At 61.3% G+C, this 51,291-nt stretch carries 70 protein-coding genes, 1 other RNA gene and 1 pseudogene (2 of these 72 only partly in view); 35 read left to right on the top strand and 37 right to left on the bottom strand.

The genetic code is table 11. The annotated features are described in order from the left end of the window. Positions 1-612, top strand: the 3' portion of a protein-coding gene (locus tag DXY03_RS03735) for a metal ABC transporter ATP-binding protein (protein WP_115009151.1). 144 nt of this gene lie to the left of the window's left edge; 612 of the gene's 756 nt are visible here — the last part of the coding sequence; its start codon lies off the left edge, out of view; its stop codon occupies positions 610-612. Position 613: 1 nt separating this feature from the next. Here DXY03_RS03735 and DXY03_RS03730 read toward each other — a convergent pair whose 3' ends face one another. After that, on the bottom strand, positions 614-1,978 hold the full coding sequence (locus DXY03_RS03730) for a 1-acyl-sn-glycerol-3-phosphate acyltransferase (protein ID WP_115009150.1): 1,365 nt from the start codon (positions 1,976-1,978) through the stop codon (positions 614-616). Positions 1,979-2,010: 32 nt separating this feature from the next. On the opposite strand from DXY03_RS03730, the gene DXY03_RS03725 reads away from it, so the two are divergent. Then, entirely contained in the window at positions 2,011-2,835 is an 825-nt protein-coding gene (locus tag DXY03_RS03725) for a metal ABC transporter permease (protein ID WP_011364450.1), read from the top strand. Between the two features lie 24 nt (positions 2,836-2,859). On the opposite strand, the gene DXY03_RS12110 is transcribed toward DXY03_RS03725, so the two are convergent. The 5 genes from DXY03_RS12110 to DXY03_RS03705 are packed head-to-tail and all read right to left on the bottom strand — an operon-like array spanning position 2,860 to position 4,988. After that, positions 2,860-3,015 carry a hypothetical protein gene (locus DXY03_RS12110; protein ID WP_170950613.1) on the bottom strand — a complete coding sequence of 52 codons (156 nt, stop codon included), beginning with the start codon at positions 3,013-3,015 and terminating at the stop codon, positions 2,860-2,862. A 13-nt stretch (positions 3,016-3,028) separates the two neighbouring features. Further along, positions 3,029-3,229, bottom strand: a complete 201-nt coding sequence (locus tag DXY03_RS03720) for a hypothetical protein (protein ID WP_006851769.1) — start codon at positions 3,227-3,229, stop codon at positions 3,029-3,031. Between the two features lie 55 nt (positions 3,230-3,284). Then, a complete protein-coding gene (locus tag DXY03_RS03715) occupies positions 3,285-4,073 on the bottom strand; it encodes an ABC transporter ATP-binding protein (RefSeq protein WP_115009149.1) in 789 nt (262 codons plus the stop codon). After that, positions 4,063-4,494 (bottom strand): NUDIX hydrolase, encoded by a 432-nt coding sequence (locus DXY03_RS03710; RefSeq protein ID WP_115009148.1) that lies wholly within the window; start codon positions 4,492-4,494, stop codon positions 4,063-4,065. Before DXY03_RS03710 ends, DXY03_RS03715 begins: the two co-directional genes overlap by 11 nt. Then, positions 4,491-4,988: a hypothetical protein gene (locus tag DXY03_RS03705; RefSeq protein ID WP_115009285.1), complete on the bottom strand. Its 498-nt coding sequence runs from the start codon at positions 4,986-4,988 to the stop codon at positions 4,491-4,493. The genes DXY03_RS03710 and DXY03_RS03705 overlap by 4 nt, the downstream gene beginning before the upstream one ends. Positions 4,989-5,026: 38 nt before the next feature. Here DXY03_RS03705 and DXY03_RS03700 point away from each other — a divergent pair, with 38 nt between their 5' ends. Beyond that, entirely contained in the window at positions 5,027-5,218 is a 192-nt protein-coding gene (locus DXY03_RS03700) for a hypothetical protein (RefSeq protein ID WP_115009147.1), read from the top strand. Here the strand turns inward: DXY03_RS03700 and DXY03_RS03695 are convergent. After that, entirely contained in the window at positions 5,202-5,387 is a 186-nt protein-coding gene (locus tag DXY03_RS03695) for a hypothetical protein (RefSeq protein ID WP_114989374.1), read from the bottom strand. The two genes, DXY03_RS03700 and DXY03_RS03695, sit on opposite strands and share 17 nt — an antisense overlap. Before the next feature lie 65 nt (positions 5,388-5,452). Here DXY03_RS03695 and DXY03_RS03690 point away from each other — a divergent pair, with 65 nt between their 5' ends. The 6 genes from DXY03_RS03690 (at position 5,453) to DXY03_RS03665 (ending at position 8,153) form a co-directional block, all read left to right on the top strand. Then, positions 5,453-5,947: a hypothetical protein gene (locus tag DXY03_RS03690; protein WP_244272245.1), complete on the top strand. Its 495-nt coding sequence runs from the start codon at positions 5,453-5,455 to the stop codon at positions 5,945-5,947. After that, positions 5,944-6,165 (top strand): chlorophyll a/b-binding protein, encoded by a 222-nt coding sequence (locus DXY03_RS03685; RefSeq protein WP_115009146.1) that lies wholly within the window; start codon positions 5,944-5,946, stop codon positions 6,163-6,165. The genes DXY03_RS03690 and DXY03_RS03685 overlap by 4 nt, the downstream gene beginning before the upstream one ends. Positions 6,166-6,168: 3 nt before the next feature. After that, the gene (locus DXY03_RS03680) at positions 6,169-6,825 is read left to right on the top strand and encodes a methyltransferase domain-containing protein (RefSeq protein WP_115009145.1); all 657 of its coding nucleotides are present in this window, start codon (positions 6,169-6,171) and stop codon (positions 6,823-6,825) included. 78 nt (positions 6,826-6,903) lie between these two features. Next, positions 6,904-7,086 carry a hypothetical protein gene (locus DXY03_RS03675; protein ID WP_006851627.1) on the top strand — a complete coding sequence of 61 codons (183 nt, stop codon included), beginning with the start codon at positions 6,904-6,906 and terminating at the stop codon, positions 7,084-7,086. Then, on the top strand, positions 7,068-7,790 hold the full coding sequence (locus DXY03_RS03670; protein ID WP_115009144.1) for an esterase: 723 nt from the start codon (positions 7,068-7,070) through the stop codon (positions 7,788-7,790). Before DXY03_RS03675 ends, DXY03_RS03670 begins: the two co-directional genes overlap by 19 nt. Positions 7,791-7,808: 18 nt before the next feature. Then, positions 7,809-8,153, top strand: a complete 345-nt coding sequence (locus DXY03_RS03665) for a molecular chaperone DnaJ (protein ID WP_115009143.1) — start codon at positions 7,809-7,811, stop codon at positions 8,151-8,153. 25 nt (positions 8,154-8,178) lie between these two features. Here the strand turns inward: DXY03_RS03665 and DXY03_RS12720 are convergent, their stop codons facing one another. Beyond that, complete coding sequence (locus tag DXY03_RS12720) at positions 8,179-8,301, bottom strand: hypothetical protein (RefSeq protein ID WP_006849913.1); 123 nt, start codon at positions 8,299-8,301, stop codon at positions 8,179-8,181. Between the two features lie 611 nt (positions 8,302-8,912). Here DXY03_RS12720 and DXY03_RS12465 point away from each other — a divergent pair. Next, positions 8,913-9,062 (top strand): hypothetical protein, encoded by a 150-nt coding sequence (locus DXY03_RS12465; protein WP_186510432.1) that lies wholly within the window; start codon positions 8,913-8,915, stop codon positions 9,060-9,062. A 1-nt stretch (position 9,063) separates the two neighbouring features. Here the strand turns inward: DXY03_RS12465 and DXY03_RS03650 are convergent, their stop codons facing one another. After that, positions 9,064-9,318, bottom strand: coding sequence for a hypothetical protein (locus DXY03_RS03650; protein WP_115009141.1), 255 nt, complete (start codon positions 9,316-9,318; stop codon positions 9,064-9,066). A 247-nt stretch (positions 9,319-9,565) separates the two neighbouring features. Between DXY03_RS03650 and DXY03_RS12105 the strand changes: the two genes are divergently transcribed. Beyond that, positions 9,566-9,706: a hypothetical protein gene (locus DXY03_RS12105; RefSeq protein WP_170951955.1), complete on the top strand. Its 141-nt coding sequence runs from the start codon at positions 9,566-9,568 to the stop codon at positions 9,704-9,706. Between the two features lie 229 nt (positions 9,707-9,935). On the opposite strand, the gene DXY03_RS03645 is transcribed toward DXY03_RS12105, so the two are convergent. From DXY03_RS03645 to DXY03_RS03635, 3 genes are read right to left on the bottom strand one after another with little or no spacing between them, the layout of a single operon-like run. Beyond that, positions 9,936-10,481: a DUF1543 domain-containing protein gene (locus tag DXY03_RS03645; protein WP_115009140.1), complete on the bottom strand. Its 546-nt coding sequence runs from the start codon at positions 10,479-10,481 to the stop codon at positions 9,936-9,938. Continuing rightward, positions 10,478-10,876 (bottom strand): hypothetical protein, encoded by a 399-nt coding sequence (locus DXY03_RS03640; protein WP_115009139.1) that lies wholly within the window; start codon positions 10,874-10,876, stop codon positions 10,478-10,480. Before DXY03_RS03640 ends, DXY03_RS03645 begins: the two co-directional genes overlap by 4 nt. 25 nt (positions 10,877-10,901) lie before the next feature. Then, a complete protein-coding gene (locus DXY03_RS03635) occupies positions 10,902-11,102 on the bottom strand; it encodes a hypothetical protein (RefSeq protein ID WP_244272243.1) in 201 nt (66 codons plus the stop codon). 156 nt (positions 11,103-11,258) lie between these two features. On the opposite strand from DXY03_RS03635, the gene DXY03_RS12460 reads away from it, so the two are divergent. Next, positions 11,259-11,417: a hypothetical protein gene (locus tag DXY03_RS12460; protein WP_186497711.1), complete on the top strand. Its 159-nt coding sequence runs from the start codon at positions 11,259-11,261 to the stop codon at positions 11,415-11,417. A gap of 2 nt (positions 11,418-11,419) precedes the next feature. On the opposite strand, the gene DXY03_RS12580 is transcribed toward DXY03_RS12460, so the two are convergent. Beyond that, the gene (locus tag DXY03_RS12580; protein WP_244272241.1) at positions 11,420-11,857 is read right to left on the bottom strand and encodes a hypothetical protein; all 438 of its coding nucleotides are present in this window, start codon (positions 11,855-11,857) and stop codon (positions 11,420-11,422) included. A gap of 7 nt (positions 11,858-11,864) precedes the next feature. Between DXY03_RS12580 and DXY03_RS12455 the strand changes: the two genes are divergently transcribed. From DXY03_RS12455 to DXY03_RS03615, 3 genes are all read left to right on the top strand, one after another. Further along, the gene (locus DXY03_RS12455; protein ID WP_244272239.1) at positions 11,865-12,107 is read left to right on the top strand and encodes a hypothetical protein; all 243 of its coding nucleotides are present in this window, start codon (positions 11,865-11,867) and stop codon (positions 12,105-12,107) included. A 316-nt stretch (positions 12,108-12,423) separates the two neighbouring features. After that, positions 12,424-13,251, top strand: a complete 828-nt coding sequence (locus tag DXY03_RS03620; RefSeq protein WP_115009282.1) for a PfkB family carbohydrate kinase — start codon at positions 12,424-12,426, stop codon at positions 13,249-13,251. A gap of 60 nt (positions 13,252-13,311) precedes the next feature. After that, positions 13,312-13,608, top strand: coding sequence for a hypothetical protein (locus DXY03_RS03615; protein WP_115009137.1), 297 nt, complete (start codon positions 13,312-13,314; stop codon positions 13,606-13,608). Positions 13,609-13,727: 119 nt separating this feature from the next. Here the strand turns inward: DXY03_RS03615 and DXY03_RS03610 are convergent, their stop codons facing one another. Both DXY03_RS03610 and DXY03_RS03605 read right to left on the bottom strand, forming a co-directional pair. Next, entirely contained in the window at positions 13,728-16,229 is a 2,502-nt protein-coding gene (locus DXY03_RS03610) for a ligase-associated DNA damage response DEXH box helicase (protein WP_115009136.1), read from the bottom strand. After that, on the bottom strand, positions 16,229-17,884 hold the full coding sequence (locus DXY03_RS03605) for an ATP-dependent DNA ligase (protein ID WP_115009135.1): 1,656 nt from the start codon (positions 17,882-17,884) through the stop codon (positions 16,229-16,231). The genes DXY03_RS03610 and DXY03_RS03605 overlap by 1 nt, the downstream gene beginning before the upstream one ends. Before the next feature lie 119 nt (positions 17,885-18,003). Here DXY03_RS03605 and DXY03_RS03600 point away from each other — a divergent pair, with 119 nt between their 5' ends. Further along, positions 18,004-18,264: a hypothetical protein gene (locus DXY03_RS03600; RefSeq protein ID WP_115009134.1), complete on the top strand. Its 261-nt coding sequence runs from the start codon at positions 18,004-18,006 to the stop codon at positions 18,262-18,264. Here DXY03_RS03600 and DXY03_RS03595 read toward each other — a convergent pair. Continuing rightward, complete coding sequence (locus DXY03_RS03595; RefSeq protein WP_115009133.1) at positions 18,261-19,247, bottom strand: ligase-associated DNA damage response exonuclease; 987 nt, start codon at positions 19,245-19,247, stop codon at positions 18,261-18,263. The genes DXY03_RS03600 and DXY03_RS03595 overlap by 4 nt on opposite strands. Before the next feature lie 68 nt (positions 19,248-19,315). Between DXY03_RS03595 and DXY03_RS03590 the strand changes: the two are divergent. Beyond that, positions 19,316-19,542 (top strand): annotated as a pseudogene (locus tag DXY03_RS03590) (hypothetical protein). On the opposite strand, the gene DXY03_RS03585 reads toward DXY03_RS03590, so the two are convergent. Then, entirely contained in the window at positions 19,543-19,974 is a 432-nt protein-coding gene (locus DXY03_RS03585; RefSeq protein WP_115009132.1) for a hypothetical protein, read from the bottom strand. Between the two features lie 67 nt (positions 19,975-20,041). Then, a complete protein-coding gene (nadA, locus tag DXY03_RS03580) occupies positions 20,042-20,974 on the bottom strand; it encodes a quinolinate synthase NadA (RefSeq protein ID WP_115009131.1) in 933 nt (310 codons plus the stop codon). A 53-nt stretch (positions 20,975-21,027) separates the two neighbouring features. Here nadA and DXY03_RS03575 point away from each other — a divergent pair, with 53 nt between their 5' ends. The 3 genes from DXY03_RS03575 to DXY03_RS03565 all read left to right on the top strand — a co-directional run bounded on the left by DXY03_RS03575 (position 21,028) and on the right by DXY03_RS03565 (position 23,882). Beyond that, positions 21,028-21,876 carry a TIGR04168 family protein gene (locus DXY03_RS03575; protein ID WP_170951969.1) on the top strand — a complete coding sequence of 283 codons (849 nt, stop codon included), beginning with the start codon at positions 21,028-21,030 and terminating at the stop codon, positions 21,874-21,876. Further along, positions 21,870-22,955 carry a hypothetical protein gene (locus tag DXY03_RS03570; RefSeq protein WP_115009129.1) on the top strand — a complete coding sequence of 362 codons (1,086 nt, stop codon included), beginning with the start codon at positions 21,870-21,872 and terminating at the stop codon, positions 22,953-22,955. Before DXY03_RS03575 ends, DXY03_RS03570 begins: the two co-directional genes overlap by 7 nt. Before the next feature lie 207 nt (positions 22,956-23,162). Then, on the top strand, positions 23,163-23,882 hold the full coding sequence (locus DXY03_RS03565; RefSeq protein ID WP_115009128.1) for a glycoside hydrolase family 104 protein: 720 nt from the start codon (positions 23,163-23,165) through the stop codon (positions 23,880-23,882). Between the two features lie 25 nt (positions 23,883-23,907). Here DXY03_RS03565 and DXY03_RS03560 read toward each other — a convergent pair whose 3' ends face one another. Next, the gene (locus DXY03_RS03560) at positions 23,908-24,717 is read right to left on the bottom strand and encodes a TPM domain-containing protein (protein WP_115009127.1); all 810 of its coding nucleotides are present in this window, start codon (positions 24,715-24,717) and stop codon (positions 23,908-23,910) included. Between the two features lie 40 nt (positions 24,718-24,757). Between DXY03_RS03560 and DXY03_RS03555 the strand changes: the two genes are divergently transcribed. Next, positions 24,758-25,930 carry a class I SAM-dependent methyltransferase gene (locus DXY03_RS03555; RefSeq protein WP_244272237.1) on the top strand — a complete coding sequence of 391 codons (1,173 nt, stop codon included), beginning with the start codon at positions 24,758-24,760 and terminating at the stop codon, positions 25,928-25,930. Here the strand turns inward: DXY03_RS03555 and aroB are convergent. Next, the gene (gene aroB / locus DXY03_RS03550) at positions 25,902-27,017 is read right to left on the bottom strand and encodes a 3-dehydroquinate synthase (protein ID WP_115009125.1); all 1,116 of its coding nucleotides are present in this window, start codon (positions 27,015-27,017) and stop codon (positions 25,902-25,904) included. The genes DXY03_RS03555 and aroB overlap by 29 nt on opposite strands. A 61-nt stretch (positions 27,018-27,078) precedes the next feature. Here aroB and DXY03_RS03545 point away from each other — a divergent pair, with 61 nt between their 5' ends. The 3 genes from DXY03_RS03545 to ssrS all read left to right on the top strand — a co-directional run bounded on the left by DXY03_RS03545 (position 27,079) and on the right by ssrS (position 29,355). Beyond that, complete coding sequence (locus tag DXY03_RS03545) at positions 27,079-27,951, top strand: carbohydrate ABC transporter permease (protein WP_170951968.1); 873 nt, start codon at positions 27,079-27,081, stop codon at positions 27,949-27,951. 52 nt (positions 27,952-28,003) lie between these two features. After that, a complete protein-coding gene (locus DXY03_RS03540; protein ID WP_115009123.1) occupies positions 28,004-29,164 on the top strand; it encodes a 5-(carboxyamino)imidazole ribonucleotide synthase in 1,161 nt (386 codons plus the stop codon). A 7-nt stretch (positions 29,165-29,171) separates the two neighbouring features. Next, positions 29,172-29,355: non-coding RNA, 6S RNA (ssrS, locus tag DXY03_RS03535), on the top strand. A gap of 331 nt (positions 29,356-29,686) precedes the next feature. Here the strand turns inward: ssrS and DXY03_RS03530 are convergent. Further along, positions 29,687-29,899 (bottom strand): hypothetical protein, encoded by a 213-nt coding sequence (locus DXY03_RS03530; protein ID WP_115009122.1) that lies wholly within the window; start codon positions 29,897-29,899, stop codon positions 29,687-29,689. A gap of 127 nt (positions 29,900-30,026) precedes the next feature. Between DXY03_RS03530 and DXY03_RS12100 the strand changes: the two genes are divergently transcribed. Then, complete coding sequence (locus DXY03_RS12100; RefSeq protein WP_170951012.1) at positions 30,027-30,179, top strand: hypothetical protein; 153 nt, start codon at positions 30,027-30,029, stop codon at positions 30,177-30,179. 383 nt (positions 30,180-30,562) lie between these two features. Here the strand turns inward: DXY03_RS12100 and DXY03_RS03520 are convergent, their stop codons facing one another. Continuing rightward, positions 30,563-30,838 carry a DUF2103 domain-containing protein gene (locus DXY03_RS03520; RefSeq protein WP_006851066.1) on the bottom strand — a complete coding sequence of 92 codons (276 nt, stop codon included), beginning with the start codon at positions 30,836-30,838 and terminating at the stop codon, positions 30,563-30,565. A 74-nt stretch (positions 30,839-30,912) separates the two neighbouring features. Between DXY03_RS03520 and DXY03_RS03515 the strand changes: the two genes are divergently transcribed. Continuing rightward, positions 30,913-31,140: a hypothetical protein gene (locus DXY03_RS03515; protein ID WP_114989264.1), complete on the top strand. Its 228-nt coding sequence runs from the start codon at positions 30,913-30,915 to the stop codon at positions 31,138-31,140. A 1-nt stretch (position 31,141) separates the two neighbouring features. Here the strand turns inward: DXY03_RS03515 and clpS are convergent, their stop codons facing one another. Continuing rightward, on the bottom strand, positions 31,142-31,438 hold the full coding sequence (gene clpS / locus DXY03_RS03510) for an ATP-dependent Clp protease adapter ClpS (protein WP_114989263.1): 297 nt from the start codon (positions 31,436-31,438) through the stop codon (positions 31,142-31,144). Between the two features lie 72 nt (positions 31,439-31,510). On the opposite strand from clpS, the gene petN reads away from it, so the two are divergent. Further along, entirely contained in the window at positions 31,511-31,612 is a 102-nt protein-coding gene (gene petN, locus DXY03_RS03505; RefSeq protein ID WP_011364412.1) for a cytochrome b6-f complex subunit PetN, read from the top strand. A 320-nt stretch (positions 31,613-31,932) separates the two neighbouring features. Next, positions 31,933-33,078 carry a hypothetical protein gene (locus DXY03_RS03500; protein ID WP_206749720.1) on the top strand — a complete coding sequence of 382 codons (1,146 nt, stop codon included), beginning with the start codon at positions 31,933-31,935 and terminating at the stop codon, positions 33,076-33,078. Here the strand turns inward: DXY03_RS03500 and psb29 are convergent. After that, the gene (gene psb29 / locus DXY03_RS03495; RefSeq protein WP_115009119.1) at positions 33,060-33,707 is read right to left on the bottom strand and encodes a photosystem II biogenesis protein Psp29; all 648 of its coding nucleotides are present in this window, start codon (positions 33,705-33,707) and stop codon (positions 33,060-33,062) included. The genes DXY03_RS03500 and psb29 overlap by 19 nt on opposite strands. 81 nt (positions 33,708-33,788) lie before the next feature. Here psb29 and clpP point away from each other — a divergent pair, with 81 nt between their 5' ends. Together clpP and DXY03_RS03485 are read left to right on the top strand one after the other, a co-directional pair. After that, entirely contained in the window at positions 33,789-34,382 is a 594-nt protein-coding gene (clpP, locus tag DXY03_RS03490) for an ATP-dependent Clp endopeptidase proteolytic subunit ClpP (protein WP_115009281.1), read from the top strand. After that, positions 34,379-34,534 carry a DUF2256 domain-containing protein gene (locus DXY03_RS03485; RefSeq protein ID WP_114989259.1) on the top strand — a complete coding sequence of 52 codons (156 nt, stop codon included), beginning with the start codon at positions 34,379-34,381 and terminating at the stop codon, positions 34,532-34,534. Before clpP ends, DXY03_RS03485 begins: the two co-directional genes overlap by 4 nt. Positions 34,535-34,586: 52 nt before the next feature. Here the strand turns inward: DXY03_RS03485 and ftsH are convergent, their stop codons facing one another. The 3 genes from ftsH to pyk are packed head-to-tail and all read right to left on the bottom strand — an operon-like array spanning position 34,587 to position 39,258. Then, a complete protein-coding gene (gene ftsH / locus DXY03_RS03480) occupies positions 34,587-36,506 on the bottom strand; it encodes an ATP-dependent zinc metalloprotease FtsH (RefSeq protein WP_115009118.1) in 1,920 nt (639 codons plus the stop codon). A gap of 57 nt (positions 36,507-36,563) precedes the next feature. Then, entirely contained in the window at positions 36,564-37,793 is a 1,230-nt protein-coding gene (locus tag DXY03_RS03475) for an ABC transporter permease (RefSeq protein WP_115009117.1), read from the bottom strand. A gap of 13 nt (positions 37,794-37,806) precedes the next feature. Next, the gene (pyk, locus tag DXY03_RS03470; RefSeq protein ID WP_115009116.1) at positions 37,807-39,258 is read right to left on the bottom strand and encodes a pyruvate kinase; all 1,452 of its coding nucleotides are present in this window, start codon (positions 39,256-39,258) and stop codon (positions 37,807-37,809) included. A 56-nt stretch (positions 39,259-39,314) separates the two neighbouring features. Here pyk and DXY03_RS03465 point away from each other — a divergent pair, with 56 nt between their 5' ends. Both DXY03_RS03465 and DXY03_RS03460 read left to right on the top strand, forming a co-directional pair. Further along, a complete protein-coding gene (locus DXY03_RS03465; RefSeq protein ID WP_115009115.1) occupies positions 39,315-39,644 on the top strand; it encodes a nucleoside triphosphate pyrophosphohydrolase family protein in 330 nt (109 codons plus the stop codon). Positions 39,645-39,651: 7 nt separating this feature from the next. Then, positions 39,652-40,125: a hypothetical protein gene (locus DXY03_RS03460; protein ID WP_115009280.1), complete on the top strand. Its 474-nt coding sequence runs from the start codon at positions 39,652-39,654 to the stop codon at positions 40,123-40,125. A gap of 14 nt (positions 40,126-40,139) precedes the next feature. On the opposite strand, the gene DXY03_RS03455 is transcribed toward DXY03_RS03460, so the two are convergent. Genes DXY03_RS03455 through ilvA form a run of 3 tightly spaced genes read right to left on the bottom strand, consistent with a single transcriptional unit; the run spans position 40,140 to position 42,527 of the window. After that, positions 40,140-40,436 (bottom strand): YggT family protein, encoded by a 297-nt coding sequence (locus tag DXY03_RS03455; RefSeq protein ID WP_114989255.1) that lies wholly within the window; start codon positions 40,434-40,436, stop codon positions 40,140-40,142. A 24-nt stretch (positions 40,437-40,460) separates the two neighbouring features. After that, positions 40,461-40,958: an SMC-Scp complex subunit ScpB gene (scpB, locus tag DXY03_RS03450; protein WP_115009114.1), complete on the bottom strand. Its 498-nt coding sequence runs from the start codon at positions 40,956-40,958 to the stop codon at positions 40,461-40,463. Between the two features lie 39 nt (positions 40,959-40,997). Beyond that, a complete protein-coding gene (ilvA, locus tag DXY03_RS03445) occupies positions 40,998-42,527 on the bottom strand; it encodes a threonine ammonia-lyase, biosynthetic (RefSeq protein WP_115009113.1) in 1,530 nt (509 codons plus the stop codon). Between the two features lie 80 nt (positions 42,528-42,607). Here ilvA and dxs point away from each other — a divergent pair, with 80 nt between their 5' ends. Next, on the top strand, positions 42,608-44,539 hold the full coding sequence (gene dxs, locus DXY03_RS03440) for a 1-deoxy-D-xylulose-5-phosphate synthase (RefSeq protein WP_115009112.1): 1,932 nt from the start codon (positions 42,608-42,610) through the stop codon (positions 44,537-44,539). Positions 44,540-44,552: 13 nt separating this feature from the next. Then, positions 44,553-45,740 (top strand): NAD(P)/FAD-dependent oxidoreductase, encoded by a 1,188-nt coding sequence (locus DXY03_RS03435; RefSeq protein WP_115009111.1) that lies wholly within the window; start codon positions 44,553-44,555, stop codon positions 45,738-45,740. 50 nt (positions 45,741-45,790) lie between these two features. Here the strand turns inward: DXY03_RS03435 and psaK are convergent, their stop codons facing one another. The 3 genes from psaK to DXY03_RS03420 all read right to left on the bottom strand — a co-directional run bounded on the left by psaK (position 45,791) and on the right by DXY03_RS03420 (position 46,694). Then, positions 45,791-46,048 carry a photosystem I reaction center subunit PsaK gene (gene psaK / locus DXY03_RS03430; RefSeq protein ID WP_041434789.1) on the bottom strand — a complete coding sequence of 86 codons (258 nt, stop codon included), beginning with the start codon at positions 46,046-46,048 and terminating at the stop codon, positions 45,791-45,793. 68 nt (positions 46,049-46,116) lie between these two features. Next, positions 46,117-46,404, bottom strand: coding sequence for a DUF3593 domain-containing protein (locus DXY03_RS03425; RefSeq protein ID WP_115009110.1), 288 nt, complete (start codon positions 46,402-46,404; stop codon positions 46,117-46,119). Beyond that, positions 46,401-46,694, bottom strand: a complete 294-nt coding sequence (locus tag DXY03_RS03420) for a DUF2499 domain-containing protein (RefSeq protein ID WP_115009109.1) — start codon at positions 46,692-46,694, stop codon at positions 46,401-46,403. The genes DXY03_RS03425 and DXY03_RS03420 overlap by 4 nt, the downstream gene beginning before the upstream one ends. Positions 46,695-46,721: 27 nt before the next feature. Here DXY03_RS03420 and csaB point away from each other — a divergent pair, with 27 nt between their 5' ends. Beyond that, the gene (gene csaB, locus DXY03_RS03415) at positions 46,722-47,831 is read left to right on the top strand and encodes a polysaccharide pyruvyl transferase CsaB (RefSeq protein WP_244272233.1); all 1,110 of its coding nucleotides are present in this window, start codon (positions 46,722-46,724) and stop codon (positions 47,829-47,831) included. Here csaB and DXY03_RS03410 read toward each other — a convergent pair. The 4 genes in view from DXY03_RS03410 to DXY03_RS03395 are tightly spaced (at most 26 nt apart) and all read right to left on the bottom strand, a layout consistent with a single transcriptional unit that may run on beyond the window. Next, complete coding sequence (locus tag DXY03_RS03410; protein WP_115009108.1) at positions 47,788-48,780, bottom strand: ABC transporter ATP-binding protein; 993 nt, start codon at positions 48,778-48,780, stop codon at positions 47,788-47,790. The two genes, csaB and DXY03_RS03410, sit on opposite strands and share 44 nt — an antisense overlap. Then, on the bottom strand, positions 48,777-49,592 hold the full coding sequence (locus DXY03_RS03405; protein WP_115009279.1) for a carbohydrate ABC transporter permease: 816 nt from the start codon (positions 49,590-49,592) through the stop codon (positions 48,777-48,779). The genes DXY03_RS03410 and DXY03_RS03405 overlap by 4 nt, the downstream gene beginning before the upstream one ends. Before the next feature lie 26 nt (positions 49,593-49,618). Then, the gene (locus DXY03_RS03400) at positions 49,619-50,485 is read right to left on the bottom strand and encodes a carbohydrate ABC transporter permease (RefSeq protein WP_115009107.1); all 867 of its coding nucleotides are present in this window, start codon (positions 50,483-50,485) and stop codon (positions 49,619-49,621) included. Further along, positions 50,482-51,291 carry the 3' portion of an ABC transporter substrate-binding protein gene (locus DXY03_RS03395; RefSeq protein ID WP_115009106.1) on the bottom strand. Its footprint extends 456 nt past the window's final position, so the window shows 810 of its 1,266 coding nt (coding positions 457-1,266); the start codon falls outside the window, past its right edge; the stop codon is at positions 50,482-50,484. The genes DXY03_RS03400 and DXY03_RS03395 overlap by 4 nt, the downstream gene beginning before the upstream one ends.

The raw sequence follows: 51,291 nt of genomic DNA, 5'->3' as shown, positions 1-51,291 counted from the left end.
ACTGGGTTTGTTCGCCCTTCGCGCGGCAGAATCCGGATCAACGGCAGCAGCGTTGCTGAAGCCCAGCGTCATCAAGCGGTGGCCTATGTGCCCCAGAGCGAAGGGGTGGATGCCCAGTTCCCCGTATCGGTGTGGGATGTGGTGATGATGGGCCGCTATGGCGCGATGAATGCGTTGCGGATTCCCCGCAGCTCCGATCGTGTGGCTGTGCGGGACGCCTTGACGCGGGTTGATCTGATGGAGCTGGCCGATCGTCCCCTTGGCACCCTCTCCGGTGGTCAGCGCAAGCGCACATTCCTGGCCCGAGCCATCGCCCAGCGCGCTGATGTGCTTCTTCTGGATGAGCCCTTCAATGGGGTTGATGTGCGCACGGAGCAGCTGATGGCCCAGCTGTTTCTTCAGTTCCGCGACGAGGGCCGCACGATCCTGATCTCCACCCACGACCTGGGCCACGTTCGTGATTTTTGCGATCTGGTGGTTCTGATCAACAAGACCGTGCTGGCCTACGGGGAAACCTCAGAGGTGTTCACTCCCGAGAACCTCGCCATGACTTTCGGTGGCGTGCCGCCCGATCTGCTGACGGGCAACAGCTCCCCGGAGGAGACGTTCTAAATCAGAGCTCTCCCGCGTCCGTCGTCATGGTCCGAGAGGCGTCGGGCATCAGGGCAACGAGAGCCTGCTCCAGGTCTTGCATGAACACCTGCATCGCCTCGCGACGGTTGCTGCGGTACTGATTCAGGCGAGGCCGCACGGGCAAGGCTCGTCCGAGTTGCACCTCCACCCGTTGTGGGCCGAGGCTGGGCTGACCCTTCCAGGGCTTGTCTTCGATCCAGCCGATTGCTTCCTCCACCAGCAGCAACATCTCGGCAAAGCGGTCAAAGTCGGTTCGATCACTGATGTAATGACCACTCACGCTGGTGAAATGCTCCACCAGTCGCATGCGGGTGAGTTGGAGGTCGGCTTCCCGTGCCTCCCAGTCCGCCAGGCTCCTCTCCAGTGGCGGGAGCTGATCAACACCTTCCCTGTAGATCCGATCCCAGGCGGCCTGCTCGATCCGGCGGCAGCGCTCCTGAAGATTGCCAACAGCACGCAGGCCGAAATGGGTCTCGGCTTTGGCCAGGCCATGCCGGCGGTAGGCATCAATCCGTTCGCTGAAGGTCTGAGCTGGATCGGGCTTCAGCCGTTCGAGCTGCTCAAGAGCTTTGAGCAGATTCATGCCGATCTGGATCAGCCGGTCGCGGCTGGTGGTCTCTGAATTGTCCGAGCCGGCGTCGGGGGAGGGGATGCCGAGATGGCGTTCAAGGGACGCCAACCGCGCTCCGAGGGCGATCCAGTTGGGGTGCCTCCAGCTGTAGTGAATGCCGATGGGCAACACCTCCAGCGGCCGCTCGTCGTTGGCTTTCTCCAGATCGTCTGCGGCCCAGAACGCCAGCTGGGCCACCCCCGGCTCCAAGGGAGCCATCTCACCGGAGAGGTTGTTGGTGGCTCCTTCCGGTGCCACCACCAGCGGGTAGCGCCCCTGGGCCAGAGCCCCACGGGCCTGGGCCAGCGCTGGGCGATCCAAGCGGCCGCGATGAATGGCGATGCCGCCACTGCGTTGCAACAGCCAGCCGATCACCGGGCCAGCCCAGATCGGAATGCCGCGGTCGTAGAGAAACCGCAGCTGGATGGGTCGTGGCAGCTGCAGCTTGAGTCGCCGTGCTGCCTGGGGAATGCCGTTCCAGAACAGATCCGCCATCACCACCGGATCACGGGTGCTGGGGTGTCGAAAGGCGATCAGCAGATTGCAGCCCCCCGACTGCTGGGCTGCAAAGGCCTTGGCCAGGGCTTCTGCCGCATCACGATGGCTCAGCTCAAGGCCCTGACTGCGGAAGAGCAGGGGAAGCAGGCGGCTCACCACGGCCTGAACCATCCGGCTGGGACGGGTGGGCAGCCGGCGCAGTGCGGGACGAGCGTTCTGGGTGGAGGCGCGGGGCATCGAACCGACTGCAGCGCGCCCATACTGATCTGATGGAGCTTTTGCTGGAACCCCTCAGTCACGCCTTCATGGTGAAGGCGTTGATGATCAGTGCCCTGGTTGGGGGTGTTTGCGGGCTGTTGTCCTGCTTCATGACCCTGAAGGGATGGGCGTTGATGGGTGATGCCGTCTCCCATGCGGTCCTCCCTGGCGTGGTGGTTGCCTATGCCCTAGGCCTTCCCTTCTCCCTGGGGGCGTTCGTCTTCGGTGTGGGCTCCGTTGCCGCCATCGGCTTTGTGAAGCAGAAGTCGAGGGTGAAGGAAGACACCGTCATCGGGCTTGTCTTCACCGGTTTCTTCGCTCTGGGGCTCGTGCTCGTCTCCAAGACGCGCAGCAACATCGATCTCACCCACATCCTGTTCGGCAATGTTCTGGGGATCTCAGCGGGGGACGTGCAGCAGACCCTGGTGATTTCGGTGCTGGTGCTGGTGCTGCTGCTGCTGTTCCGGCGGGACCTGATGCTCTTCTGCTTTGATCCCACCCACGCCCGATCGATCGGGATCAACACCGGACTCCTGCACTACATGCTGTTGGGACTCCTCTCTCTGGCCGCCGTTGCCGGTCTGCAGACCGTGGGAATCATCCTGGTGGTGTCGATGCTCGTCACCCCCGGTGCCACGGCCTATCTGCTCACCGATCGGTTTGACCGGATGACGCTGCTGGCCGTCACCAGCAGCGTGCTCTCCAGTGTGCTGGGGGTGTTCATCAGCTACTGGACCGACAGCTCCACCGCCGGTTGCATAGTGCTGGCGCAAACCGCGCAATTCGTGCTCGCCTTCCTTCTTGCACCTGGGCAGGGGGTGCTGCGGCGTCTCTGACCAGTTGATGAGTGGATGAGTGGATCAGCGCTCGTCGTCGTCCCAGTCGTAGGTGTCGTTGAAGCGCTGAACGCCGGCTTCTCGAAAGTGAAAGTCCTTGGCGGAACGACCCTGATCAGATGCCGTTTGCTTGGAACCGTCCTGGTCCCACGGCTCGCGGTAATCAAGATCGTCCCGCATGTTCTGGAACGGCTCAGGAGGCTTCGCTGTCATCCCACTTGGCTTTGCCATCCAGCAGTTCGATCAGCTCCTGGAGTTTGCCCATGGTGACGCGCACATCGGCACCATCGGGCAGAACACCATCGGCCACCACGTTGTAGTGGTCACGGCACTGGTTGCGCAGCTCCTGCAGGCGCTTCTTGGTGATGGTCTTTTTCTGTTCTGCCGTTGCCATGGCGATTGCGTGGTCTGGCCCTCATCCCTAGCAGAGCAGGGTGCTGCCTACCGATCTACCCCGGAAGAACCTGGCGAAAGCCATGGGCTTCCACCACGTTGAGCGGGGTGTTGAACAGTTCACTCAGTTCGGCGGGCCGCAGCATCTCCCGTGGGCTTCCATCCCCAACAAGACGTCCCTCTGCCAGAAACAGCACCCGTTCCATCTCCGGAACGATCGTGTCCACCCGATGGGTGACCTGCACCACGGTGGTTCCCGCCTGGATCAAGCGCCGCAGGATCGCCAGCAACTGATGGCAGGCCTGGAGGTCGAGGGCACGGCTCGGCTCATCCAGCACCAGCACCTCGGGTTGGTGAACCAGGGCGCGAGCGATCAACAGGCGGCGCCGCTGTCCGTCCGACAGCTCTCCGCAGCAGCGTTCGCGGATGCCGTGGAGGTGCAGTTGATCGAGCAGATCCCGCGCCTGCTCCCATTGCCGCGCGCTGGGCTTCTGATCCCGGCCCAGCCGGGTGGCCCCAAAAAAATTGCTCACCACCGCCTCTTCAACAGCTGTTTTGGGATGAAGCCGCTGTTCCATGTCGCTCGACACCACCCCAAGGCGGCTGCGCAGCGCCCAGAGGTTCACCGTCTTGCTGCCAAACAACCGCAGATGAGCGTCAGGGCGAACGATGGGATACAGGCTGCGGTCGATCAGTTTCACCAGGCTGCTTTTGCCTGCGCCATTGGGCCCCAACACCGTTGTGGACTGCCGCAGTTTCAGTTGCAGGTTGAGCTTGTGCAGCACCGGCCGATCGCCCTGCCATGCCTCCACATTGCGGAGATCGAGCCAGGTTTCAGTGGTCATGGCCCTCCTGCAGCAACCGATCGATCACGATCGACAGGCGCGGAGCGACAGGCCGGAGCTCCTGCTGCCGCTCACTCCAGATGGCCTCACGCACCAGATCACTGAGGGGCAACAACTTCATCTCCTGGCCCTCCTTCAACTGCAGTTGGCTCACGGGCACGCTGAGCGTTCCGCGGAACACGTGGGCCACCCGGTTGCCGCTGTCATCGCTGAACCATGGTTCGAGCGGCACGCTGGGTGACCAATCGATCTCCTCCTGCAATTCGCGGTGCACGGCTTCGCTGGCTGTTTCTCCCGGATCGAGATGGCCGCCAAACAACCCCCAGTGGCCCGGATAAATGATCGAGTCGATGTCGTCCCGCAGTTGGAGCAGCCATCGGCCTTCCCGCTCGAGCATGGCCAGGGCGACGGCGGGCTTCATGACGCCTCCGGTGTCTTGCGGGACCACTGGGCCAGTCCACCGCCCCGCCCCCGCGCTGTGAGTGTTCTCTTCTGCTCGTTCAGTTCAATCAGGGCAAAGAAGGGCAAGCGTTGGGGTTCCGGTGACGGCAGGCTTCGCTGCAGCAGCACCTGATCGGACCAGCTCAGCTCCAACGACGTGAAGCTGAACATCAGCAGTGGTCTGGAACCCTTCAGCTGGGCCTGGCCGCTGAACCGCAACCGGAAACCGGCCAGGCAGACCTGATTCACGATGCTCAGGCCCTGGTCGCCGTGGCTCAAGGTCAGGCTGGCCTGCAGCCAACGCAGCAGCGTTGCGGTGCCGGGCGCCGGTGGATCCCCGCTGCGCGTCCAGGTCTGCTGCAACATCCAGCAGCCCGGCAGCTGCTCGATCTGAATGCCGCTGCCCTCACGGCGGCTCTGGTCTTCCCTCGCCAGAAGAGCTGCGGCAGGAGAACCAGGCAAGGCTGAGATCATGGGGCTCTGCAACACCCCCATCTTTTCTGAGTCGGCCCATGCAGCGCGACAAGCGCCGGACACCTCCCATAACGGACCTGCTTCTACGGGGACTGCGCATCGGGGCCAGCACCGTTGCCCTGGTGGAACTGCTGCGCAGTGATTGGCTCGGAGGGGGGCTCGCCAGCTTGGCCTGGCTGGTCTTCGTTCAGGTGGAGCGTCGCCGGGCGCCGCTCAAGCCTCCGTCCTGAGGATCGAATCGATGCAGTTCGGGTGCTGTCGGATATAGGCGTTGAACTCCATGGCCAGCAGACGGGCCTCAAAGGCATCGGTGGCGTAGAAGCAGGATTCCAGCTTTTCTCCGTTGGATGTCTTGTGTCGGACGGTGTAGGCAGCCCGTCCCTGAGCAATGCTGGCCATGGACTGATGAAGCAGTGGTTTCAAGCTGGCACTCCTGCCCTGAGGAATTCCATAACCATTCATTCATGTTTGCGTTTCAACGCTTCGTAAAGCTGTTTGAAGCGACCGACAGTCCGTCTCACCTCTCTGCCCGCATCCCGCTGCCCATGGCCTTCCCTGCTCTGGCCTTCAACGTTGCTCTCGCGTCATTCTTGTCCCTGATCGCAGGGCCTGTTCAGGCGGAATGGCAGCCGATGCAGGAGCCGGCGGTTTGGCAATCCCGTCGCGGCGATCTGCTGCCGGGCGACGGCTGGATCTTCATGGAAGCCCTCGACACCCCCGCGATCAAGGCGGCTGAATACATCCGGGCCCCCCAGAGCGTGGACGGTTCCGTTGAGGTGGAAGCAGGCCTGCTGATTCAGCGCGCTGGCCAGGACCGGTGGACCCAACGGGTTCTGCCGATGCGTGCCAACTGTGCCAAAGGGCAGCTTGAGCAACTCCAGGCCGATGGTGCCTGGACCGTCTACCCCGGTCGCGATGGAACCGTGGTTAAGGTCCGCTGGATCTGCGCATTGCGATGAGTCGGCCTGCTTTTCGTTACGAGGAACCGGAACGCTTCGGAGAGTCGCTCACCACAGCACGCCCCTGGAACCGGTCTGCCCTGACCGATGTGGAGCGGCTCAATGGCCGGGTGGCCATGCTCGGTTTCTTGGCTGCTGTGGTGCTTGAAAAGGCCACAGGCTTGGGAATCGCGGGCCAGCTTGGTGCAGCTCTGCGCTGGTACCTGCAGCTGGGTTGATTGATGACGGTTGTTCCTGTTCTGAAGGACTCCCAACGCTTCAAGTTGGATGCCACCGACGACGCGATCTTCTACAGCGAGCCGCGTTTCGTTCACCATCTGGATGCGGGTTTTCGTGCTCGGCTGACCGCCCTCTACCGCGAGCGCATTCCTCCTTGTGCTCAGGTGCTGGATCTGATGAGCAGTTGGGTGAGCCACCTGCCTGACGACGTCAGTTACGACAACGTCATCGGCCATGGCCTCAATGCTGAGGAGCTGAGTGCCAACCCCCGATTGGATCGGCACTGGGTTCAGAACTTCAACCGCGACCAAACCCTTCCGGTTGAGGATGCATCGATCGATGCCACCTTGATCGTGGCCGGTTGGCAGTACCTGCAACAGCCCGAGCCGATCGCCGCTGAGCTATGGCGGATCACCCGCCCCCGGGGCCAGGTGATCGTGGCGTTTTCCAATCGAATGTTCTTCACCAAGGCTCCCCAGGTCTGGACCGACGGTGATGACGGTGATCACCTGCGTTACGTCGCTGAGGTGTTGATGGCCCAGGGCTGGCCCCAGCCGGAGATCGTTGCCGAAGACACCCGCGCCGAGGGTGTGATGGGCTTGTTCGGCGGTAAGGGAGATCCTTTCTTTGCCGTCGTGGCCGAGAAACCTCTCTACTGATTCCTCGACTTTCCTTTGCCTTGCAGGGATGGACGTTGTTCTGAGTTGCGGCAGCGTGAGGCGAGAACCAGGATCTCCATGAGCTTCACCCTTCCGGGTCTTCTCCTCTGGCGCTTCAGGATCGTGTTGATCGGTCAGCAGGTGGTTCTTGAGGCTTCGTCTGAGGATCAGCAGCTGAGCACGGTTCTTGAACCTGGTGGAAGCCGCATTCGGCGTGGCTACGACCTGATCAAGGCTCCGCAATGTGCGTTGATCCGGTGAGCAGCACGTCTCGCCTCACCCAGCCCGTCGTCATCTTCGGTGGCTTTCTGATCACGCAGGAGGCCTATCGCCCCCTCGCTGATTGGATTGATCAGACCGCCGGTGCTGCGGTGCGCATCGTGCCTGCGTCTAAATTGGATTGGCTGGCCACCAGCTGGGGCTTCGGTTGGCGTCTCCTGCTTGATCGCGTTGATGCCGCTGTGCGCGAGCTTCAAAGCCATTCGCCTACAGGGCGCGTCACGTTGATTGGTCACAGCTCCGGCGGGGTGATGTTGCGGCCCTATCTGGCTGATCAGACCTTTCTGGGACGCCGTTACAACGGTGCAGCCCGGTGCAATCGCCTGATCACACTCGGTAGTCCCCATCAGGCCCTGCGTGCCACCCCATTGCGGGCTCGCGTGGATCGTGAGTTTCCGGGTTGCCCTGAAGCTGATCGGGTGGACTACGTCGCGGTTGCGGGTCGGCTTGATCCGCTGGGAGCGAATGCATCCAATTTTTCGCGCCGCAGCGCTGCCCGCAGCTATCGCCAGATCATGGGCGACCCGGATCTGCAGGGGGACGGACTGGTTCCCCTTCCATCAGCCCTGCTGCGGGATGCCCGTTCGATTGAGCTGGCTGATACGGCCCACGGCGGATTGTTCGGCCAAAGCTGGTACGGATCCACCGATCGCATCGAGCGCTGGTGGTCGCAGCTCGGAGACTGAACCAGTCGATCAGGCATTGTGGCCTGCTTCGGCGATCAGCTTGTGCAGGAAACGAAAGGGTTTGGGGGTCAGGCCAGGTCGGCCAAACGCAAATCCAGCAAGAAGCGCAAGCCGGGAACGTCAAACCATCGCCGCGATCAATGCCCGATGGGGCGCGACCCCGGCCTCGAGGCGATTCAGGCCAGACAGTGCCTCGGCCTGCCGCTTACTGGGCGATTAACTGTTGCCCAGGTGAAGCGGGCTCACAAGCTTCTGGCTGTTCAACACCATCCCGACAAAGGGGGCGACCCTGCGGTGATGACACGGTTCAACACCGCCCGCGATGTTCTGCTTGAGCCCGAGATGGAGATGCTTGCTGCCTGACGCCCTTGACTTGCGTTCAAGTGGGTTAGCTGCCGCTGCTGCGGCCCAGCACCAGCCAGGTGATCAGCATCAAGCCACTCAGGCTGACCACGGTGTAGATCCAATCGGCGTATGGCGTCCAGAACAGTCCCGCAACTGGGGCTGTCATCGGTCCCAGACCAGCAGGAGCACCACAAACAAGGCCCCGAACACGAGGAAGGGTGTGAGCAGCGTCAGCAGAGTCTGTGTTTCGATCGTTCCGGTTGCAGCAAGCGGATCATCCGGTGGTCTGTTTTGATCTGTCAAATCTCCGTTATTCACTGAGATTGAGGTCAGAGCTCGCGGCCAATCAACCTTCATCGGGATCGAGCAGTGGGATGAACAACCGTCAGCGTCAAATTCTTGTTGCTTTTTCGGCCTCGATGGGGCTTGGCTTGCTTGGCGGGTTGGCGTTCAACGTCACGTCCCAATTGATCCGGCCCGGCAGGATTGAATTGGGCCCGGCATCGCCGGGAGGGCCTGGCCGAGCTCCTGCGTTGCCTGAGCAGAACACAGGCTCATCCGATCCGAGCTGTGTTGTTCCTCCTGGAGGTGGTCCGCCTGTCACGACGAATTTCCAGCCCTGTTGATTGCATTGCAAGGACGGGTTTTATGGCCAAAGTTTCAAAAGAAAAGATAAAAAAGTGCTCTCGCGATACCCAGAATTGTTTCGGTTGTTCGCTCCGATACCGAAATTGAAGGCCGGCTGAGGTGATTGTTTGGTTCTCTTCCAGTCCATGCATGAACAGTGATCAGCGTCTCAGTTATCTCCACTTGATGAACAAAGCTGCTGAATCAGAAGACAGACAGAGCTATTTCTATTACCTCAAGCTGGCTGAACAAACCCTGCAACGCCAGGATCCCGAGGTGATCTGGAAGCCTGCAGGTTGATTCAGCGAATCATGTTGGCCTTGAAAAAACCAAATCCAAGGCCAAAGGATGAGGATTGATCGCGATGCAGCGTGACTGAAACATCGAAATCGAGAAGATCGGACTGTTCGATGTCTTCACGCTTCAAGTTGTGAGCGTTCTTCGCTTCGAAGCCATCGATGATTTCATCGCGATTTCTTTCCAGGTAATCCACCACCTGCTTCAGCACATGGTCACGCCAGGCCTCGCAGGCGTCTTTGCTGATTCGATCAGACATGGTGGATGACGCGGTGTCTAGAGATGGAACCCGTGCCCAAGGTTGACGCGGGTGCCGTGGTGATGCGGGTGAACCGGAACCATCCAAGGCGTTGGGGTGACGATGACGCGCCGGGGCATTGGTGAAACCATGGGGCCGTACAGCGGGGAATAGCTGCGGTAGTGCCTTCGGTAGTGGGGGCGGTAACTGTTTTCGATGGCCTTTCTGTAGCCATGCTTGTAGCCCCTGTTGTAAGCCTTCTTTTTTTGTGTTTGCGGGAGTGGTGGTGATGGTGGTGATGAGCGCTATGGGCTTCCACCGCAGGACTCAGGCCGACACCGGTGATGACCACCACGAACGCAGTGATGCCAAGACGTTGAACAAGCGACATGGGGCGTCGATGGACTGATGAGAACGTATTCCGGCTCTGCCTGCTGAACGTGACAGCACCTCGGTCAGATGTGACTGGATGCGTCTTGAGGTCGTGATCCCCTATTCGGCGTCTGTGCGTTGTTCGAGCACGAAACGCAGGGCCCACAGTCCGGCGTAGGAGCCCGTCAGCACGAGGAGGATCAGGATCAGCACGACACATCCTCAACGTGGTGGTTTGTTGTAGCTGAGCTGTGTTGGTTCTGTGGTCAGATCTTCCAGTAGCCGTACCAATCAGGATGGTCTGGGCCGTCGTCAACTTGGCCATCCGCGATCAGTTTCAAGTGCCACTGGCCATTGCCGTGAATCGGCAGCAGATCATCGAGCGCGCTGTCCATTTCGACAGGGTGAAGATCGTCCTTGTGCACCTGCTCCTGTCCGTTCAGCCAATGCTGCCGTGCCCGCGCCTTGGCGGAGGCTGAAGAGCGGGCCACGATCACCCCGAAGGCATGCTGTTCTGCCATCGAGGTGGGGTCATAGGCGCCAAGGTTGACGAACCACAGCTGCGGACCGTCAACACTGGATGGATCCTGCGCTCGCTCAACAACCTCAACGCGATAGCCATCGACATGGTCGATGCAGCGGTAGCTGTCGATGTGCAAGCCACGGCGGAGGCCGATCCATTCCTGCCGCAGCGCTGGCAGCGTTGCGTCGATGGTCTCGCCCACGACCCAGCGAACATCGTGCTGCTCCACATGGCAGCCCTTGCAACGGCCCCCCAGCACCACCAGGAACAGCTTCTTGGCGCTGCTCATCGCTGGGCCGGTGATGACGCGTCGGCATGGGCGACGACGGCACGGCAGTGGGCGATGAACTCCTCGCCGTTCCTCTCCCCTTTGGCTTCCTTGGTCTCCAGGCTGAGAATCTCAAAGGTCGCGGTGGTGCTGCTGCTCACCGGGGAGACGGTCGGACTGCGGTTTCCATCATGAAGGCGATTGTCCAAAGGCAGTCCGTCGTAGGGATCGGTGCCGTCACAACGCTGAAAGGCTGCATGGATGGCATCGATGGCCTCCCTCACCTGATATCTCGCCCCTCGCTTTCTGGCGCGCTTGGTGATTGTCACCGCCATGCGGTTCAGCAGCCGCTTGTAGCTGTCGGGGTCGATGTCCAGCCAGCTGGGGGGCGTGACCGACAACGGATTGCGTTCCATGCACCCCTTCGGTGGCTCCAGGTGTTCAGACTTTTTCGAGCCAGGCCAAGAACAACCGGCGGATTTCCTCTTCGTTGGTCACCCGTTCGCTCAGAGATGCCGTGACTGCGTCGGGGTGATCACGCTGCACGATCTGCTCAGCCTCGTAGGCATCCGCCGCTTCGACAGGCTTGAAGCCAGCGTCAACGGCCGCTGGAGCGCAATAGAAGACGGGGTAACGACTCATCGGGTTGCTGCAACCTCCAACCGATAGCAACGATTCTGCGATCGAGGGAATGGCTGCGGGGCTCACCCCCACATCTGTTGAGTTCAGGCATCTTTCTTAAGTCCTGAGCCTCAACAGGTGCTGATCCATACCTTTGGTGGTTCTTGCTGAGGAACCGTGGCTTTTGATTCTGGAGATAAAACGGATCGCTTCATTGCCGCAGCCAAGACACGGGCGGAAGCTGCATTGAACGAGCCAGCACCAAAACTGACGGCCTTGGAGAAGGGAATGTTGGAGTCGCTGCGACGGGGTGGAAGGCCCGTGCGTCATGGCTGAGCTCAGCGCATGAGCAGCCAAACGGCCAAAGCACCGCAACCAAACCCCTTGATGAACTGGGCCCAGGTGAGCCCGTAGGTATCGAGGGAAAGCATTCTCATCATCAGATTCAGAACCTCTTTGTGTTTCCGAATCAAGGGTGAGCTGTTGGCCGTGTTCAGTTGCGGAATCTGTTTGAGTTTGATCTCCCCGAGCTTGGCCAACGTTGCTGGTTGCGTGTGCTGCTGGAGCTTAAGGCGCGCCTGTTGGTCCGAAACGAACAAACCTGTCTTGGGCTGCTGTTCCTCGGGTGACACGTTGCTAGGCAGTGGAAGCTCCTCCAATTGATTCATCTTGAAAAGAGTCGTCAGTCTGTCGACGGGATTCCTGGTGAGTGCACTGCTGGTGTCCCCCGCTTTTGCCCAAAAAGTTTCGAAAGAAAACGTCCGTGCGCTGAACACCGCCAGGATGCAAGCTGAGTCCATCAACGGCGGACTCAACAACTACAGAGCTTCGAAATGCATGTACGCCACCGGTAAGGGAGGTTGCAACTGCTTGAAGAATGCAAGCGATGGCTACCTGTTCGTGTTTGATGGCGGCTCTCCAGGCTGGCAAGAGGCTGGTGGTCAACCCACTGTTGAAACTAAAATTCTCGTCTCTCGAGATGGAGCTTCGATTGTTGATGTTGTCTACAATGGTTCACCGCGTTAATTGAAGAATCCTTCCAAGAATGTGGTTTGAACAGCCCCGCTGCTCAGGCGGGGCTTTTTTGTGGCTTGATTGAGCTCCATATCATTCGGGTATTAGAAGAACTGCAATCGGTCTAAATAATGAATCGACCGCAAGGTGTGAATCCCAGGAGTGCACAAGATGCTGTAAATACAGGGGTTCAACTCATCAAATACAGCAAGAGAAAAACTCATGCAAACGATAAATATCCGTCTGAGTGCCTCGTTCTCCATCCGCGCCAATTCTGTTGTTGAGCCGTTCCTGCAGAGAAGATGGGGCCCAGCAGCTTCAACGGCCCTTGTCTTCCGGCTCAGCCCTGCCGCCCCTGCGCTTGGCCGTTGTGGGTCATGTCGAATGGGTGGAATTTCTGGCGGTGGATCAGTTGCCCCGCCCCGGGGCCATTGGTCACGCCTTGCGAACTCGGCAGGAACCTGCTGGTGGTGGAGCCGTCGTTGCGGTGCAGATGGCACGGTTGCAGCAGCAACCCGTCCAGTTCTTTACGGCTTTAGGTCGCGATTCGGTCGGTGAAGCCTGCGTCAAGCGACTCGAGGATCTGGGCCTTGAGGTTCATGTCGCCTGGAGGGAGGTGCCAACCCGTCGTGGCGTGAGCATGGTTGATGGTGAGGGGGATCGGGCGATCACGGTGATCGGCGAGCGGCTGACCCCATCACTGGATGACGACCTTCCCTGGAACGCCCTTGGCGAATGCGATGGTCTGTTCGTCACGGCCGCTGATGCTCCTCTGTTGAAAGCCTGCCGTTCTGCTGCAGTTTTGGCGGCGACCCCGCGCGTTCGTTTGCCCGTGCTTCAGCAGGCCGGGGTGCCCCTCGATGCCTTGATCGGCAGTGGCCTTGATCCGGGTGAAAGGGTGGAGTCGGGGCAGTTGAACCCAGCGCCCCACTCAGTGATTTGCACGGAAGGTGCCGCAGGCGGGATTAGTCATCCAGGCGGTCGTTATGACCCATCACCCCTTCCGGGGCCCTTGGTCGAGAGCTATGGCTGCGGTGACAGCTTTGCGGCAGGCGTGGTCACGGGTCTTGCGGCGCGCTGGCCCCTGGCGGAGGCCATCGCTTTGGGTGCCCAGTGTGGTGCCGCCTGTGCGACGCGATTTGGGCCCTATGGATGAGAGCTCGCCACGCGCGATGGCTCTCAATATCGACAAAAATGCACTGAAACACCTGTTGTTATGGCGCCCACCAAAAGAGAGATCCTTGCCGCATCGGCAGGCTGGGTTGCCGTCACGTTGAACGTGGTTCCGGGCTTGGGTGCCGGCTACCTCTACCAGCGCCGCTGGAAGGCGTACTGGATCACGTCTGCTTTGGCGACGACCTGGTTCGTGCTGGGTGGAGTGCTGGGACAGGGGGCTGAGGCTGCAGAAGAAATCCAAAACCAATGGATTGGCTTGCTTGGGCTCGTTGCTTTCGCAGCTGGAACAGCAGTAGAGGCTGGGCTCGCAGTGAAGAAATCGCGTCAAGAGAACTGAGGCGGGTTGAGGCCAGAACACTCAGCTTCTGATCAGATCGACGTCAGGTTTTCCGGTCTCCTCGCCTGGGTATTACCGGCCACCGCGACACCCACTCTTGGTGAGGCTTGCAGTGATCGCTACCCCTCGCGCCTGATCGCCTCGTCCTTCATCCGTTGAACCCGCTCCAAAACGGATTCATTGCTCATCCTGTTGTTCAGCCGTTCCACCAACAGTGGAAAGGCCAATGGGCTGGGCCGCGGAGTTTCAACGTGCAGCCATTCCTGGCTTGCGGCGCGTTCCAAGGCCGCCTCCAGTCGTGAGATCTCCAACTGGTTATCGAGCACCTCCTGCTGCGCCTGCAGCAGCAAGCGGTTGTTCGGCTCATGGCGGCTGAACACATCGAACAGCAGCGATGCACTGATCTGAAGCTGACCGGTGCTTTTGCTCGATCCCGGGAATCCCCGGTTCATCAGGCCTGCGATCTGGGCGATGGCGCGGAAGCGTCGCCGTTGCAGCTCGGAAAGATTCAGTGCGTTCTTCAGATCCCGCTCCAGCTTTTGGCGATCGAGCAGCAGATCGATGTGGTCTTCCAGCAACTCCGCCATGGGGTAGCTCTTCGGTGCCAACAGCTCAAAGCCGTAGTCGTTCACCGACACCGTGATCGTGCCCCGCTCCAGACGGGTGAGCCGCGACGCCCAGAGGAAGCCGATGCCCTCATGCACGAACCGCCCTTCAAACGGGAAGGCATACAGATGTGTGCCTTCCCGGGTGCGACAGGTCTCAATCAGCAGCTGTCCCACCGTCGGCAACACCGAGATGTCCTGTTGCCGATCAAACAGAGGCTTCAGAGCCTGCAGTTCAGCGTTGTCGAAATCACCACGGCTGGCGCGGTCCACCTCCAGACGCAGGTGATGAGTTAGCAGATCGGAGAGGGCCATCTGCCCCCCAGCCCAGGCAGGCACCGTGCGCGTTTTCTTGGTGCTCACCTTCACGTAGGCGGTCATGTCGCGCAGCCGCACGAATTCCAGCTGGCGGCCGGAGAAGAAGAACACATCCTTCGGCTTCAGCTGGCTGATGAAGGTCTCCTCCACATGGCCGAGCACAGCACCACGAACAAAGCGCACGGTGATCGCCGGTGCGGCTGTGATCGTTCCAACGTTGAGACGGTGCAGCCGGGCGATGGCCTTTTCGCGAACCCGGTAGCGCTGGCTTGTCTCCTCCCACTCGAGCTTGCGGTAGCGGGGGTAGGCCCCGAGGCACTCTCCGCCCTGCTCCAGAAACAGCATGCACCAGTCCCAATCCTCCTGGCTCAGCTCGGCGTAGGCCGCACAGCTGCGCACGGCCTGCAAGGTCTGCTCCGGATGGAAGCCAGGGCCGCAGGCCAACCCTGTGAGGTGCTGCAGCAGCACATCCAGAGGGGCTTTCGGCGGCTTGCGTTGTTCCACCAGCCCCTCCGCCAGTCCCCGACGCACAGCACTGAGTTCGAGCAGCTCGAGCGCATTGGTGGGCATGAACAGCACCTGGGATGTTCCGCCGGGCAAGTGCGCTGACCGCCCCGCCCGCTGCAGCAGCCGCGCCAGATTCTTCGGGCTTCCGATCTGTACCACCTGTTCCACGGGTTGGAAGTCCACCCCGAGGTCCAGGGAGCTGGTGCACACCACCCAACGAATGCCGCCGGCCTTCACGGAGGCTTCGATCGCTTCCCGCTCGCTGCGATCAATGGCGCTGTGGTGCAGGGCCAATCCCTCCTCCATTTCCGGGCAGGCAAAGCGCAGACACTGGTGCCACCGCTCTGACTGATTGCGGGTGTTGGTGAACAGCAAGGTGCTGATGCCGGGATTGAGGCGTGCCACCAGCTCCTCGTACATCCGCAACCCGAGGTGTCCGGCCCAGGGAAAGCCATCGATCGTCTCCGGAAGGATGCTCTGAATCTCCGTGCTGCGAGCAGGAGCGCCCCCGATCAGCTGTGGCTCACTTGCCGTTCCCAGAGCATGGCGCGCTGCCTGCTCGAGGTTGCCGATGGTGGCACTGATGGCCCAGGTCTGGAGCTGGGGGCGCAGCTGACGCAACCAGCTCAGGCACAGCTCCGTCTGGCTGCCCCGTTTGCTGCCCATCAACTCGTGCCATTCATCGAGGATCACCGTTTCGAGTTGGCCAAACAGCTCATCGGCCTTGGCGTTGCTCAGCAGCAGGGCGAGGGACTCCGGAGTCGTCACCAGAATCTGTGGTGGTGCCTTGAGCTGTTTGGTGCGTTCGCTGCTGCTGCTGTCGCCATTGCGGATGCCCACCCGAATCGGCCAGCCCATCGCCTCGATCGGTTCGCGGATCGCCAGCGACAAGTCGCGGCTGAGGGCCCGCAAGGGCGTGATGTAGAGCAGTCGTATTCCCTTCAACGGCTCCTCCTCCGCCAACATCCGCGCGATCGGTCCCATCACGGCGGCGAAGGTTTTGCCAGACCCTGTGGGCACTTGGATCAAGCCATTCCGCCCCGCTAGATAGGCGCTCCAGGTCTCCTGCTGAAACGGCAGCGGTGTCCAGTTCCTTTGCGCGAACCAGTCATGAATCGGCTCCAAGCGAGGGTCGTCGGTTGATGGTTTGGCCTTGGCCTTCGCTTTTGCCTTCTTTTCTGAAGCTGCCATCAGCGGTTCTCGATCAATGCCATCGCGGTCTGGAGTGAATCCGCTTCATCGGCGGGTTTGTCGCGTCGCCAGCGCAGGATCCGCGGGAAACGCACGGCGATGCCGGATTTATGGCGTTTTGAGGGGTGGATGCCCTCAAAGCCGATTTCAAACACCAGCTCGGTTTTCAGGGACCGTGCCGGCCCGAAGCGCTGCAAGGTGTTGCGTCGGATCCAGCGGTCCAGCTCGAGGATTTCGGCATCGTTGAGGCCGGAATAGGCCTTGGCGAAGGTCACCAACTGCGGCTCTTCAGCGTTGGTCCAGAGGCCGAAGGTGTAGTCGGTGAAGAGGTTGGCGCGACGCCCACTGCCGGCCTGGGCATAGAGGAGCACCGCATCGAGGGTCATCGGCTCCAGCTTGTGTTTCCACCAGTTGCCCCGTTTGCGGCCGCTCAGGTAGGGCGATTCCGACTGTTTGATCATCAGCCCTTCGGCGTTGTGCTGACGGGCCTGGTTGCGCTGTGTCTCCAGGTCCTCCCAGGAGTCGATCGACCAGGACGGGCTCTGCTTCAGCCGCCACGACTCGGGATGCTCGATGCTGCCCAGCAGCACAGCCAGCTGCTGCTGGCGCTGCCGTAATCCCTGCTGGCGGATGTCGACGCCCTGATGTTCCAGCAGGTCGTAGGCGATGAACCGCATCGGGCAATCCCGTTTCAACGTTGCTCCAACGCTTTTGCGGCCCAGCCGTCGTTGCAGCTGATCAAAGCCAAGCGGCGCGGCGGCGTCCTGTTGCCAGCAGATCAGCTCGCCGTCCAGAACGCTGCCGGATGGCAAGGCCTTGGCCACCTCCACAAGCTCAGGGAAGCTCTCGTTGACCAGCTCTTCTCCACGGCTCCAGAGGTAGACGCCGGAGCCGCGATGAATCAGCTGACCGCGGATTCCATCCCATTTCCACTCCAGTTGCCAATCCCTCGCCGATGTCTCCAGCAGTCGATCGGGTTCCAGGGGACTGGCGAGATAGAAGGGGTAGGGGGTACCGCTGGAACGGTGTTCATCCGCCGTCGCGCAGGCAGTGAGTTGCCTGAAGCGCTCTGCGGAGGGCTCAAAGCCGCCCATCAGCCGTTGCACCACAAGGCTTTCTTCGAGATCAAACGCTTCGGCGATGGCCCGGCTGATCAGGCCTGTCGACACGCCGACACGGAATCCCCCTGTGAGCAACTTATTAACGATGAAGTGCTGGTCGAGCGGGGTTCGGTGCCAGAGCCAGATCACGGCATTGGCCTGATCGTCGTCGCTTCTGGTGCTGATGGCCGGCAGCAGGGTGTCCATCCACCAGCTCAGGGGCATGTCTCCATCACCGCTGGGCAGATCCGGATCGCTTGCTTCGACGCGCTCTTGCACGGCGGGCCAGAGCAGGCTGATGGTTTCAGCTGAGTCGCCCACCTGGCCGTAGCAGTCGTCGATCAGCCAATCCGGAAGACCACCGCGGTCCCGCAGGATGTCGCGGAGTCGGCGACCGGTGATCAGGCGCCTGCGGCGCTTGCCCAGCAGCAGCATCAACGCCCAGGCTGCCTCCCCTGCTTCGACCCCCTGAAAGTGATCCACCAGTGCTTGCACCTTGGCCTTGGTGCCCGTGACCTGATCCAACTGATTGAACAGGTTCTGAAAGGCACGCATGCGCGCTGGAACGGGATGTATGGAAAGCCCCGCCATCCTGACAAGACATTTTGTGAGCAGTGCTGGAAATCCGGCGGAGACCTGTGTTGATCTGAGCCACAGATTCCTGAATCAGCCGGATGGCACTCCTCTGGGACAACCTCGCGCAACAACTCAGCAGCGTGCGCGCTACCGCCTCAGCCACGGCCGTCGTCACCCCCGTGGCTAGCTCCGGCACATCGGATGATCCATCCGACCGTCGTCGTCGTCTTCAGAAGGCGCTCGAGGCCGTGAAAGACAGCGGCAACGCCATGATGATCGAATCGCTCACAGCCGCTATCGAAGGTCGCGAAGCAAACCTCAACCTCCCCGAGCTTCCGGACGGCATCGCCAAGTTCTAGTCCGACTCTCCTTCGAACAGGGTGTCCAGCGGTTCCGCATCCACACCCTCCACTTCCCGCAGGTAACGGGCCAGAACGTCACTCTGTCCATGGGTGACGTACACCTTGCGGGCGCCGCTGTCGCGAACGGTCTGGATCAGTCCAGGCCAGTCGGCATGATCACTGAGCACGAATCCCCGCTCGTAGCCCCGCCGTCGACGGGCTCCGCGCACCGCCATCCAGCCGGAGGCAAAGGCTGTTTGGGGTGACTTGAAGCGGCGCATCCAGCTGGAGCGATGGGCCGACGGTGGCGCCAGGATCAATCGTCCCTCGAGCGGATCCTTGCGGGGCAGTTCGCTGACGGGACGACTGGGGATCATCGGAACCCCTGCCTCGCGGTAGTGGCGGGTCACGGTTTCAACGGCGCCATGCAGCAGCACCTCCTCCTCCACGCCGATAGCCTTCAGTTCAGCCAGCAAGCGTTGGGCTTTGCCGAAGGCATAGCAGAACAGCAGGGATGGCCTGCTGCGATCACGGCTCCACCAGGCATGGATCTCCTTGGCCACCTGCTCGCCGCTTTGCCAGCGATAGATCGGCATTCCGAAGGTGGCTTCGGTGATCAACACATCGCAGCGCACTGGTTCGAAGGGGTCACAGCTGGGGTCGTCATCCCGTTTGTAATCCCCACTGACCACCCACACCTCACCCTCTGATTCCAGACGGATCTGCGCCGAACCGAGCACGTGTCCGGCGCTGTGAAACGACACCTTGCATTGCCCCAGCCAGTGTTCTTCGCCGTAGGCCACTGGGTGAAGGGTGATGTCCTTTCCGAGCCTCTGGCGCAGCACCCCTTCACTGGAGGCCACAGCCCAGTACTCCCCGCATCCGGGGCGGGCGTGGTCGGCATGGGCGTGGGTGATCAGGGCCCTGGGAACCGGACGCCATGGGTCGACCCAGGCCTTCGCGGCACGGCAATACAACCCCTCCGGTGTGCGTTCGATCAAGCTCCGCCACCGATCGCTGCAGACAGTCTGAAAGGCCCCATACCTTGAGCGCGTTCGACCCGCTTGCCATGAAGCTGCTCGCTGCCGCTCTGTTTGTTTCAGCCCTGGCTGCGCCCAGTTCCGCTTTGGCTCAGAAAAAGATTCCCAAGGCCACAACCAATGCCCCCTGGGTTATGTCAACACCCTGGGCACCACCTGTGTGTCTCCGATCTATTACGAGATGAAGCCCACCAACGGTGAAGCCTGCCCCTCCGGCTGGATGAATGTTGGCGTTGGCTATTGCCGTAAGAAGTAATCAATTCAGTGGCTGAGGCCTTAGGCCACTCCAGCGCTCCAGGGTGTTGATCGATTGAACACCCTGGAGTCGCGTTGATCCCGGCCGTGTCCAGGTGGGGATGGATCGAATGTTTTCATCCCTGCACTGCCTGAGCTGGTCGGGGTACTTGTCGGGCAGACCGCATTCCACGTAGTTCAGGTTGGCTCCGGCCTGTTTGCCGAAGAGCTTCATCTGTTCTTTGCAGGCGGGGCACCAATGGGCTCCAAAAAACCTGGCGCCCACCGTGTTGAGTTGCTCGGCCAACTTGATCGTTTGTTCTGTGGACTCCGTTGCGGGCTCAGGAATCGGTTGGTCCCACGGTTGTGCAGCCGCTGCGGTGCACAACGTCCCTGCCATCGCTGCTACCAAGGTCAGAACCCTGATGCCCTGGGGCTGGATGACGGGGGCCATGAATCGCAGGGGTTGGATTGTCGAAAATTTATTCGCGTACCGCGTCGTTCCTTGATCTGTTGGTACGTCACCTGCTCATTTCGAGCATGCGCTGCATGGGTTTCATAGCCTTCAGACGCATCGATTCATCCATCTCGATCGCAGGCGTGAGGGTCTCCAGGCATGCCTTTAGTTTTTCAAGGGTGTTGAGCCGCATGTAAGGGCAGGCATTGCAGCTGCATCCATCGATCCCTGGAACGTCGAGCAGGGCTTTTTCAGGAACCCGCTGCTGCATCTGATGCAGGATCCCCGGTTCCGTCAGAACGATGAAGCTGTTGCAGGAGCTTTGTTCGGCGTAATTCAACAGTTTGCTGGTGGATCCAATGAAATCCGCCAGGTCCAGCAGATTCTGCTGGCATTCGGGGTGGGCGATCACTTCAGCCCCGGGGTGCTCGTGCTTGAGGGCCAGCACAGCTTCTTCGCTGAAGGTCTCATGAACGATGCAGCGTCCCGGCCAGAGGGTCAGCTCTCGACCGCTCTGTTGCTGAACCCAGCGCCCCAGGTTCTGATCGGGGGCGAACAGCACGGGCTGGTCGGCAGGCAGCTGATTCACCAGATCAACGGCATTGCTGCTGGTGCAGATCAGATCGCTTTGCGCCTTCACTGCGGCCGTGCAGTTGATGTAGCTCACCACGAAGTGGTCGGGGTGCTCTGCCCGGAAGCGGGCGAACTCATCGGCGGGGCAGTCGTCCGCCAGGGAGCATCCGGCCTCTAGATCCGGCAGCACCACCGTCTTTTCAGGACTGAGAATCTTGGCGGTCTCCGCCATGAAGTGCACGCCGCAGAACACGATCACGTCTGCATCGGTGCTGGCGGCCTTGCGCGACAGCTCCAGGGAGTCACCAACGAAATCGGCGATGTCCTGAATCTCCGGCTCCTGGTAGTAGTGCGCCAGGATCACGGCATTGCGGTCCTGGCGAAGCCGGTTGATCGCCGCAACAAGGGCGGTGTCAGCGCTCATCAGGACCGGTTCGGGGCAGGATGGCCACAGCCTAGGCATTCGCTCTGAAGCACCTGCGACTTGCCATTGCCGGTGATCTCCACGGCGCCTGGGGCGACGCGGATGAGCAGCTGCTGCAGCAGCTCAAGCCCGACGCTGTTCTTTTCGTTGGTGATCTTGCTGATGGGGATCTGCGTCTGACGCGCCGGATCACGCGGCTTCCCTTCCCCGTGGCCGTGATCCTGGGGAACCACGACCGCGGGCGTGATCGCAGTGGCGGCATCCTCGAGCAACAACACGCTGTGCTCGGCGATCTCCATTGCGCTTGGCGCTCAATCCAATGGCCGGAGCTTCCGTTGACGGTTGTGGGTGCGCGTCCCTGCAGTGCTGGTGGAGGTTTTCACCTATCGAAAGCGGTGGAGGCGGTGTACGGCCCGGTGTCGCTTCAGGCTTCAGCCGAGCGGATTGTGCAGGCCGCCGCTGATGTACCCGCTGATCAGCCCCTGATCGTCATGGCCCACTGCGGTCCCTCAGGCTTGGGATCCGAGGCCGCCAGTCCCTGCGGACGCGACTGGAAGACGCCGGCAGTGGACTGGGGGGATCAGGATCTGGCCCTTGCCCTGGACCGCATGGCCAAAGACCGACCTGCCGATTTGGTGATCTTTGGCCACATGCACCATGCCCTCAAGCGCGGCTCTGGTTTCCGCCAGACCTTGTTGCGTCATCGCCATGGAACCGCGCTGATCAATGCCGCCTGTGTGCCCCGTTCAGGTGTGGATGGGCAAGGTCGAACGCTGCTGCATCTCTCCTGGGCTGAATTCCAGGGGGCCCGTCTCACGCAGCTCGCCCATCGCTGGTACACCCCCGATGCTGAGTTGATCCATCAGGAGCAGTTGCCGATCGATGCTCCGTTGCCGTGCTGATCTATTTTTGCAGCAGCAGCCATGGCTTCGGCCATGCGGCTCGCGATGCTGCGATGCTCCAGCAACTGCGCCGCCTGCGTCCTGAATGGACCTTGGTAATGAGCTCGGGTCTGCCCTCCCCCGTACTCAACCTGCTGTTGGGGGATGCAGCGATTGAGCAGCGGTCTTGTCAATGGGATGTGGGCATGGTGCAGGCCGACGCGCTCGGTGTGGATTGCGCCGCCACCCTCAGGGCCCTGGATGAGCTGGAGCAACGGCTGTCGGCCCTGATCGAGGCTGAGGCTCTCTGGATTGCGTCGCAGGGGCAGCCGGTGTTGATCATCGGGGACATTCCCCCGGCCGCAGCCGCCCTGGCCCAGCGCCTCGATGCACCTCTGGTGTGGATGAGCAATTTCGGGTGGGATGACATCTATCGCCCCTTGGGCTCTGACTTCCAACGCTGGGCCGATGCTGCTGCTGAGGCCTACCGCTGCGGTGATCTTTTGCTGCGCTGCCCGTTTGACCTCGCCATGCACTGGGGGTTGCCTGAACAAAGGCTCGGTTTGGTTTGCGCCAGCCCGCGGCCCATTCCGGCGGATCTTGAGGCTTGCCTTGATGCCCGGGATGCTCCCCTGGTGTTGGTGGGGTTTGGAGGCCTGGGCTTGTCCCTTTCGCGGGATCTGTTTCAGCTCTGGCCCAACCACCATTTCCTGCTTCCGGCGTCAGCAGATGCCTCGCAAGCGCCTGAGTTGGCGGCGCTCCCCAACCTCACGTTTCTGCCGGATGGGCTGCGCCCCGTCGATGTGCTCGACCGTTGCTCCCGTTTTCTGGGCAAGCCGGGTTTCAGCAGCTTCTGCGAGGCGATGGCCCAAGGGGTTGGGATGCACGTCGTGGAGCGCAGCGGATTTGCCGAAGCTTCGGCGCTGATGGATGGTTTGCGTCGCCACGGCCAGCACCGTTGCCTCAGCCGTCAGGAGCTGGACACCGGCGCATGGCAGCTGGACCAGCCGTTGTTGGCGCCAAGCGAAGCTCCTCTTTCTGCATCAGGGGCTGAAGAAGCCGCTCTGGCACTGGTGGGTTGGGTTGTAAGCCGTTTTTAATTTTTGGTCTTTTTCATCACCTTTTTGAGCTGATTTGCCTGCCTGTTAGTGGTCTGTCCGATTATTTGACTGGCATATATACCTATTGATTTGAGCCTTTAATTCGAGAAGGTGACCTCGTGTGGAAATTTTTTCCGCTCGAGCATTTCATCCGCTTCTGATCTGCTCATCGTCCTCTTTCGAGGGCATGCTCCTTGAACGCTCTTTATGGCTATCTCTGCATTCATCGGTCGTCAGACGCTTCATGCGGCCGTGATCGTCGGAGTTCTGCCTGCCCTCAGTTCCCTTCTTCCTGCCCAGTCGAGCCTGCTCCCCCCCGCCTCTCGGGCGCAGCTGATCCATACCTCTGACTTCCAGCCCAGCCGGGCCATTCCCTACGTGATTACGCCTGAACGTCGGGCGATGCTCAACACGATCCGTTTTGCGGAAGGCACCTGGAAAGGTGGTCTGGATGTGGGCTATCGGGTGATGTTCGGCGGTGGCTTGATGCCTTCGTTCGACCGGCATCCCAACCGGGTGATCTACAGCTCCCGCTACGCCAGTGCAGCTGCGGGGGCTTACCAGTTCATGCCCTTCACCTGGAATCTGGTTCAGCGCAGCATCGGCGTGCGCGGTTTCGGCCCTGAGGCTCAGGACCAGGGCGCGTTGTTTCTGATTCAGCGGCGCAAAGCCCTGGGTCTGACCGATACCGGCGTTCTCAGCCCTCTGCTCGCCGCCATGCTGGCTCCGGAATGGGCGTCGTTTCCAACCCTCTCCGGCCGCAGTTACTACGGCCAACCCGTCAAGAAATACGCACGACTGCGTTCTTTCTATGACGTGAACCTCGCGGAGTTGCGGCGTCTGCGTGACGTCAAGCGCCAGGCGCTCGTCACTCCCCCTCCGGCCCTTTGCACCGGGTCGCGCATTGAATGCGCCACCCGGCTCTGACGGCATTCACGTTTCTCGACGTTCCTCAGCCGTCGGCGTCGTTCTGAAGTTTCCTGCCAACGGTGGCCTGGGCGATCAGATACGCGGCGATGCCTCCTGCCAGGAAACCGACCCCATTGCGCAGCAGGGGCATCACTTCAGACGTTCGTGTGATCACAGGGGCAACGCCGAAGACGCCGAACAGCATCACCCACAGCGGTGAGAGCAGCAGCAACCAGGCCCAGGCGATGGTTTCGCCCTCCTTGCGGGGATAAGCCGCAAAGCCAGCAATCAAACCGCCAAAGATTGAGGTGGTCAGCGTCCAAAGCCACTGTTCCTGAGGAAGGCCAGGAACCACCTGACAGCCACCACGGTCCAGACAGATTTCCACCGCATTGAGGGCATCCAGCACGGCGCCGTCTTCGCCGTGATCCTTTACGTAGTACTGGTTGCCGTAGCGGGTCTGCAGCTCCACCCAGTAAGTGCGCGGCATCATCGCGAAGTAGGCATCGCCAACGTTGAAGTTCAGCAGGTTCCCGCCGCGGGGGTCGGCCACCAGCAGCAGGCTGCTTTCATCCAGCCCCCAGAAATCGCGAATGGCCAGACCCGGTGTGCGTTCGTACTGGGTCAACACCCGCATCTTCCAGCCGGTGCGTTCCTCCACATCTGCCAGAGATGCCTCCAGCTGGGCCCGCTGGGTGTCACTGAACACCTTGGCGAGGTCGATCACCGGGGTGAGGTGATCCGGCAGCAGCTCCGGGTTGTCGTAGGCCTCAGCCGGGGTCACCAGAACACCCAGGCTGACCAGAGCCACCACGACGAGGCTCCACAGATGTCGGATGTGATGTGTTCCCATGGAACTGCTGCAGCGACCGGCATTCTCTCCAATGGAACCGATGGCTGCGTCCTGTCCCGACTGGTTGGCAACGCATCTGCATCAGGCGGGGGGTGCCGTTCCGTTTTCCCGGTTCATGGATCTGGCTCTGAACGAGCCGGAGCACGGCTACTACGGCTCAGGCCGTGCACGCATCGGAGCCCAGGGTGATTTCGTCACCTCCCCCTCGCTGGGCAGTGATTTCGCAGCACTTCTGGTCCCTCAGATCCTGGCCTGGCTGACGTCGATCTCCCGAAGTGATCCGGATCAACGCCTGTCGATCGTGGAAATCGGCCCTGGTGAGGGCCATCTGGCCCGGGATCTCGTGGCTGCGTTGCGTGGTGCTGATCCAGAGCTGTTGGCTCGGATCGAATTGGTGTTGGTGGAGGCCAATCCCGGCATGCGGCGGCGGCAACAGGCTCTGCTGCAGGAGGCGGATGATCTGCCGCTCCGCTGGAGTTCCCTGGACGCGTTGCGCCGCGCTCCGGTTCATGGGGTGGTGATCGCCCATGAGTTGCTGGATGCCCTCCCGGTGGAGCGCTTGATCTGGCGGGAGGGATCCCTTCAGCAGCAGTGGGTGGAGCTCAACCCAAACGGTGAGCTGCAAACGACGCATCGTCCTCTTCCCGATGGTTTGCACAAGGAAATCAGGCGTGTGTGCAGCCAAGGCGGCATTCAGTTGCCGCCCCCCGATGCCGAAGAGGGGTGGACCACGGAGTGGAACAGTGCATTGCCCGACTGGTTTGCTGCTGCTGCGGCCGCCGTGGATGCGGGCGTGCTGCTGGTGATTGATTACGCCCTAGAGGCCCAGCGTTATTTCACAGCCCGGCGCTCCGACGGCACCTTGATGGCTGTCTGTGCTCAGCAGGCGGGCCTGTCGCCCTTGGATCAGCCCGGCGAGCAGGACCTCACGGCCCACCTCTGTATCGAAGTCGTGGATGAAGCGGCTCAGCGCAACGGTTGGATGGTGGGTGATCAGGCGAAGCAGGGCGAGGCCCTGCTGGCCTTGGGGCTTGCAGAGCGTCTGCATGGACTGCAGCAGCTACCGGGCCATCAGCTGACAGAAGCCCTGCAACGGCGTGAAGCCCTGCTTCGCCTTGTGGACCCCGCGGGGCTCGGTGCGTTCCGCTGGCTCACCTACCGGCGCGGGTTGCCGGAAGACGGCGTCAGCCTTTCAGGCGCTCAAGGCAGCTGAGGATCTCGTCGCGACTGACGTCATCGCGAATCTCAACGGTTCCGATGCTGGTGGGCATAACGAAGCGCAGGCGACCGTCGCGCACCTTTTTGTCCCCCTGCAAGATGTCCAGAACCGCATCGGCGGCGAGATCGGGCCAGGCGGTGGGCAGTCCGGCGCTCTGGATCAGCCGGCGTTGGCGCTCGGCGTCCTCGCGATTCCAGCTGCCCCGCAGCACGGCAAGTTCACCCACAGCCACCATGCCAATGGCAACCGCCTCGCCATGCAGCCAGGTGCCATAGCCGCAGAGGGTCTCCACCACATGGCCGAAGGTATGGCCGTAGTTGAGGATCGCTCGTAAGCCTCCTTCCTTTTCATCGGCGGCCACCACCCGGGCCTTGGCCGCGGCCGATCGCTGCAGGATCGAGCTCAGGCGTTCCGATCCAAGCCCAGCGGGCGTGCTCGGGTCGGGGCAGGCCTCCAGTTCCTCGAACAGCGCCGTGTCACCGAGGATTCCGTATTTGATCACCTCAGCCATGCCGGCCCGGAACTCGCGTTCGGGCAGGGTGTTCAGGGTGGAGGGATCGATCAACACCAGCCGCGGCTGGTGAAAGGCGCCGATCAGGTTTTTGCCGCGGGGATGGTTGACCCCGGTCTTGCCACCGATCGATGCGTCCACCATGGCCAGCAGGGTTGTGGGCACCTGCACCACCTGGATGCCCCGCAGCCAGGTGGCTGCCGCAAAGCCGGTCATGTCTCCCACAACGCCGCCGCCGAGGGCCACCATCAAGGAGCTGCGTTCGAGCTTGGCGTTGTAAGCCGCATCGTGGATCTCCGCCACCGTGGCGGGTGTCTTCTGGGTTTCGCCGGCGTCAATCACCAACAACTCCACGCTGAAACCTGCCGCTCTGAGGCTGTTCAGGCAGGCGTCGCCATAGGGGCTGGCCACATCCGGATTGCTGACCACCAGCACACGCCGACCAGCCTGCACTCCAGCGTCCAGCATCTGCTGACCAAGCCTGGCCAGGCCGCCGTCTCCAATCACCACGTCGTAGGGGTTGCGGTCCAGCGCAACGCGGATGTGATGCAACGGGGTGATTGTGGTCATGAAACCGTTGGAACCCACCTACTCTCGCAACAGTGTCGCTGGTCCTGTGCGCGAAAGATCAGTGCGCAACTCCCTTTCGGCCTGGGCGTTCCTGTTGCCGGCGGTGGTGCTGATCAGTTTGTCGGTGCTGGTGCCGGCCCTGATGGCTCTGGTGATGAGTTTCACCGCCACGGGGCTGGATGTCAGTGAACCCCTGCGTTTTGTTGGTTTGGCCAACCTGGAGCGCCTGCTGTCGGATCCGATGGCGCGGCAGGTGCTGGTCACCACCTTCCTTTATCTGGTTGGTGTGGTGCCTCCCATCGTTCTGGGGGCGCTGGCGCTGGCGGTGCTGGTGAACCAGGGGCTGCCCGGTCGGTCTTTTCTGCGGGGCGCCTTCTACACCCCGGTGCTGGTGTCGATCGTTGTTGCAGCCATTGCCTTTCGCTGGCTCTATGCCGAGAACGGACTGATCAATGGATGGTTGAGTGCCCTGCTCGGTGATGCCTTCAGCCCGATTGGTTTTCTCACCACGCCGCAGCTGGCCCTGCCCGCCGTGATGTTGGTGACCCTCTGGAAGGGGCTTGGCTACTACATGGTGATTTTTCTGGCGGGTCTGCAGGGCATTCCACAGGAGCTCTATGAGGCTGCGGAGCTGGATGGCAGCGAGGGCTGGAGAAAGCATCTCGACATCACCCTGCCCTTGATGAGTCCCTACGTGACCTTAGTCGCTGTGGTGTCGTCGATCGCGGCCACGAAGGTGTTCGAGGAAGTGTTCCTGATGACCCAGGGAGGTCCTGCGGATGCCACCCGAACCATCGTTTATTACGTGTACGACCAGGCCTTTGCCGAATTGGAGATCAGCTACGCCTGCACCCTGGGCCTGGCGCTGTTCCTGTTGGTGTTGCTGTTCACCATGATCCGGTTGGCCTTTGCCGGCGATCGCCCCCTGATCTGACGCTGTCATCGACCCTGCAAACTGGCAAGCTGCTGACATCAGCTCGGACACGATGATCGGCGTTGTTGGAGGTGGTCAGCTGGCACGGATGCTTGTGCAGGCCGCCGCGCAACGCGATGTTCCCATCGCTGTTCAAACGTCCGATCCAGCTGATCCCGCGGCTGGTTTGGCCTCGCGCCTCGTGGCAGCGGATCCCCGGGATGTGGCAGGAACCCGGGAGCTGGTGGTGGGTTGTGACGGCATCACCTTCGAGAACGAGTGGGTCAATATCGATGCCCTTCTGCCGCTGGAGCAGCAGGGGGTTCGTTTCCAGCCCTCGCTTGCTGCGCTTTCGCCCTTGGTCGACAAGTTGTCGCAGCGCCAGCTGCTCGACGATCTGGCGATCCCGAGCCCGCCCTGGTGTCCGCTCAGTTTGATTTCACCGGCCCAGCCCGCGCTTCCTCAGGGCTGGACCTTTCCGGTGATGGCCAAGGCCTCCCGTGGTGGTTACGACGGCAAGGGCACGGTGGTGTTGCGCGACATCGATGGCCTGGCGCAGTTGTTGCGGGCGGTCCCTGCCGACGACTGGCTGTTGGAATCCTGGGTGGACTACGAGCTGGAGTTGGCTCTCGTGGTCAGCCGCGATCAGCGCGGCCGCATCCGCCATTTTCCGCTTGTGCAAACCCACCAACATCAACAAGTCTGTGACTGGGTTCTGGCTCCTGCTCCCGTGGATCCTTCGGTGGCTGCGCTGGCTTACAACGTGGCGGCCTCTCTGATGACGAAGCTCGGCTATGTGGGGGTGCTGGCTCTGGAGTTTTTCTATGGGCCCGCTGGCCTGCAGGTGAATGAAATTGCTCCACGCACCCACAATTCCGGGCATTTCTCGATCGAGGCCTGCACCAGCAGTCAGTTCGATCAGCAGCTCTGCATCGCGGCTGGTCTTCCCGTGCCTGATCCCGAGCTCAAAAGCCGTGGTGCCTTGATGGTCAACCTGCTCGGCCTCGACCCCGAGCGTCATCCTTCTTTGGATCAGCGGCTTGAGTCCCTGGAGGCCGTGCCGGGGCTTCACCTGCACTGGTACGGCAAGTCACCGGAAACGCCGGGCCGCAAGTTGGGGCACGTGACGCTGCTGCTTGAGGGTGACACGCTCCTCAAGCGGCGCGATGAGGCTGAGTCAGCACTTGCCGCCATTCGCCGGATCTGGCCCCTCGAGAGCGAGAGTCAGGACTAGGGTTGGTAGCGAACTGCTGTGTTGGTGACGGCCTTTTTCTAGTGCTCTGATCTGACTCTCTTTCGACTTGGGGAGACTGTCGTGACGGTGACGTAGACCGGCCATGCAGCCGGAAACGAAACCCCACTTTGTCGCCCCTTCTGGTTCTTCCAGGTCGACCACTGGGGCTCGCACGGCATGGCGGTTCACCCCTTTCGCTTGATCAATGTGGTGGGTGCCTTGGACTTCGCCAAGCCATCACAAAACCAATATCTCCAAGTTTCGGCGTCAATATTCTGAAAGATTGTTTTTTGGACTTGGGTTATCGGATGACTTTTTTGTCTACTCTCTAGGTTCTGATTTAAAACGTCTCAGCTTTGTTAGTGGGGTAGGCCCCTCATCAGCCAAGACTCGACCACAAAAAACAGAAGGAAGAATGAGCCGATGCTGATCACCAGTAGTTTGCCATTCATGCTGAAATTTTTCGCTCTTATTGCACTCTAGATACGTTTGTCTGGGTTGGAGTGGAGATTTTTGGTGGAGCTAGTTTTCGGAGTGGTTGAACTCCTGGAGCGCGTACTGGGCGAGGCATTTGTTTTTATCGGTGTCGGTCAGCGAGATGGTGGTCACGCTCTGATGCCAGTTTCGACGATTGATTAATTCGTTGAATTCGGTCAAAGCGTCTTCGAGGTCATCGAAACTGCCCATGCTCTCCATCGTTTGTTGCCCTTGTTTGACGGCAATTTCGAGGGACATGGATCGATCGCTGCAGACATCAAGGCTACCCCTGTGCAGTTGTGTAGTCGATGATGCTTACGGCTGTGTGAACAAAGCTTGTCAGCGCTTTTCCTGTCCTTAGCTTTTGTTTGGTTGCAGTGCTGAGATGCGTGATCCACGCCTGGACGAACTGATCCAAATGGAAACCTGGGATTGGTGGAAAGCTCAGGTCTTTTATTTGCGCGAAAAGAAAGATTATGCTGATGCGGAAGCGCTGTTCATGGAATTCAAGATTCCTGCATCTGACTCCAAGGATTGATGCCGCTGGTTGATGTCACTTGTTGATGCAACTGTGCATGGATTGAGGGAACCCATTTCGTTCTCCCATTGAGTTGGTTGGCTGTCGGTGTTGTTGAGAATCACTTTTCCGCATCGCTTCACTGTTCATCCTTCCGTGCTGGTTTCTTTCTTCTCATCCGTTTTCGGCCTGCTGGCAAGCGCACTGCTTGTGGGTTGTTTCGGCAGCACCGCGGCTGACGCTGTCACCTTTTTGCCGGATGACGCTTTAGTCGCATGCCGGGCCATCCTTCCCCAATGTTTCCGCCGATCTGATTGGGCTGAACTCTGTGCCCGAGATCCCAGCGTTGCCGATGGTCATCCTCAGGCCTGTCGTGCTGCCGAATTCGAGTCAGGCCAACCCCTTCAGGGGCGGTGATGCAGGACGGCCTGTTCCAGGTCTGGCCGACTCATCGAGGTCACCACAAAGACTTCCTGGGCGGATGTCCCCTTGCGGGCCACCAGCTTGTATCCCCCTGTGATCGGGGTGGACACCCTCAGCTGCAGTTCAGGACTGCGGCCACGCACCCGGCTGATCACGGCAGGGGTGATCGTCTGGATCTCCGTCTCGTGCGACAGGGCCTTCAGCCATGGGATCAAGCCGTCCACATAGGTGCTGTGGGTGATGACGACCCGGCCCAAAGCTGAATGAAAACCCGAGAACTGGTGAAAGTTAGCCACTTTGGCTATGCCAGAGAGAGCGCTCCGGGGCTGTGATGCTGAAATCAGTAGACGCTCTCCGCCACGTGATCAGCGGACCGCTGCAAGATGCATGCGGCCCTCAGGCCCGCATGCTCACCGCTGAGGTGCACGGAACGGAGGTTCGGGGCCTGGCCTTGTGCCCTGGCCGGGTGGTGCGTTTCGTGATGGACGAGCAGCTGCAGCGTTTGCAGGTGGCTGATCTGCTGCGCCTCACCAAAGCCAGCCGTAAGCCGGCGGCCTGACTCAGCAGCGTTCCAGAGGGGCCATCGTTAAGCCCTCGGCCTGAAGCTGCTGGTGGTACAGCTCGGCCTGCTCCAGGGGGCCGCACCAAACTTCAGCCGCACCCTGCCCATCAATCTTGTTGGCGAGGTTCCATGCCTTGTCCTCACTCATGCCGGGAATGATCTTGCGCAGGCAATCCACCACGTGCTGGAAGGTGTTCACATCGTCGTCCAGAACGATCACGCGAGCCTGGGGGTAGCGCTGTGTTGTTCCCTGACGCTCCAGCACTGCTGATGAACCTGGGCTGGAGCTGGTCATGACAGATGCCTTCGGGCGGACGAAAAGGTGCCGAACCCTAGGTAGGATCTTGACAGTCAAGTGGTCAAGCGCATGTTGTTCACTCTGGGTTGGGCGTCCTTGGCCGCCATGTTCAGTTTCTCCATCGCCATGGTCGTCTGGGGACGCAATGGTGACGGCACCCTGAACTTCTGATCGAATCTGTGCTTCAAGACGCACCCCTTCTCAGCCAGACCCTGGCGGTCACGGCAGCTGTGCTTCTTGTCTTCGTCAGCGTTGCCGTGATCTATCTCTCAACGATCGAATGGAGAGACCGTCGACGCCGTCAAGGTTCAACCAAGTCGTCGTCCTGATTACGTCCGTCCGACGTCAACTTGGACTTCATCCCTGCACAGCCCTTCTCCTGGGGTTGTGCTTTTTTTTGCCCGTCCTGCTGCTGGGCACCCAGCCTGAAGACGCCTTCCCTGAATCGCCGTGGAACAGCAGAGCTGTTTGAGATCAGTCGGCGGGCACGGTTGGTTCAGAGTTTTGAGGCGGACCCCGCTGCACCGGTGCCGAAGCTCTCGCAGCAGCGGCTTGGTGCTTCGGAAGCTCCTGATCGATGGGCCCGTCATGGTCGCGGCACCTGGTGGCTGATCTGGCTGGACGACGGTGAACCCCTTCTGGCTCTTCCGTCAGCACCGCATTCGTCTGCTCTGGATCTGCTGTTCGCTGATGAACTGCACCGCAGCAGTTTTGATCAACTTCCGTCGCTGAAGCGACGGGAGCCCTCGGCTCTGGAACAGCGCTGCTTACGGCTGCCGACCAGCGGATCGGCCGTTCAGTGGCAACCCTCAGGCTTGGCTTCGATCAGCGGTTCCCTTTTTCCCGCCTTGGCGAGCGTGTCGCATGGCTGTCTGCGTGTTGCCCTCCGGGGCGATCGTCTGATGGCTGCAGGGCCTGTGGCCTCCAGCCCTTTCGCGGCCCTGCAGGTTCACCACTCGGAACGCCAAGCCAATTTCGTTCGCTTCGATCCGTCGTCGGCTTACCTGGAGCTCAACAGCGTTTCCCTGCAGCCGCTGCTGGGATCCTTGTTCAACAATTCACTGTTCGCCCAACAACTCGACAGCCGCTACGGATTGCCGAAGCAGTTGCGCGACGTTCTGCTCAAGGCACCTGTCCTTGTGCGGTTGGATGCGCTGGAGGGTGGTCGTTCCCAGGCTGCGATTCAAGCCAGGTTGATGCTGGCTGCTGGTGAAATCGATATGACAAAGCGAAGTCTTGATGCCGTTGCCACCGCCTTGTTGAAGCGCGGGTTTCAACGGGTTGAACGTCCTCTGTTGTCTCCCGATGGTCGGCCCTCAAACCATGTGGCCGTTGTTTGGTTGGATCCCCAGGGTCATCCGCAAGGTGGTTGGTCACTGGGTCCTGCACTCCGAGGTCAGGTGGAGTTGCTGCTGGCCCTGGGGGATGCCCCGAACCTCCGCAGCAATCCGCTGAAACGGATGGGCCAACAGCAGCTTCGCCTTCGCGCACGACCGGATCAATTGGCTCGGTTGGGGTGGCTCGGACCGGGCTGGCCGCGGGTGGTTGGCAAGGCACCTCAACTGGAGCTTGAGATGACGGCACTGCCGAAGCAGCAACAGCCCGGATGGCTTCGGCTTCAGCTGGACGTGCGTTGAGCCTGCTCTTCCAAGCGACGTTCCTTCTTGCGCTTCTCGGCAGCGATGGTCTCTTCCACCAGTTCAACGGCCTGATCCATCCGTTCACTGTTGGAGCCAAACAGCGTTAGATCCTTCTCAACGCGATCGGTGGGCAAACCGAGTCCCTCAGCAAGTTCCTTGCTCTGTTTGACGATGGCCTCGGTGTCCGTACCGGTGGCATCCGCTGTAGCCGCCTTGAGCAGGCTCATCAGTCCAACGGCCATCAAACGGGAGTAGTGGTTGCCCTCGTTGAGGCTGTGGGATGACAGCAAGCTTTTGAGGCTTTCGAGATCCTTCCCTTTGGCCTGGTCGACCAGCAACGCGTTGGTTTTGCGCAGCTTCGCTGCGTCGAAGCCATTGCTGCTGCACAGGGCACTGAACAGTGCTTCGGTCTGCGCTTCAGGCCGATAGCCCTTGCTGAAGGTGTCAAACACCGTGCAGAGCCCAACGCTGAACAGCCCGTTGGCTTCAAACCGACTTTGATGGCTCAGCAGATGCAGCTCCACCAGCAGCTCATCAGCAAGGCGGCGGTACAGCGGCGCAATGACGTGGGGAAAGGCCTGATGAAACGCTCGTTTGCTGTCGGCGATGGTCTGACTTGCGGCCAACGTGCAGTCCATGAATGTATGGCCGGAACCCTAGCGCCGCAGACATCGCCGTTAGGATTGCGCGACCCTGCTGATGCTCAGATGATCCCCATTGTGATTGAGGAGTCCGGCCGGGGAGAAAGGGCCTTTGACATTTATTCCAGGCTTCTGCGCGAGCGAATCATCTTCCTTGGTGAGGCTGTCACGAGTGACTCCGCCAACCGGATCGTGGCCCAGATGTTGTTCCTCGAAGCCGAGGATCCCGAGAAAGATATCTACCTCTACATCAACTCTCCCGGCGGGTCGGTTTACGACGGCCTCGGCATCTTCGACACAATGCAGCACATCAAACCGGATGTGCACACGGTGTGTGTCGGCCTTGCCGCAAGTATGGGAGCTTTCCTGCTCTGTGCCGGCACCAAGGGCAAGCGCAGCAGCCTGCAGCACTCCCGGATCATGATTCACCAGCCCTTGGGTGGTGCCCAGGGCCAAGCCAGCGACATCCGCATTCAGGCGGACGAAATCCTCTTCCTCAAGGATCGCCTCAACAAGGAACTGTCTGATCGCACCGGCCAACCCCTTGATCGGATCCAGCTGGACACCGACCGTGACTTCTTCATGTCACCCACCGAAGCGGTGAACTACGGCTTGATTGATTCGGTGATCGACAAGCGTCCCGTTCAGGCTGTTGCTTGAAGAAGGGAAGCTCTAAAAACAATCGTCCCAGCAAGATCTGTCCGGTCTGCGAGCGTCCCTTTGAGTGGCGCAAAGCCTGGAGAAATTGCTGGGATGAAGTTGTGTACTGCTCCGAGCGTTGTCGACGACGCAAGAACAAATCCAATCCATAAAAAAAAGCCCCCGTCTGAACAAGGCGGGAGCTTTTTATGGCTCGACCCAGAATCAGTCGAGGCTGACGACGGTGCGGTCTTTCTCAGGAACAGCGGTGAATTCAGCCAGAACAGCCTTGAACTCATCACCATCCATGGTTTCCTTTTCGATCAGCAGTTCCACCAGGCGATCCATGGCTTCGCGGTTAGCAGTCACGATCTCCACGGTCTCGTCATAACAGCGCTTCACCATGTTGCGCACTTGAACATCGATCTGTTGGGAGATCGATTCCGACACGTCACTGCGTGACATCAGGTCGCGCCCCAGGAACACTTCCTGACTGCCGCCCTCGAGGGCTACAGGGCCGAGATCACTCATGCCGAGTCGGGTCACCATGTTGCGGGCCATCGACGCCACCTGTTGGATGTCGCCACCGGCTCCGGTGGTGACTTCCTGGTGTCCGAACACCACGTCCTCTGCTGCACGACCACCCAGGGCTCCCATGATGCGTGCCTTGAGCTGGGCACGGGTGACCAGGGTTTGCTCCTCATCCGGGGAGAACCAGGTCAGGCCTTGGGCCTGGCCACGGGGAATCAAGGTGACCTTCTGAACAGGGTCGTGGTCTTTGACCAATGTGCCGATCAGGGCATGACCGACTTCGTGATAAGCGATCAGACGCTTGCTGCGACCGTCGGTGAGGGGACGACCCTCCATGCCAGCGATGATCCGATCCACAGCGTCGTCGATCTCGCTCAAGCCGATGGCTTCCTTGCGGCGGCGGGCGGTGAGGATGGCCGCCTCGTTCATCAGGTTGGCCAGGTCTGCACCGGTGAAACCAGGGGTGCGGCGGGCGATGCTTTCGAGGGACAGCTCCTCTTCGAGCTTCTTGTTGCGGCAGTGCACATCGAGGATGGCCAGGCGACCCTTGATGTCGGGGGCGTCCACGGTGACCTGACGGTCAAAACGGCCGGGACGCATCAGAGCTGAGTCCAGAACGTCGGGGCGGTTGGTGGCGGCAATGATGATGATGCCGCTGTTGCCTTCGAAGCCATCCATCTCCGTCAGGAGTTGGTTGAGCGTCTGTTCGCGTTCGTCGTTGCCTCCACCGATGCCGGCACCGCGCTGGCGGCCGACGGCATCAATTTCGTCGATGAAGATCAAGCAAGGGCTGTTCTCCTTGGCCTTCTTGAACAGATCGCGGACGCGGCTGGCACCCACGCCAACGAACATCTCAACGAACTCAGAACCAGAAAGGGAGAAGAAGGGAACGCCCGCCTCACCGGCAATGGCCTTGGCCAGAAGGGTTTTGCCGGTGCCGGGAGGGCCGACTAGCAGGAGGCCGCGGGGAATCTGAGCACCCACTGAGGTGAATCGCTCGGGCTGCTTCAGGAAGGTGACCACTTCCTGGAGTTCCTGCTTGGCTTCGGTGACGCCGGCCACGTCATCGAACATGACGCCGGTCTCCGCTTCCATCATGAAGCGGGCTTTGCTCTTGCCGAACTGCATGGCCTGGCCAGGGCCGCCAGGCATGTTGCTGTTGCGGCGGGCCAGGAAGATCAGGGCACCGATCAGCAGCAGCGGGAAGGCCAAATTGCCCAGCACGCCGAGGGCCGGAGGTGCTGTGCGGGGAGGATGAATATCAAAGCTGATGCCTTCGGTCTTCAGCGTGTTGATCAGCTCAGGGGCCAGACCAGGAAGGTCAACGCGCAGGCGTTGAACGCGGTTGTCGAGGTCGGGATCGACAGCTTCAATCACGGCGTTGCGGCCACCGTCGTAGATATCAACGGCTGTCACGCGACCGGCCTCGACGTAATCGAGGAAGCGGCCGTAGCTCATCCGTGCCACCGCGGCATTGCGGGGAGCGACGGTGGTGCCATTGCTGTCCTGGCTGAGGCCGTTGATGCCTCCGTTGCTCACCACCTGCCAGCCGATCAGCAACACGACGCCGATTGGCAGCAGCCAGAGGGCAAGAAGGCGCCAGCGCTGATTCATGAGCTGAAGAAATTCGTTAATGAGTGTAAAGGAGTTGGACTGATTTCTGAGGTCTGATCAAAGGCTTCTCAGGGCAACAATCGGGTCGAGCTTTGCGGCTCGTCGGGCTGGAACAACTCCGAAGAACAGCCCGATGGATCCTGAGAGTCCAACGGTGACCACCACCATCGTTGCGCCGATCGTTGCTGGCAGGGGCGTGACCGCCGCCACGAGGCTCACTGTTCCAAGACCCGCCAGCGTGCCGATGGCGCCGCCCAGGCTGGCAAGCACCAGGGATTCCACTAGAAACTGCTGCAGAACATCACCGCTGCGGGCCCCCAGGGCTTTGCGCAGACCGATCTCCTCGGTGCGTTCGCTGACGGACACCAACATGATGTTCATGATCCCGATGCCTCCCACCAGCAGGGAGATCCCACCAATGGCCCCGAGCATCAGGGTGAGTCCTCCGGTGATGGTGCCCACGATGGTGAGAGCGTCCTTCTGGGATCGCACCACGAAATCGTCGTCCCGGAGAATCCGGTGCCGCTGCCTCAGCAGGTTGTTGATCTGAAAACTGGCTGCGTTGATGCTGTTTTCATCCCTGGCTTCAACACTGATGGAGTTGAGGCTGACGCCATAAATTGGATCCCGACCGGTGATCCGGTTCACCATCGTGGTGATGGGGATGTAAGTATTTTCATCCTGGTTGCTGCCGAACACGGCTCCTTTGGGGGCCATCACACCGACCACCTCAAAGCTTTGATTGCCGATGCGCACCTGCTGGCCAATCGCTGAGCCAGTGGGAAACAATTTGGTGCGCAGATCAGAGCCGAGCACGGCGATGGCTTTCGCACCGGCCACGTCCTTGGCGTTGATGAAACGGCCCTTGGCCACGTCGAATCCGCGCACAGGGGGGAACTCCGATGTCGCGCCGAAGACCGCACCCGTGGAGCTGCGGGCTCCGGCCTGCACCACCTGATTGGTGTTGATCACGGGCGCCACGCGCTTGACGCTGGGAACCTGGGTGGCGATGGCTTCGGCATCTTCCAGCACGAGCGTTTTCGGTCGCGTGACTCCTTGGCGTCTGGCGTTTGTGTTGCCCGGAACCACAAACAACACATTGGCGCCGAGATTGTTCAACTGGCCTTCAGCCAGCAATTGCGCTCCCCGTCCAACCCCAACAAGGGTGATCACCGAGGCGTTGCCGATCACGATGCCTACCATCGTGAGCAGGCTGCGCAGGCGGTTGCTCCGCAGGGTGGACAGGGCCATCCGCACCGTTTCCGTTGCGGGCATGCGCCGGTTCATGGTGTGGCGTCGCTCAGATCAGTGTCGCTTCAGCTTCGTTGCCAACGATGCTCACCTTGACCAGATCTGTGGATCCGGAAACACCGGTATGCGTGCCTGCGGACTGCACCACGAGATCACCCTCTTTCAGAAGATCGAGCTCCTTGGCTTTGACCATCGCCGCCTGGAAGGTCTGCGTGGTGCGTTCGCCCTGGGGAATTACCAGCGGTGTCACGCCCCAAACCAGTTGCAGACGACAGGCAACCGTGCGATCAGGAGTGATGGCAAGGATCGGTGCCGCAGGCCGGAACTTGCTCACGTTGCGAGCTGTGGCCCCGCTTCGCGTGAGGGGAAGAATCGCGGAGGCATTGAGCTGGCTGGCGATGGTGCTGACCGCACCGCTCAAGGCGTTGGGAATGGTGCTGGGCAGGTGGCTGTCGATCGAGCGTTGGGGATAGTCCTTCTCGATCCTGCGAGCAATGGTGGCCATGGTTTGAACGGCCTCCACGGGGAAATCCCCCACCGCGGTTTCGTTGGAGAGCATCACGGCATCGGTGCCATCCAGGATGGCGTTGGCCACGTCGCTGACTTCGGCTCGGGTGGGCCGGGGGCTGGAGGCCATGGAATCCAGCATCTGGGTGGCCGTGATGATCGGGATGCCCAGGCTGTTGGCCTTGCGGATCAGTTCCTTCTGCAGTAACGGAACTTCCTCGGCCGGCATCTCCACGCCAAGGTCACCGCGGGCCACCATCACGCCGTCACAGAGCGGCAGGATCGAATCGATCTGATCGATGGCCTCAAACTTTTCGATCTTCGCCACCACAGGGGTCTCGTGGCCCTGTTCGCGGATCAGTCCGCGGATCTCCTCCATGTCGGAGGGATTGCGCACGAAGCTGAGGGCCACCCAGTCCACTCCCTGGCTGAGTCCGAAGGCCAAGTCCGTCTTGTCCTTGTCCGTGAGGGCGCGAACGGACAACTGAACGTCCGGGAAGTTGACGCCCTTGTTGTTGGAGAGAACACCGCCCACGGTGACGGTGCAATGCAGGGTCTGCTGCGCTTTATCGACGGTATCGACCTTCATCTCAACGCGGCCGTCGTCGAGCAGGATCCGGCTTCCTGCGGTGACTTCGTCCGCCAGCTTGTCGTAGGTGACCGTTGCGATCGTCTTGTCGCAGCTCACCGGCCGTGAGGTGAGCGTGAACGGATCACCGTTGGCCAGGGTGATCGGACCCTCAGCGAATCGCCCGAGCCGGATCTTCGGGCCCTGAAGGTCCTGAAGGATGCCGATGGTCTGCCCCAATTCCTCAGACACCTGACGAATCGTGGCGATGCGAGCGGCGTGTTCGCTGTGGTCCCCGTGGGAAAAGTTCAGCCTGAAGGTGGTGGCACCAGCCTTCACCAGCTCCTTGATCCGCTCCGGGCTCTCGGTGGCAGGGCCGATGGTGGCCACGATCTTGGTCCGTCGGTTCAGGTCGAACTGGCCCATATCGCGGCTGAAAATCCCTGCGGAAACTACCATCCGGGCGTTTCCCAACCGGCCCCATGGAGATGAATTCCTATCAGGACGCCGCCCGAAAGACGGCTGCCTACCCGGATGTGGGCCGTAATCCCATCTATCCGACCCTCGGTTTGACCGGTGAAGCCGGCGAGGTGGCCGACAAGGTGAAAAAGGTGATTCGCGACCGTGGCGGTGTGTTTGACGCCGACACCCGCGAAGCGATCAAGTTCGAGTTGGGAGATGTGCTCTGGTACGTGGCTCAGCTGGCCAGCGAACTGGGTTATGACCTGAATGAGGTGGCTGACGCCAACCTGCAGAAACTGTCGAGCCGGGCTGCTCGTGGGCGCATCGGAGGCAGTGGTGACCAACGTTGATCTCCTGATGCTCCGTCGATTCGCTTCCGTATTGTTCTGCCTGCTCCTGCTGCTGGGGCTGGCGCTCCCCTGTAACGCCGCTGAACTGCAGCTCAGTGAGGTTCGCCTTGATCCCTGTGGAGAGCTGGATGCCGGCAATCAACCTGAATTAAGCCGACCGGTTGGTGCCAGCTGTTATGTGCTGACGGGAGACGTTGAGAACCGCAGCAAGAACAGCGTCATCGACACCGATGTGTATGCACGGATCCTGGATGCCAGTGGTGAACCGGTTCTTCCCAACAGAACCCGGGTGGGATCCATCGGGGATGTGAACCCTGGTCACTCCCCGTTCGCCCTGCGAATCTCAGTGCCGGCCGGAACCCCAGGGCCGTTTGTGATCAAAAATCCCCGTGCCCGTGGATTCAATGCTCCAGTCCGCAGCCGCGTTGATGTTGACGAGGATGACTTGCTGCCGTTGGAACGGGGCATTAACCAACAGTGATTACCCAGAGGTGATCACCAGCTGGAGCCCGACATGTAGAAGGCGCTGATCGACTGCCCCACCAGGCTCTGCAACAGGTTCAGGGCCAGGAAGGCCAGGATGGCGGAGAGGTCAATGCCCCCCAGCGGTGGGATCAAACCTCTGAAGGCGTTCAGGTAAGGGTCGGTGATCGCACTCACGCTGCTGAGCACCGGATTGCCCCAGTCCAGATTTGGGAACCAGCTCAGCAGAACCCGCACGATCAGCACCAAGGAATAGATCTGCAGGGTTTGGGACAGCACCTGCAGCAAGGTGACGGGTAGAGATTCCATGACGGGAGCTGATCTGCTCTGACTTTATGCAGCTTCCGTCAGATCGGTTGCCCCGAGATCAGGAAGCACGGAGAAGGTGCGGTGAAATTTTTCGGTGAGGGTGAGCCAGTAGGACCGCCCCTCGCTCTGACGACGCCGTTCGATGAAGTCCTGCGCCAGAAGTTCCTTGATGTGGTCGTAGGCCCCCGAGCCCCGCAGATCCACAAGATCCGATTGAAGAATGCGTTTCTTCAGGGCAATGGTGGCGAGGGTTCGAAGGGTTGCTGTGGAGAGATTTACCGGCAGCAGGTCTTTGACCAGATCGCCCATGCCCGGCCGCAGCTGCAGCCCGTAGCGACCGCTCTGTTCAACGACCTCCAGGGCACTGTCCCTCTGGGCGTAGGAGGCCGTCAGGGCGACGAGGGCTTCTTCAACGCTTCGTCGGTCGGCGTCGGCTAGCTCGGCCAGTTCCCCGATGCTGACGGGCCGACCCTTGAGATAAAGAATCGCCTCGAGCCGGGTGGGCAGGGATGGAGACGTCATCACAACCCCTCGAGAGCACTCAAGTTACCGCCCTGAAACTCAGAGGAACAGGCCATAGGCCGGGTTGTTGGTTTCATCCCAGTGGCGATAGCCAAGGGCATTGAGGAATTCGGTCCAGCCCTGCATGTCCTGTTCCGGCACCAGCACGCCAACAACGATGCGCCCAACGTCAGCGCCATGGTTTCTGTAGTGGAAGATGCTGATGCTCCAGCCGGGGTGGAGAGCATCCACGAAGCTCATCAAGGCACCCGGGCGTTCGGGAAATTCGAAGCGATACAGCAGCTCTTTGCATTCGCCGGCACAGGCCGTGCGGGCTGAAGCCGGCAGACGGCCGCCCACCATGTGGCGCAGGTGAACCTTGGCAAATTCGTTGTCGCTGAGATCGAGGCAGGGGAAGCCGCCACGCTCCAGCTGGCCCAGCAGGGATGCACGGTCGTTGTCATCGCTCACCTGCACACCGATGAAGATCTGCGCCGAGGCGCTATCAGTCATGCGGTAGCTGAATTCCGTGAGGCTTCGCTCCCGCAGCAGTTCGCAAAGCCGCCTCAGGCTGCCGGGTGATTCGGGAATCTCCACGGCCAGCATTGCTTCGCGCTCTTCCCCGAGCTCAGCCCGTTCGGCGATGAAGCGCAGCCTGTCGAAATTCATGTTGGCCCCGCAGGCCACCGCCACCAGATTGCGCCCCGCCAGCTGGCGATCGGCCACGTCCTGTTTGAGTCCTGCCAGCGCCAGAGCACCGGCGGGCTCAAGGATCGAACGGGTGTCTTCAAAAACGTCCTTGATCGCGGCACAGATGGCATCGGTGTCGACCCTCACCATCCGATCGACGAACTGCTGGGCCAGCGCAAAGGTGTGTTCCCCCACCTTTCTCACGGCGACACCATCGGCAAACAGCCCCACCTGTTCCAGTTCCACCCGCTGCCCTCGCTCGAGGGAGCGACTCAGGGCATCGGCATCAACCGGCTCCACGCCGATCACCTCCGTTTCCGGCCACAGCCGTTTCACGTAGGCGGCGATGCCCGCGATCAGGCCACCGCCACCCACGGCCACATAGATCGCATTGGGTGGCTGCTCGGCCTGGCGCATGATCTCCATGCCAATCGTTCCCTGGCCTGCGATCACTTCCGGATCGTCGAAGGGGTGAATGAAGGTGAGCCCCTCGGCCTTGCAGCGTCGCTGCGCTTCCGCGGAGCACTCGTCGTAGGTCTCGCCATGGAGGACCACGTCACCACCCAGGGCCCGCACGGCCCGCACTTTCACCTCGGGTGTGGTGCTTGGCATCACGATCACGGCCCGACAGCCAAGGCGCTGGGCACTCAGGGCGACGCCCTGGGCATGGTTCCCGGCACTGGAGGCAATCACTCCGCGCTTGAGCTCGTCTCTGCTGAGCTGCGCCATGCGGTTGTAGGCGCCGCGCAGCTTGAACGAGAACACCGGCTGGAGATCCTCACGCTTCAGCCAGACCGTGTTGTTCAGCCGGCGGCTCAGATTGGGTGCGGGATCCAAAGGGGTTTCCCGCGCCACGTCGTAGACGCGGGCACGCAGGATCCGCTGCAGGTAGTCGGTCATCTCACCATTCTTCCAAGGGTTCGATCCAGACAGGATCCGGGTTGGTTCCCGTAGATTGCACGTATTGGAGTTGGCAGTGCATGCATCTCGGAGATCTGAAGCATCCGAATGAACTGCACGGACTCAGCCCGGCCCAGCTTGAGGACGTGGCTCGGCAGATTCGTGAGCGGCATCTGCAGGTGGTGTCCACCAGCGGTGGCCACCTGGGGCCTGGCCTGGGGGTTGTTGAGCTGACCCTGGCGCTGTACCAGACGCTGGATCTCGACCATGACCGTGTTATCTGGGATGTGGGCCATCAGGCCTACCCCCACAAATTGATCACCGGCCGGTTCAACGATTTCGACTCCCTGCGCCAGCAGCACGGGGTGGCGGGTTACCTCAAGCGCACAGAGAGCGATTTCGACCACTTCGGAGCGGGTCATGCCAGCACCTCCATCTCAGCGGCGCTGGGCATGGCCATGGCGCGGGACAACCGGGGCGAGTCGTTCAAATGCGTTGCCGTCATCGGTGATGGAGCCCTGACAGGCGGCATGGCTCTGGAGGCCATCAACCACGCCGGACACCTTCCCAACACGCCGCTCCTTGTGGTGCTGAACGACAACGACATGTCGATCTCTCCGCCGGTTGGTGCGCTCTCGAACGTGCTGAACCGTGCGCGGCTCAGCCCACCGATGCAGTTCCTCTCAGGGAGTGTTGAGGAAAGCGTTCGGCATCTGCCCTTCATGGGTGGAGAGATTCCTGCGGAACTCAACCGCCTCAAGGGCAGCATGCGTCGCCTCGCGGTTCCCAAGGTGGGTGCCGTTTTCGAGGAACTTGGCTTCACCTACATGGGGCCGATCGACGGCCACGACATCGGTGAAATGGTGCGCACCTTCCAGGCAGCTCACCGTGAGGGTGGCCCTGTGCTGGTGCATGTGGTCACCAAAAAGGGCAAGGGCTATCCCTACGCCGAGGCCGATCAGGTGGGCTATCACGCCCAATCAGCTTTTGATCTCGGAACCGGCAAGGCGATTCCGTCGTCCAAACCAAAACCCCCCAGCTACAGCAAGGTGTTTGGGCAGACCCTGGTCAAGCTGTGTGAGCAGAACAGTCGGGTGATCGGCATCACTGCGGCCATGGCCACCGGTACCGGTCTCGATCTGCTTCAGAAGGCCGTTCCGGACCAGTATGTGGACGTGGGCATCGCTGAGCAACATGCCGTCACCCTGGCGGCAGGCATGGCCTGCGAGGGGTTGCGTCCTGTCGTTGCCATCTACAGCACCTTCCTTCAGCGCGCCTATGACCAGTTGATCCACGACGTGGGCATCCAGAAGCTGCCGGTCACCTTCGTGCTCGATCGTGCCGGCATCGTTGGTGCCGACGGGCCGACCCACCAGGGTCAGTACGACATCAGCTACATGCGGGCCATTCCCAACTTCACGGTGATGGCACCGAAGGATGAGGCTGAGCTGCAGCGCATGCTCGTGACCTGCCTGCAGCACGACGGGCCCACGGCGTTGCGGATTCCGCGGGGCTCCGGAGAAGGCGTGCCCTTGATGGAAGAGGGTTGGGAATCGCTGCCGATCGGCCGCGGTGAACTGCTGCGGGAAGGCGACGATCTGATGATCGTGGCCTACGGCTCGATGGTGGCTCCGGCCCTCGCCACAGCAACGCTTCTGGAGGAAGCCGGTCTCTCCACCACCGTGATCAACGCCCGCTTCCTGAGGCCCCTGGATCAGGTGCTGATCCATCCATTGGCACGTCGCATCCCCCGCGTGGTCACCATGGAAGAGGGAGCCCTGCCCGGTGGTTTTGGCGCAGCGGTTCTGGAGTCGTTGATCGATCAGGACATCAACGTATCGATGTTGCGCATCGGCATCCCCGACCAGCTGGTTGATCACGCCACGCCGCAGCAGAGCAAGGAAGCTCTCGGCATCACTCCTGCCCAGATGGCTGAACGCATCCTTGAGCGCTTCAGCAACACCTCTGGTGATCTGCCAGCCACCGCTTCGGTCAAGGCCCTGCAGGCCTGAAGCTGAGGGCTCGGTGTCCGTTCTGATCGTTGGCGCGGGACCGTCCGGTGCACGTCTGGCGATTCAACTGGCGCGGGCGGGTGCTGAGGTGACCCTGGTGGATCGCCTGGCTGATCCCCATCGCCATGCCTATTCCAGTGGCGCCCTGCCTCTAGAGGCTGTTCGTCGCTTGGGTCTGCCGGATGACGCCATTGCCGCCACCTGGCAGGGCTGGCAGCTGCACGATCCCTCGGGTCTGGTTCATCAGTGGTGGTCGTCCGGCGATCTGGGGGTAGTCCTCGACTTCGGCCGGCTTCGGTCCTGGCTCTGGGAGGAAGCGCGCCGCCATGGTGTCGAGTTGATCCAGGGCTGCCGGGCCACGCTGAGCACGCTCACGGCCGATCAAGCCAGCGTGCGGTTGCAAACACGTGATGGGCGTTCGTCATTGCGCTCACCGCGCTGGCTGATTGATGCCACCGGTGCACGCCGAGATCTGCTGCAGCAGGCCGGCCTCAGCCCCAATCCCGAGGATCCTCTGCTGCAGGGCATCGGCGTTGAGTGGTTGCTGCAGACCGATGACCGTCAGGCGGCTGCCTGGCGGGATCGGATCAGTTTCTTTCTGGGCACCGCCTGGATCCCCCATGGATACGGCTGGATCTTTCCCATGCAGGGGCAACGGCTGAAGGTGGGGGTCTGTCACCTTCCACCGGAGGATCGTCCGAGTCCCGGCAGCCTGGCTGGGCCCCTTCAGCGCTTGATTCAACGCTGCGGCTTGAGCGCCTGCCCGGTGCTGGATCGCCATGGCGGGCCGGTGTCGAGCAGCATCGCCCGCTCCGAACCTTTGGTGGCTGGTGCCCTGCTGGCGGTGGGGGATGCGGCCAGTTCCGCCAATCTGCTCGGGGGAGAAGGAATCCGCCATGCGATGGATAGCGCCGATCAACTGGCCGAACTGCTGATCGCTGAAGGGATGTCTGGGGACTCCACGGCCATTGCCTTTCGCTACCAAGAGCAACTCAAGGCCCAACGGAGTTGGCGTTGGTTGGTGTCGGGCCGGCTGGCGCGGCGCACCTGGTGGGGCCTCGACAATCCAAGGGCGGACCGACGTCTGGAACGACTGATCAATGGGCTGTCTGCGACCGCAGAAGCCCCTGCTCTCTCAGAGCTGTTGTTCAACTACAACTTCGAGCGTTACGGCCTGCGCCTGCTGCCGTATCTGCTCTGAGCCAAGGGTGTTTCAGGGAGGAGACTGGCTCCTCCCTCAAGAGATGTGCTTCAGAGCACGCCGCGGGCGGCCAGACCCTGGATGGCGCCGATGCCAATGATGTGGCCGAGGCTGGTGGTGCCGAGCAGGGCTGCATGACCCATGCCGCCGAAGAAGGAAGCGTTGGGGAGTGCGGCGCCAACGTTGGGGTGCTTGATCGTGGCCTTGCCGACCATGATGGCAACCACATTGCAGAGGATCATCACCAGGGCGACCTTGGGAGACCAGGACACGGAGGCGGGAGCGATCGCGAAAAGGTGGGTCAGCATTCGAGCCAATGAGCGACACCTCATCTTCCGGCGCTAGCGACGCCTTGCCTGCCTCTCTTAAGAGTTGTTCACCCTTTTTTGGGGTTTGGGTACAACAAACCGATCATCAAAACCGTGTTGCTGAGGCTGAGAAAGGCTTCTGCCCCACCGTGCAACCAGTCAATCTCCACAAGTTCCGCTGAGCAGCAGCGCAGGGCGGCAATGGCGGCACCAATCGTGACGGCCACAAACAGCAGGGTGAGCTGAAAGCCCCGCTCCGCCATCAGCGGAAGTGCCTCACTTTTCCGCAGCCAGTGCAGAAACAGGAGATAGGGGATCAGCGAGGCGGCGAACAGTGGTGCGGGATCGAAGTTCATGGAGCACTGACTCCGTCCGCCTGCCGGCGTCGTTGGAGCTGCCAGGCCGCCAAGGCCAGGGTGCAGTTGCCGATCACGGTGAACAGGGCCTGAAGGGTGACCAGCCCCCGAAGCGCTTCGCTGTTGTCAAACAGATGCCAGGTGCAGGCAGCCATGGCACTGACCAGGGCCGGAAGCATGGCCCAGGCAAGGCCCTGTAGCCCACGCCGATGCATCAACACGATCGCCACGCACCACTCCACCACGGAGGCGACATGGATCCACCAGGTTCCGAGCGACAACGCGTGCATGCCCTGAATCCTAGGAATCGGTTGATAATGCCCGAAGTGAACAGGCTGCTGCCCGTGGTCCGCCCCACTGCGCCTGTATTGCTGCTTTGCGGCTACTACGGAGAGCACAACCTCGGCGACGATGCCCTGCTTCAGGTGCTGGTGTCGTCCCTTCCCCAGCCGCAGCAGCTGCTGATCACAGCCCGCGATCCAGCTCCCGTTCTGGCCTTGGCTCCGTCGGCGCAGGCGGTGAACCGCCGTTCCCTGCGGCTCTGTCTTCGTGCGGCCCTGAGAGCTGATGTTCTGGTGCTTGGTGGCGGGAGCCTGCTGCAGGACAGCACCAGCTTCAGCAGCCTCGTTTATTACCTGCTGCTGATGACGGTTGCCCGCCTCGGTGGCGCCGAGGTGGTTCTCTGGGGGCAGGGCCTTGGACCCCTGCGGCGTCGGATTAGTCGCCTCTTGGTTCGCACGGTGTTGCCCTTCTGCAAGGCAGCAAGTTGGAGGGATCAGCGCTCCTTTGATTGGGCCCGGCGTTGGGCCCCCAAGCTGCCGATGGTTCTGGCCGCCGATCCGGTCTGGCAGATGCCGGCGCGCCCTTGGCTTGGCGGCGACGCGATCGTGCTCAGCTGGCGTCCCACACCTTTGCTGGATTCTGCGGGCTGGCGTTGCTTAACCGAAGCCCTGGATCGGCTCAGTGCCGATTTGGATGCGCCGGTGATCTGGCTGGCCTTTCATCACCATCAGGACGCACCCCTGTTGCAGCACCTGAGTGATCAAGGTCTGCTGCCGGCGCGATTGAAGGCGCGCAGCTCAACCCTGGTGCCCCAGTCCCTGGAGGCTGTGTCCGATCTGGTGCAGCGGGCGCGCCTGGTGCTGCCGATGCGGTTGCATGCCCTGATCCTGGCCCGACTGGCCAACAGCCCCATGGCTGCCCTCAGCTACGACCCGAAGGTGGAGGCTGCAGCGGCCATGGCCACGGTGCCCTGCATCCCCTTGCGCTTGCTTCCCTCTGTGGATGATCTGCTGACGCTTTGGCGGGCCGAAGTGGACCGTCCAGCCGATCCTGATCAGACCGAAGCCCTACGCCGCCAGGCGTCAGCGCACAGCGAGCTTCTCAATCGGATGGCAGCCGATCTGACGGCAAACGACGGCCGCTGACGGCATCGAAGCGATGCTCACAAGCGCTGGGCCAACTGATGCGTGGCTCAGCCTCGATCGCTGTTTCTCCGGGGCAGACCAGCCGCAGGTCGCCGCGATCGCAGCGCACTAGCAGCATCTGGTTGGCTCCGAACCATTCACGGCTGAGGATCGTGCAGGGTGAGCCTGCGGGATCGAGCCTTAGATCGTCTGGTCGGATGCCGGTGATCACTCCATCTCTGGCTGGCAGCAGATTCATCTGCGGGCGGCCGATGAACTGAGCGACGTAGGTGCTGGCCGGTTGCAGGTACAGCTCGCGGGGTGTTCCGATCTGTTCAATCCTTCCCTCGCGCATCACAGCGATGCGATCCGCCAGCGCCATCGCCTCTTGCTGGTCATGGGTGACGTAAACCACAGGCTGCTCACCGCCGATCATCAGGCGGCGCAATTGAGGCCGCAGGTCCTCACGCAACTGGGCATCCAGATTGCTCATCGGCTCATCGAGCAGATAAACGAGGGGGTCCCGCAACAGGGCTCGGGCCAGGGCAACGCGCTGGCGCTGGCCGCCGGACAGTTGTGACGGCCGTTGCCGGGCTTGCTCGCTGAGCTGCAACACCTCCAGCACGCCGCGGATTCGTTCATCGCGGGTGGCGGCGCTACCGCCCCGCATGCGCAGCCCCAGTTCGAGGTTGTCCCACACATTCAGATGCGGGAACAGGGCATAGCTTTGAAACACCATCCCCACCCGGCGACGCTCAGCGGGCACGTCGACCATCTCCGCACCATTGATGCGAATCGACCCTTGATCGGGGTGATCGAGCCCGGCGATCAGACGCAGGGCCGTGCTTTTCCCACAGCCGCTGGCCCCAAGCAGAGCGACGCATTCGCCGTTGGCCACATTGAGGTCGAGCTGGTGGAGAACCTGTCGCTCGCCGAAGCGCTTGTTGATGGCCCGAAGTTGCAGTGTCATCCCTTGATGGCTCCGTTGGTGAGTCCACTGACGATCTGGCGCTGAAACACCAGCACCAGCACCAGAAGAGGAATGGCACCGAGCACGGTGGCTGCCGCGTAGGTGCCGTAGGGGACGGAATAGGTGGATGATCCCGCAATGCGGGCCATCGCCACCGGCAATGTGAGCAGATCGCTGCGGCTCAGCCAGGTGAGCGCCACGGGATATTCGTTCCAGGCGAACAGGAACACCAGGATTGCCGTGCTGGCGGAGGCCGGGGCAATCAAGGGGAGCAGCACCCAGCGCAGCCGCTGCCACAACGACAGCCCCTCAAGCTTTGCTGCGTCTTCGAGGTCGTTTGGCAGGGCTTCGAAGGCCGCGGTGAGCAGCAGCAGGGCCAGAGGCATCGACAAACCGCTGTAGGGAATGGCGATGGCGATCAGGTTGTTGCCGAGGGAAAAGGTGCGGGCCAGTTCGAGCAGTGCCAGAAACAGCAGCACATAAGGGAAAAGAGCGGCGCCCACCACGGCAGTGCGGAGGATTCCTTTCAACCGCTGAGGCAGCTTTGCCAGTCCGTAGGCGGCGGGGATGGCCAGCATCAAGGTGAGCAGGGTGGTGAGGGAAGCCGCCAAGCTGCTGTTGAGCAGGTAACGCCAGAAGGGCGGATCGGTGCTGAGCAGATCCCGGTAGTTGTTGAGCGTCCAACGGCTCCAGAAGCTCAGGTGGTCATTGACCAGAGCATCTGCGGTGGTGAAGGAACTCAGCAGCTGCCACAGCATCGGAGCGAGGGACCAGACCAGCAGCAGAGCAATCCAGAGCGAACGACGTGTCATCGGTCCACGTGTCATCGATTCATGGGTCATCGGTCGAGGGAGCTCAGCAGACCGAAGCTCCTCAGCAGCAACGTGCCCGCAAGAATCAGCGTGGTGAGCAACAGGAATCCCGCGAGCATCACTGTGGCGCTGTAGCCGAAATCGAGGAAACGCATGCCGTTGAGGTAGGCATAGAGGGCGATGCTTTCGGTGCTGCCGGCGGGACCGCCATCGGTGAGCACCTGCACCAGATCAAACACCCCGAAAGCCTGGGCCAGGCGGAACAGGAGGCTCAGCAGGATGTAGGGGAGCAGCAGCGGCAGGGTGACCCTGCGAAGCGCCTGAAGGGGCGTTCCCCCTTCCAGGCGAAAGGCGCTGTAGAGGTCGTCGGGAATGCTCTGGAGTCCCGCCAGAAGAATCAGCGTGATGAAGGGCGTTGTTTTCCAGACATCCGCAAACACGGTCACCAGCCAGGTGATCGATGGGGTGGACAGCAGATCCAGGGAGTTGAGGCCAAGGCTTCTTGCCAGCACCTCGATCGGGCCGTAGGGGCTGTTGAAGATCCAGCGCCAGCCCAGGGCCATCATTGTTGTGGGCAGGACCCAGGGCAGCAGGGTCAGGGCGCGAACAGCTCCCCTGCCGCGCCAGCGTTGATTCAGCAGCAGCGCAATGGCCAGGGCCAACAGCAACTCCAAACCCACTGAGATCAGGGCGAATCGTGCGGTTTGTCCGGCATCCAGCCAGAAGCGCTGATCAGCCGCCAGTCGCCACCAATTAGCACCGCCGTTGGCCACCGGTTCAAGGCCGGTGAGAACGGAATCAGCGTGGAAGCTCAGCCAGGCGTAGCGAAGCATCGGCCAGCCGAACACCACCGCGATCAACAGCAGCGCAGGTGCAGCCAGGAGCATCGTCATGGCGTAGCTCCCGCAGCGCGCAGCAGAGTCTGGCTCCGCTGCTGACTGGTGGCCATGGCCTCATCGGCGGACCCGACAGCGGTGAACAAGCCGTTGAGTTCCCGCTGCACCACATCGCTCAGCTGGGCATACAGCGGGGTTGGCGGTCGAACCACCGCATGGTTCAAGGCCACCAGCAGATCCTGCAGCACGGGAGAGGCCTTCAGCATCTCCGGGTCGTTGAACAGATCCGCCTGAATGGGGGTGTAGCCGTTGTTGAGAAGGCGCTGCCGCTGGGCGTCTTCGCTGGTGAGGTAGCGAATCGCTTCCACCGCTGCTTCCTTGTGCTGCGATTGGCGCATCAGGCTCAGCCCCCAGCTGCCGAGGGTGGCTCCGGGGCGTTCACCTGGTTGCGCCACCATCAGGCTGACGCCGACGTTGCCCTTCACCGCGCTGTCGTCCTTCTGGAGTTCAGCCCAGGCGTAGGGCCAGTTGCGCATCAGAGCGGCATCACCGGCCTTGAAGGCCTGAAGCGACTCCGCCTCGGCGTAATTGGTCACGGCGTAAGGGCTGACGCCTTCGCTGATGAGACCGTTCAACCAGGCTGCTGCGGCCGTTGCCTCAGGCGAATCGAGCTCCATGACCTTGGTGGTGGTGTCCATCCAGTCACCGCCGAAGCCCTGCAGCACTTCAAGGAAGTCGCAGCTCAATCCTTCGTACTGACGCCCTTGCCAGACAAAACCGTTGGCAACGGCCTGGCTTTCAACGAGGCGTCCGGCAACCTCCACCAGCGCGTCGGGCGTTGTTGGTGGCTGCTCCATCAGATC

This window comes from Synechococcus sp. N5 (assembly GCF_900473925.1).
Lineage (GTDB): Bacteria > Cyanobacteriota > Cyanobacteriia > PCC-6307 > Cyanobiaceae > Parasynechococcus.
Note: the sequence above shows the minus strand (reverse complement) of the source record. Positions and strands in the feature narration are given on the sequence as shown.

Coding starts and splice junctions, on each gene's coding strand:
- DXY03_RS03730 (WP_115009150.1), bottom strand. CDS start 1,978: ATGCCCCGCGCCTCCACCCAGAACGCTCGTCCCGCACTGCGCCGGCTG.
- DXY03_RS03725 (WP_011364450.1), top strand. CDS start 2,011: ATGGAGCTTTTGCTGGAACCCCTCAGTCACGCCTTCATGGTGAAGGCG.
- DXY03_RS12110 (WP_170950613.1), bottom strand. CDS start 3,015: ATGCGGGACGATCTTGATTACCGCGAGCCGTGGGACCAGGACGGTTCC.
- DXY03_RS03720 (WP_006851769.1), bottom strand. CDS start 3,229: ATGGCAACGGCAGAACAGAAAAAGACCATCACCAAGAAGCGCCTGCAG.
- DXY03_RS03715 (WP_115009149.1), bottom strand. CDS start 4,073: ATGACCACTGAAACCTGGCTCGATCTCCGCAATGTGGAGGCATGGCAG.
- DXY03_RS03710 (WP_115009148.1), bottom strand. CDS start 4,494: ATGAAGCCCGCCGTCGCCCTGGCCATGCTCGAGCGGGAAGGCCGATGG.
- DXY03_RS03705 (WP_115009285.1), bottom strand. CDS start 4,988: ATGATCTCAGCCTTGCCTGGTTCTCCTGCCGCAGCTCTTCTGGCGAGG.
- DXY03_RS03700 (WP_115009147.1), top strand. CDS start 5,027: ATGCAGCGCGACAAGCGCCGGACACCTCCCATAACGGACCTGCTTCTA.
- DXY03_RS03695 (WP_114989374.1), bottom strand. CDS start 5,387: ATGGCCAGCATTGCTCAGGGACGGGCTGCCTACACCGTCCGACACAAG.
- DXY03_RS03690 (WP_244272245.1), top strand. CDS start 5,453: ATGTTTGCGTTTCAACGCTTCGTAAAGCTGTTTGAAGCGACCGACAGT.
- DXY03_RS03685 (WP_115009146.1), top strand. CDS start 5,944: ATGAGTCGGCCTGCTTTTCGTTACGAGGAACCGGAACGCTTCGGAGAG.
- DXY03_RS03680 (WP_115009145.1), top strand. CDS start 6,169: ATGACGGTTGTTCCTGTTCTGAAGGACTCCCAACGCTTCAAGTTGGAT.
- DXY03_RS03675 (WP_006851627.1), top strand. CDS start 6,904: ATGAGCTTCACCCTTCCGGGTCTTCTCCTCTGGCGCTTCAGGATCGTG.
- DXY03_RS03670 (WP_115009144.1), top strand. CDS start 7,068: ATGTGCGTTGATCCGGTGAGCAGCACGTCTCGCCTCACCCAGCCCGTC.
- DXY03_RS12720 (WP_006849913.1), bottom strand. CDS start 8,301: ATGACAGCCCCAGTTGCGGGACTGTTCTGGACGCCATACGCCGATTGG.
- DXY03_RS12465 (WP_186510432.1), top strand. CDS start 8,913: ATGAACAGTGATCAGCGTCTCAGTTATCTCCACTTGATGAACAAAGCT.
- DXY03_RS03650 (WP_115009141.1), bottom strand. CDS start 9,318: ATGTCTGATCGAATCAGCAAAGACGCCTGCGAGGCCTGGCGTGACCAT.
- DXY03_RS03645 (WP_115009140.1), bottom strand. CDS start 10,481: ATGAGCAGCGCCAAGAAGCTGTTCCTGGTGGTGCTGGGGGGCCGTTGC.
- DXY03_RS03640 (WP_115009139.1), bottom strand. CDS start 10,876: ATGGAACGCAATCCGTTGTCGGTCACGCCCCCCAGCTGGCTGGACATC.
- DXY03_RS03635 (WP_244272243.1), bottom strand. CDS start 11,102: ATGAGTCGTTACCCCGTCTTCTATTGCGCTCCAGCGGCCGTTGACGCT.
- DXY03_RS12455 (WP_244272239.1), top strand. CDS start 11,865: ATGCAAGCTGAGTCCATCAACGGCGGACTCAACAACTACAGAGCTTCG.
- DXY03_RS03615 (WP_115009137.1), top strand. CDS start 13,312: ATGGCGCCCACCAAAAGAGAGATCCTTGCCGCATCGGCAGGCTGGGTT.
- DXY03_RS03610 (WP_115009136.1), bottom strand. CDS start 16,229: ATGGCAGCTTCAGAAAAGAAGGCAAAAGCGAAGGCCAAGGCCAAACCA.
- DXY03_RS03605 (WP_115009135.1), bottom strand. CDS start 17,884: ATGCGTGCCTTTCAGAACCTGTTCAATCAGTTGGATCAGGTCACGGGC.
- DXY03_RS03600 (WP_115009134.1), top strand. CDS start 18,004: ATGGCACTCCTCTGGGACAACCTCGCGCAACAACTCAGCAGCGTGCGC.
- DXY03_RS03585 (WP_115009132.1), bottom strand. CDS start 19,974: ATGGCCCCCGTCATCCAGCCCCAGGGCATCAGGGTTCTGACCTTGGTA.
- nadA (WP_115009131.1), bottom strand. CDS start 20,974: ATGAGCGCTGACACCGCCCTTGTTGCGGCGATCAACCGGCTTCGCCAG.
- DXY03_RS03565 (WP_115009128.1), top strand. CDS start 23,163: ATGGCTATCTCTGCATTCATCGGTCGTCAGACGCTTCATGCGGCCGTG.
- DXY03_RS03560 (WP_115009127.1), bottom strand. CDS start 24,717: ATGGGAACACATCACATCCGACATCTGTGGAGCCTCGTCGTGGTGGCT.
- DXY03_RS03555 (WP_244272237.1), top strand. CDS start 24,758: ATGGCTGCGTCCTGTCCCGACTGGTTGGCAACGCATCTGCATCAGGCG.
- aroB (WP_115009125.1), bottom strand. CDS start 27,017: ATGACCACAATCACCCCGTTGCATCACATCCGCGTTGCGCTGGACCGC.
- DXY03_RS03540 (WP_115009123.1), top strand. CDS start 28,004: ATGATCGGCGTTGTTGGAGGTGGTCAGCTGGCACGGATGCTTGTGCAG.
- DXY03_RS03530 (WP_115009122.1), bottom strand. CDS start 29,899: ATGTCCCTCGAAATTGCCGTCAAACAAGGGCAACAAACGATGGAGAGC.
- DXY03_RS12100 (WP_170951012.1), top strand. CDS start 30,027: ATGCGTGATCCACGCCTGGACGAACTGATCCAAATGGAAACCTGGGAT.
- DXY03_RS03515 (WP_114989264.1), top strand. CDS start 30,913: ATGCTGAAATCAGTAGACGCTCTCCGCCACGTGATCAGCGGACCGCTG.
- clpS (WP_114989263.1), bottom strand. CDS start 31,438: ATGACCAGCTCCAGCCCAGGTTCATCAGCAGTGCTGGAGCGTCAGGGA.
- petN (WP_011364412.1), top strand. CDS start 31,511: ATGTTGTTCACTCTGGGTTGGGCGTCCTTGGCCGCCATGTTCAGTTTC.
- clpP (WP_115009281.1), top strand. CDS start 33,789: ATGATCCCCATTGTGATTGAGGAGTCCGGCCGGGGAGAAAGGGCCTTT.
- ftsH (WP_115009118.1), bottom strand. CDS start 36,506: ATGAATCAGCGCTGGCGCCTTCTTGCCCTCTGGCTGCTGCCAATCGGC.
- DXY03_RS03475 (WP_115009117.1), bottom strand. CDS start 37,793: ATGAACCGGCGCATGCCCGCAACGGAAACGGTGCGGATGGCCCTGTCC.
- pyk (WP_115009116.1), bottom strand. CDS start 39,258: ATGGGCCAGTTCGACCTGAACCGACGGACCAAGATCGTGGCCACCATC.
- DXY03_RS03465 (WP_115009115.1), top strand. CDS start 39,315: ATGGAGATGAATTCCTATCAGGACGCCGCCCGAAAGACGGCTGCCTAC.
- DXY03_RS03460 (WP_115009280.1), top strand. CDS start 39,652: ATGCTCCGTCGATTCGCTTCCGTATTGTTCTGCCTGCTCCTGCTGCTG.
- DXY03_RS03455 (WP_114989255.1), bottom strand. CDS start 40,436: ATGGAATCTCTACCCGTCACCTTGCTGCAGGTGCTGTCCCAAACCCTG.
- scpB (WP_115009114.1), bottom strand. CDS start 40,958: ATGACGTCTCCATCCCTGCCCACCCGGCTCGAGGCGATTCTTTATCTC.
- ilvA (WP_115009113.1), bottom strand. CDS start 42,527: ATGACCGACTACCTGCAGCGGATCCTGCGTGCCCGCGTCTACGACGTG.
- dxs (WP_115009112.1), top strand. CDS start 42,608: ATGCATCTCGGAGATCTGAAGCATCCGAATGAACTGCACGGACTCAGC.
- psaK (WP_041434789.1), bottom strand. CDS start 46,048: ATGCTGACCCACCTTTTCGCGATCGCTCCCGCCTCCGTGTCCTGGTCT.
- DXY03_RS03425 (WP_115009110.1), bottom strand. CDS start 46,404: ATGAACTTCGATCCCGCACCACTGTTCGCCGCCTCGCTGATCCCCTAT.
- DXY03_RS03420 (WP_115009109.1), bottom strand. CDS start 46,694: ATGCACGCGTTGTCGCTCGGAACCTGGTGGATCCATGTCGCCTCCGTG.
- csaB (WP_244272233.1), top strand. CDS start 46,722: ATGCCCGAAGTGAACAGGCTGCTGCCCGTGGTCCGCCCCACTGCGCCT.
- DXY03_RS03410 (WP_115009108.1), bottom strand. CDS start 48,780: ATGACACTGCAACTTCGGGCCATCAACAAGCGCTTCGGCGAGCGACAG.
- DXY03_RS03405 (WP_115009279.1), bottom strand. CDS start 49,592: ATGACACGTCGTTCGCTCTGGATTGCTCTGCTGCTGGTCTGGTCCCTC.
- DXY03_RS03400 (WP_115009107.1), bottom strand. CDS start 50,485: ATGACGATGCTCCTGGCTGCACCTGCGCTGCTGTTGATCGCGGTGGTG.